The following is a 56622-nucleotide window of genomic DNA, read 5'->3' as shown; positions in this document are numbered from 1 at the left end:
CCGCGGCAAATGGGGCTACCCCTCGGCATTGACCGTGCTGCTGCCGCATGGCTATGAGGGCGTGGGACCGGAGCACTCGACCGCTTATCTGAGCCGCATGCTGCTGCTGTGCGCTCAACAGAACCTGCGCGTGGCCTGTCCGGCCAGCTCGGCGCAGTGGTTCCACCTGCTGCGCGAGCAGGCGCTGCAGGCAGACTGTCCACTGGTCGTCTTCACGCCCAAGTCGGTGCTGCATGGCCAGGCGGGTTCGCAGTCGCCGTTGTCGGCGCTGTTGCAGGGCGGCTTCCAGACGCTGATGCCCGACGCCGAGGCACTGCCGGAAGAACAGGTGCGGCGGGTGGTCCTGTGCAGCGGCAAGGTGTATTACGACCTGGTCGATGGACGCACCCGTGCCGGTGATGTGCGGACCGCCTTGCTGACCGTGGAGCAGCTGCATCCCTTCCCGCAGGACAGGCTGGCTGAGGTGTTGCGCAGCTATCCGAACCTGGAGGAAGTGATCTGGGTGCAGGAGGAAGAACGCAAGCAGGGTGCCTGGCTGTGCGTGCGCGATGCCATCGAAGCATCCTTGCCGGCACAGGCAGGACTGCGGGCGGTGACCCGCCCTGATACCGATTCGGGACCGACCGCCTCCAAGACCCGTCATTACGCCCAGCAAGCGGCGCTGGTAGAGGCCGTCTTCCCGGTGTAGGTCGCGGAACTTGCGCCCGCAGAACGAAAAAAAACGGTGTACTTCATCCTGAAGTACACCGCCCACCCCCTCCGGTTTCCCCGGTATCCGTCACAGCTGACGTTGTAGTCCTTACCTTGGCGCATGGTCAAGCTGCAGTGCAATGGCGGCGGCATGATCCTTGGGTCAAAAGCGCGTCATGCCGGCCTGTCGGCCATTCATTCCATCATTTCTTCATTTCTTCATTCATCCGTTCAGTACGTCAGCGTCACGGTCACGGTATCCGAATAGGAACCGGCCAGCGGCGTCTGGGCTGCCGGGATCTGGCCATAGACGGTCAGCGTCTGGGTCAGGCCGGAACCGGTGCCGGTCAGGGTATCGGTGCCAATGGTCGAACCCCAGTTGTTGCTGCGGGCCGAGTCGCGGTACAGCGCATAGTTCAGGGTGCCGCCGCCGGCTGCGCTCATCTTGCGGTTGCTCACCGTGGAGCCGGTGCCGGTGCCGGCATCCAGGCCGACGTTGTAGGCAGTGCCGTTGGTGCACAGCACGGTAATGGTGCCGGTCTGGTTCACCACGCTCTGGGTGTAGGCGCCGAAGGCGATGGCCGAACCAACCACGGTGCAGGCGGCGACCACTGAAGCGCTGATGGTCAGCGTGCCGCTGGCCGTGGCAGCAAAGGAGGTGGGTGCGCTCGAGGCCAGCACCACGGCGGCGATGGAAGCGGCGACGAAACGATTTTGCTTGATGAAGAACATGCTGTTTCTCCTTGTCTGGCTGCCCCGTCCTCGCCCCTTGCAAGAACTTCCCTGTGCAGCGTTGGTATGGAGACACTTTAATTTCTCAGGCCCGTCACCGGCATCCGGCGATTCCCTAGCCCCCCGTCCTTTGGTGTCAGGGAAAACCTGAATCGCAACGAGAACGCCTCTCAAGCTCATCCGTACCACCCGGCGGCGCGCTCAATAGGTGATGAGCACCGTCAAGGTATCCAGATAACTGCCTGCCTTGACGTTCTGGCTGCCGGGCACGCGCCCGTAGACGGTATAGCTCCTGCTCACCGGCGCCAGCAACTGCAGCAGGTATCCATCCGTGATGAAACCGGTGCCGGAGGAGCCATCCCCCCACACCTGGGTGCGCGCGGCATCGAGATAGGCCTGGTAGTTCAGGCTGTTGGTGCCGCTGAGCATCTTGCGCTGCGCATAGGCGCCGCTGCTGCCGGCGCTGAGCTTGACGGTATAGGCGATCAGCAGCGAAACGGTGGCCTGGCAGGTCACGGTGATGCTGCCGCTGTTGTCGATGTGGTTGCTCGACTGCGGGTCATAGAGCCCGAAGGACACCGGATTGGACGCCGCCGAGCACAGCTGCTGCGCCTGTGCCGGCAGGCAGCCGGTGACGATGGCCAGCGCCATGACGGCCAGGGGCAGGGGATGGATCTGGTTCTTCATGTGCTCTCCATGATGCGGGCCGCCCTTCAACGGCAGATCACGACTTCATTGCGCATGCCGCCGTCACTGCGCGCCGGCGGCGTCAGCGTGGCCTGGCAGCGCGCGCCCGAGGGCAACAGCACGTCCAGCGTGTTGACCGGCCCGAGCTCCTGCAGATAGCTCACGCCGTCGTAACCGACCGGTGCCTGCAGGCCGCTTTCGCGCACGCGGATGGACGATCCCAGGGGAATGAATTCACCCTTTGCATCCTTGAGGATGAGGGTCACATCGGAGGCGCGCCGGGCATTGAAATGCAGCACCACGCCCGCGCGGTCACGCGGCCGCACGTATTGTTCGGACTGGTCCAGTTGCAGCGTCAGCGGCAGGTCCAGCACGTCCACCGAAATCTTGTTGACGTCATAGGCACGCAGGTCGGTGAGCAGCAATTGCCCCTTGTCGTCGGTACGGCCGACGTAGCGGTTTTCGTTGTAGATGCCCACGTTCTTGACGCCGCTGGTATCGACTACCGCAAAGCTGTCATCGATCCAGTCGGTAGCAAAGGCGCTGCCGTCCATGAAGGCCAGGGCACCGCGCGCACCCAGACGCTCACTGGAGACCTGGGCCGATTGCGAGGCTGCCGCGCTCAGGCTGCCATAACGACTCTTGTAGTTGAGCTGGCCGATGCGCTGGCGATAGCTGCCCTCGGTATCCTGCAGTTGCCAGCCGAGGTCGCCGATGGCCACCGTCGAACGGCTCGCCTGCAGCGTGCTGGTACGCTGGCCATTGTTGTTGCTCACGCTGCCACCGGCCACATCCCGTCCGCCGAAGGGGATGATCAGGCCGATGGTGGCGCCATAGCCGCTGTTGCGGAAGTCCCGGTACGCCGTCAGATAGAGGTTGCTACTGCTGCCCACGGACTTGAACCAGGTCAGGGTGACGGTCTCGCTGTCGGCCAGGCTGCTGGTGCCGAGGTCCGTGAAGAGCAGCGGACTCTTGCTGCGCGCATAGGCCAGGCTCAGTGAGCCGTAGTCACGCAGGTTCAGGCCCAGCGTGGCCAGCGTGGCGCTGCGCGCGACCGGGGCGCCCTGCAGTGCGCCGATATCCTGGTAGCCGCGGGTGGACTGGGTGCGCGACAGTGACAGGCTTACCGGATCGGCGTTGCGCTCGATGGCCAGCGACACCTGCTGACCCGAACTGGCCTGGCTGCTGCTGGCCGCCAGCGAACTGGCCAGCACCGCCCGGTTGCCCAGGTTGAAGACGGCGCCGCCACCGGCCAGCCCGAGTTGGCGCATGGCTTCGGCATGGCCTTCCAGCGTGAGCCAGTCGCTCATGCCATGGCGTGCCGTGCCGGAGAGCGCGAACTGGCCGTAGTCGTTGCTGCGCAGGCCGTAGTTGCGGCGCACCCAGCCACCCTCGGCCGAATAGGAAGACAGGCCCGGTTTCAACAGCCGGTCGGTGGCGTAGAAGTTGATGGTACGGAAGGTCTGGCGCCCCAGTTCATCGGTGACGGCCACGGCGATCTGCCCGGCGCCGCTGGCAATGGGCGGCTGGCGGATCTCGAAGGGGCCGGGGGGGACCGGCTGCGAGAGCTGGCGTACGCCGTTGACGAACAGGTCGACGGTGGAGGGCACCACCGTCTCGCCGCCCAGCGATGGCGTCGGGAAGCGCACCAGGTCCGGCCGCAGGTTGAAATCTGAAGCGTACTGGAAGCCGCCCAGGCGCACCGAGCGGCTCCACGCAAGACTGCCATTGATGACGTCGCCCAGGCGATAGCGCGTGAGCGTGGCCGGGTCCGAATAGGTATAGGCCGATTCCAGCCGCGCCGATACGCCGCCGCTGTTGCCGGCATAGCCCAGGCCGGTGGAACTGAAGACACTGCTGCCGGAGAACCAGCGGGCATCGAACAGCCCGCCCAGTGCATGCTGGTTCTGGCTGCTGGAGGCCAGCAGGTCGTAGTTCAGCACCAGCCCGCGCCCGCCCGGTGACAGGGGGACCTTGCTGGTGATGCTGGCGGCGTCGATGTCGGTGGTATTCATGAAACGGGCTGGAACCGTCAGGTTGATCCTGGCGCCGGCCTCGTCGAGGTCGACCGCCGTGGCAATGGCGCGCAGGGCGATGAGCTCTTCATCGGCGCCATCGACCCGCAGCCTGAGGCTGCGCAACTCCGCCGCCGTGGCATAGAGCGCCTGCTGGCGTCGCGTGAACTGCGCCACCAGGCTGGTGCCCCGGCCATTGATGGAAACCTCCAGCAAGAGGATCTCGTCCCCCGGCTCGGCCGCCCGTGCCAGCGCCACCATGGCCATGAGCAAGACCAGAGTGAGGCAGAGCAAGCAGCGTGCCGCGCGAATCAAGGCACCACGGTGAGTTCGGCCTCAATCGGCCCGGCATCGCTGCTGGCAGTCAGCTTGACTCGGCTGCCCACGGCAAGCGGGGTGTCGTTTTCGATCAGGTATTGCCGGGTGATGCCGGCCAGGGTATAGGGATTGCCGCCGGCCGGGGCACTCAGCTTCTTGCCATTGGGCAGCGTCAGCGCCAGGTCCAGCAGGCGCGCGCGCCGGTTGCCGCTGTTCTCGACCTGCAAGCGCAAGGGCTTGCCGGCGCGCAGCTGGTATTGCAACTGGGCCTTGGGCGGCGTCACCGGTGCGATGAACACCGGCATGGAAATGCGGAACTTGAAATTGATGGTGGCACCCTCGGTCGCCGAGGGGATTTCATCGATCAGCAGACGATAGGCGATCTCGCTGGGCGCGGCAGGCTGTTTGGCCACCACCCGGATCACCTGTGAAGCACCGGGCGCCAGGTTGAACACCGGCGGACTGATGATCAGGTTTTGCGTGGGCTGTAGCTCATCCTTGCTGTCGGCCTGCTGCCAGTCGTAGGCGCGCAGTTGCAGCGAAACGTTGTGACTGTCGTTGTTGACGATCTTGATCACGCCAGCCGTACGCGAGGACGAGAGCTCCAGCACCACCGGGGCAATTTCGAAATTGGAGGCCTGGGCCATCGGCCATCCCCCCGCCAGTGTCAGGCAGGCCAGCGCAGTCGTACGCACCAGCCGCCCCCCTATGGATGCTGAACTCGTCACGCCAGGACATCTCCACTCTGGTTGTCAGATCGTTGTCAGTTTTTTGCTAGATTAAAACGAAACAGGACAACAAGTGTGAAGAAAGTTGCAAGTGAGCCACACAATGTGATCAATAATCAAGAAAATATTTGCTCAACAGTAACCGTCAGGCGCCGGCGCAGAGCACTTGCCCAAAAAAAATGGCGCACTCTCCGGCAAGAGAGTGCGCCAAGGCATGTCGGTACCGGGCGCTGCGCGCCCGCCCTCAGGGTCAGTAGGACAGAGTAATGGCCACGACGTCGCTGTAGCTGCCGGCACGAGCGGTCTGCCCGCTCGGGATGTAGCCATAGACCGGGATGTTCTGGGTGCTGCCATTGCCCACGCCAGCCACGGTATCGCTGCCGTTGCTGTTGCCCCAGGAACGGGTGCGTGCGGCGTCCTGATACAGACCATAGTTGAGCGTATTGACCCCATCGGTCGTGCTCAGCTTGCGCGTGGCCACATTGGCACCGCTGCCGGTCCCGGCATCCAGGCTGACGGTATAGCTGGTGCCATTGGAGCAGGCCACGCCGATCTGCGCGTTCTGCTGCAGCGCGCTGGCGGCATAGGTCCCGAAGGGCAGGGCGGCGCTCTGCACCACGCATTGCGAGGGCACGATGGCCGAAACGTCGAGGTTGCCAGTGGCAGAGACAGCCAGCGCATCCAGGTTGGCGCAGCACAGCAGGCCGGCCGCCAGTAACAGGGAATGGGAATTTTTCATCAGAAGACGCGCCGTCAAAGCTCAGGAAAAGACCCTGAAAAAACAGGTAAACATCGGAATCTATTATAGAATTAATTCGAATAAACAATCGGAAAATGCCGGATGCCGATGCAGGATGCGCTTCTCCTGCTGCATCCCCGCAACAGCGTTTTCCATGAATTCGAAGAATTTGGTTCCATTTGCTGACAGAAAGAAAACAGTTGATATCGGATTGCCATCACACCGATATCGGGACAGGCAGCAAGGAGAAACTTCGGCAGCCCCATTCAAGCCCTGGCGCAGACAGGGGGGCGGGCAGCCGGGGGGGAATGCCGAGGTCGCATCAGGCGGCGTTGGCATGCGCGGTTCCCGTCAATGCAGATGTGTGAAAAACCGTGCAGCCTTGCTTCATGCACGCCGCTTTCGGGCCGATGGTCGGGTAACCGGCTGTCAAGCCGGAAGCGTGACTGGCAGACCAATGAAACGTGAACCATGCCGATAACTAGACAAAGCGGACTGGCGCGCGCCAGCACCGGCATTTTCTTCCTGCTGGCCCTGCTGCTGTCGCTGGGGGTAGCTGCATTTTCCTACCACAGCGTGCGCGATTTCGAGCAGCACGCCGTGTGGCTGCAGCATAGCCACCAGGTGATCAACAAGCTGGAACAAACCAATTCCACCGTACGCGACGTGGTCAGCAATTCGCGCGGATTCGCGCTGTCGGGCCGGGAAGAATATCGCGACGGCTTCGATACCGGCCAACGCCAGATCACCGTATTGCTGCAGGAGTTGCGTGAGCTGCTGAGCGACAACCCGCAGCAGACGCGCCTGCTGCGGCAGACCGAAGAGCTGGTGCAGCAGCGTCTGCAGTTGTCGCGCCAGTTGATGGCATTGAGCCCCGAGCAGGGGCGCATCCGCGTGCTTGAGGGCAAGGCGCTGAGCGATCATATCCGCCAGGGCTTCGAGCAGATGAAGGGCAACGAGAACGCGCTGCTGGCCACGCGCGCGCGTGACACCGCGATGAGCGCGAATCTGACCATCTTCATGGTCATCAGCGGCAGCCTGCTGAGCATGGCGCTGCTGCTGCTGGTCTATCGCAAGCTGCGCAAGGAAATGGCGCGGCGGGTGGAAGCCCAGCAGCGCGCCCAGGCCTATTCGGACGAGATCGAGGACCTCTACAACAACGCGCCCTGCGGCTATCACTCGGTGGACGAGAGCGACAAGGTCATCATCAAGATCAACGATACCGAACTCAAATGGCTGGGCTATACGCGCGAACAGGTGGTCGGCCGCATGACCCAGGCCGACCTGCTGACCCCGGCCAGCGCCCGGCGTTATGCCCAGGAGCTGCATCCGCAGTTCCTGCTCAAGCGCGAGATCAGCGGCATCGACCTCAATTTCCGGCGTGCCGATGGCAGTGAATTCACTGCATTGGTGAACGCCACGGCCATCCCCAGTCGCGACAACAGCAAGCTCATCAGCCGCACCGTCATCTATGACATCTCCGAGCGCAAGCGCGCCGAGGAAGAGATCGAGGCCCTCAATGCCGACCTGGAACGCCAGGCCCAGCATCTGCACAACGTGAACAAGGAACTGGAGAGCTTTTCCTATTCGGTCTCGCACGACTTGCGCGCGCCCCTGCGCGCCATCTCCGGTTATGCCATGATCCTGGAAGAGGATTACGCCCATGCCATCGACGAGAAGGGACGCGAGCAATTGCAGGTGATCCGGCGCAACGTGCGCAAGATGGATGCGCTGATCAATGACCTGCTCAAGCTGGCCAAGTCCACCACCGGTGAACTGACCTTGCAGCGCTTCTCGATGGAGGAACTGGTGGGCCAGGTGGTGGCCGGTCTGCAGCAGGAAAACCCCGGCGTGATCTTCGAGGTGGCGCATCTGGAAGGCGCCGTGGCCAATCGCGGCCTGATTGCCCAGGTATGGGAAAACCTGCTTGCCAACGCCGTGAAGTTCAGCAGCCGCAGCGAACAGCCGCGCGTGCGCGTGACCATGCAGGCCGATGCCGAAGAATACGTCTACGGTGTGCACGACAACGGCGTCGGCTTTGACATGCGCTATGCCCACAAGCTCTTTGGCACCTTCCAGCGCCTGCACCGCCAGGAGGAATATGCCGGCACCGGCATCGGCCTGGCGCTGGTGCAGCGCATCGTGGTGCGCCACACCGGCCGGGTATGGGCCGAGAGCAAGCCCAGGGAAGGTGCCAGCTTCTACTTTGCGCTGCCACGCAAGGGGGTGGTCCCCAGCCTGGGCGAGTCGCGTCGCTCTTCCGACGAAAATTGAGGAGATCAACTCCGTGAGCCAGATTGAGAGACAGGTCCCATGAGCATTCCCCTGCGCGTACTGTTCGTCGAAGACATGGAAGAAGACGCCGTGCTGATGGTGCGCGAGTTGAAGCGCGGCGGCTTCGATCCGGCCTGGGAACGGGTCGACGACGAACAGGCCCTGTTGGCGGCGCTGCAGGCGCAGCGCTGGGACATCGTCATCTCGGATTATTCCATGCCCATGTTCTCGGGCGTGGAAGCCTTGAAGCTGGTCAAGGCCCACAACGACCAGACGCCCTTCATCATCGTCTCCGGCGTGATCGGCGAACAGACGGCGGTGGAAGTGATGAAGGCCGGCGCCCAGGATTACTTCTTGAAAAGCGCCATCGCCCGCCTGCCGCACGCGGTTGACCGCGAGCTGCGCGACGCCCAGGCGCGGCGCAAGCAACGCGCCAGCGCCCAGGCCCTGCGCGAGATGCAGGCGCGCTTCAATGCCTTCATGAACGCGGCCCCCATGCCGACCTGGATCAAGGATGCGCAGCTGCGCTACAGCTACGTCAACCCGGCGCAATCGGCTTTCTACGGCATGACCCCGCATGACATGGATGGCATGACCGATGCCGAGCTGATGACCACGGGCGGTGCCGAAGCCTCGCGCGAATACGACCGCAAGGTGCTCGAAGAAAAGTGCGAGCTGCACACCCAGGAAACCGTGTTCGACCATAACCACAACGCCCGCATCCTCGATGTGGTGCGCTTCCCGATCAGCGGCGAAGGCAAGGGTGACATGGTGGCCGGTCTGGCCATCGACGTTACCGAGCGCGAGCAGTCGCGCCGCGAGCTGGAGCTGGCGATCCAGCGCCAGCAACTGCTGTCCTCGCGCGTGATCGAGGTGCAGGAGCGCGAACGCCAGCACCTGGCGCGCGGCCTGCATGATGACGTCGGCCAGTCGCTCACCGCCCTGAAGATCAACCTGGAAACCATCAAGAAGACCGGTTCTCTGGAAGGCCCCTCGCTGCAGAACGGCATCGACATCGTCACCGCCGTGCTGGCCCAGGTGCGCAGCCTGTCGCTGGACCTGCGCCCGCCGCAGCTGGACAACCTGGGACTGATCGCGGCCCTGCGTTCCTACGTGGAGCAGAAGTCCAAGCTGGCCAACGTGCATGGCTGGTTCGAGAGCAGCGGCCATGACGGAGAATTGCACCACGACATCGAGAACACCGCCTTTCGCATCGTGCAGGAAGCGGTCACCAACATCCTGCGCCATGCGAAGTGCCAGAACATCTGGGTCAAGATCGACCGCCAGCAGGATCAGGTCTATCTGAGCATCCGCGATGACGGCCGTGGTTTTGACATCGAGCGTGCGCGCAGCAACGCCATTTCCGGCACCAGTTTCGGCCTGCTCAACATGGAAGAGCGGGCGGTGCTGGTAGGCGGCTCCATGGATATCACTTCGGCGCCCGGCGCAGGGACGGAAATCGTCATGCACCTGCCGGTCGCCCCCATCGTCAGGAGGATGTAAATGCTTACTCGAATCATGCTGGCCGACGACCACGCCCTGGTGCGCAGCGGCATCAAGGCCCTGCTCACCGCCATGCCGGGCGTGGAGGTGGTAGGTGAGGCCTCCGATGGCGCCGAGGTCATCGAGATGATCCCGCAATTGAAACCCGACCTGGTGCTGCTGGACATCGCCATGAAAGGCATGAACGGCCTGGAAGCGCTGCGCCGCCTGCGGGGCGAGTACCCGACCATCCGCTTCCTGATGCTGTCCATGTATGGCAGCGAGGAATACGTGATGCAGGCCTTGAATGCCGGGGCCAACGGCTATCTCTTCAAGGATTCGGCCGCCACCGAGCTGGAAAAAGCCCTGTATGAAGTAAAACACGGTCGCCAGTATCTGGATTCGCACATCTCGCGCGAGGCGCTGGATAACTATATGAAGCGTGTTGCACAAAACGGTACGCCCGTCGAAGTGCTGACCCCGCGCCAGCGCGAAATCCTGCAGTTGATCGCCGAAGGCAACAATACCAAGGAGATCGCCTACCAGTTGAACGTCAGCGCCAAGACCATCGAGACCCACCGGGCGCAGCTGATGGAGCGCCTGGACATCCGCGACGTGCCCGGCCTGGTGCGCTATGCCATCCGCACCGGGATTGCCACTCCGGACAAGTGACAAAAGCCTTGAGTGAAGAGATATTCACATTCAGGAAAATTCTGAGTTTTTTTGAAAATGCCTGTGCAATAATCCCCTGACAGTACGGGAATCGGCGTCGGTACTGGTGTGAAGCAGAGCGCCGATGCTGGAACGAAGCCGCAGGGCAGCTGCCGCAGTCGCCTGGACTGGTCGGCGTTGCCTCCGGGGATGGGCGGGGCAGGCGGCAACGCGATGCAGGATGGCTGTGATGTGGTCATCCAGACAAGAACGGTTCCAGCGTGACATTTATTGAAGAAAGCGATCCATCCATGGATATCGAGCAATATGACATCATCCTCGTCGACGACAGCCCGGAAGTGGCGGAGTTGACACGCCTGGCGCTGGGCAGCCGCAAGCTGGCCGACAAGCTGACCTGGTTTGCCGATGCGGAGCTGGCCGAGGAATTCTTCTTCCAGGGGGAATACGCCAATCGCCGCGACCTGCACCCCTACCTGATCCTGCTGGACCTGAACCTGCCGCTGATGAGCGGGCACGATTTCCTGAAGATCATCAAGTCCAATGCCGCCACCTCGCACATTCCGGTGGTGATGTTTTCTTCTTCGGACGACCAGCGCGACATCAACCAGAGCTATGAACTGGGCGCCAATGGTTACGTTGTCAAATCCACGGACCCCAAGGAGTTCATGGGGACGGTGGCCGATACCGGCATTTACTGGCGCAACCGCAATCGTCCGGCGCGCGGGGATGAGGCGGCCACGCCCTGAGCGGCGCGATACGCCCACGAAAAAGCGCGGCCTGGCCGCGCTTTTTTCATGTCTTCATGCCCCGTGCCCGGGGATGCGTTTCACCCCGGAAATTGCCGCAGACCTTCCAGGTCATTGATGGTGATGCTGCCATAGTCGACCTTTAGCAGGCCCGCCTTTTCCAGCACTTGCAGGGCCTGGTTGGCGCGTTGGCGCGAGGTGCCGGAGAGGTTGCCGACTTCCTCCTGCGAGATTTGCAGATTCAGGCCGATGCCCGGATTCAGATAGGGATTGAACAGCGCCGCCAGGCAGCGCGCCACGCGGGCATCCGGCTCCAGCATGCGGTCGTATTCCACCAGCGAAATGAACAGCGCCAGACGCTCGTTCAATTGCGTGACCAGGAAGCGGTTGAAGGGGATGCTGTTGTCCAGCAGCCAGATGTAGGTGGCCTTGGGCATGTACAGCAATTCGCTCTCGCGCAAAGCCACCACGTCATACCTGCGCGGTTCGTCCTTGAGCAGCGAACCCTCGCCCAGCCAGCCGCCGTTGGCCATGCCCGCAAAAGAGACGGTCTTGCCCTCGGGCGAGACACTGCTCATCTTCAGCAAGCCTTCATGTACGCCGATCCAGTGCGCCACCGGATCGCCCTTGCGGCAGACGTAACCGCCGGCCGGGATCTTGCGGCTGACTACCTCCGCCTCGACCCGGGCCAGCTGTTCTTCGGTCAGCGCCTGCGCCCAGATGCTCTTGGACAGCATGCGTCGAATTGATGTCTCCATGATGATGCGTCGCAATATCGAAAGTTTTGTCAATTGTCGGTGAGATGACATCCACTGGCAACCACTCAAACTACTATCATCGCAAAAAAGGCCCTGACCAAAAGGTCTGGCCAAACAAAGAGACAGGACGGCTGGCATGCCAGACATCATGACTGCGGCAGTAAGAGCAGCGTAAGCCTGGCAGCACAGACTGATCCCACACCGGATTCGTATCCTCATGCAATCCCATGAAGGAAACGGATCTTTCGAACCTGCACAAGAAGGTGGGAAATGGTGGAGACGAGACAAGACAAGCAAGCCGCGACCTTTCCGCGGCTGTTGCAGGCACATGCCCAACGACGCCCCGAACGGGCGGCCTTCCGCGAGAAGGATCTGGGCATCTGGCAGACCACGACCTGGCGCCAGGTGGCCGAGGAGGTGCGCAGCTTTGCCTGTGGCCTGGCCGCATTGGGTTTCAAGCGCGGCATGAGCCTGGCCATCATCGGCAACAACTGCCCGCGCCTGTACTGGGCCATGAGCGCGGCCCAGGCGCTGGGTGGCATGCCGGTGCCGCTGTATCAGGATGCGCCTGCGGCTGACATGGCCTACGTGCTGGCCGATGCCAACGTCGACTTCGTCATGGCCGAAGATCAGGAGCAGGTCGACAAGGTCTTCGAGATCAAGGAAAACCTGCCCCGCATTGCCCACGTCATCTATGACGACGAGCGCGGCATGCGCAACTACCATCAGCCCGAGCTGCTGTCCTTTGCCCGCGTGCAGGAACTGGGCCGTGCCTACGAACATGCGCATCCGGGATTCTTCGAGCAGGAGGTGGCGGCGGGCTCGCCCGATGACGTGGCCATCATCCTCTACACCTCCGGCACCACCGGCAAGCCCAAGGGCGTGTGCCACTCGCATCGGGCCATGATCACCACCGCTACCACGCTGGTGGAATTCGATCATCTCGACGAGAACGACGACATCCTCTGCTATCTGCCGCTGGCCTGGGTCGGAGACTTCCTGTATTCCTTCGCGCAGCAGCACGTGGCCGGCTTCTGCCTGAATTGCCCGGAGTCGCCCAACACGGTCATGAGCGACCTGCGCGAGATCGGCCCGACGTATTACTTTGCACCGCCGCGCGTCTACGAAAACATCCTCACGCAAGTGATGATCCGCATCGAGGATGCCGGCTGGATCAAACGCAAGATGTTCCATGGCTTCATGAAGGTGGCGCGCCGGGTCGGCATGCGCATCCTTGATGGCAAGCCGGGCGTGTCGCTGGCAGATCGCCTGCAATACGCCATCGGCAACCTGCTGGTCTACGGGCCGCTCAAGAACGTGCTGGGCATGTCGCGCCTGCGCGTGGCCTATACCGGCGGCGAGGCCATCGGTCCGGACCTGTTCGACTTCTATCGCTCGCTGGGCATCAACCTCAAACAACTCTACGGCATGACCGAGACCTGCGTGACGGTCTGCATGCAGCCCTCCGGTGACGTCAAGCTCGATAGCGTGGGCCGTCCCATGAAGGGCGTGGAAGTGCGCATCGATGCCAACGGTGAAGTACTGGTGCGCTCGCCGGGCCTGATGAAGGAATATTTCAAGCGGCCCGATGCCACCGCCGAAGCCATCGACCAGGACGGCTACTTCCATACGGGAGATGCAGGTTTCTTCGACAGCGACGGCCACCTCAAGATCATCGACCGCGCCAAGGATGTCGGCAAGATGGCAAGCGGCAGCATGTTCGCGCCCAAGTACATCGAGAACAAGCTGAAGTTCTTCCCCTTCATCAAGGAAGCGGTGGCCTTCGGCAGCGGTCGCCAGCAGTGCATGGCCTTCATCAACATCGACATGGATGCCGTGGGCAACTGGGCCGAGCGTCGCAACCTGCCCTACAGCGGCTACACCGACCTGGCCGCCAACCCGGCGGTCTACGAGCTGGTGCGCGAGTGCGTGGAAAAGGTCAATGCCGACCTGGTGGCGGACCCCTTGCTGGCCGATTCGCAGATCCATCGCTTCCTGATCCTGCACAAGGAACTGGATCCCGACGACGAGGAGCTCACCCGTACCCGCAAGGTCCGGCGCGGCTTCATCGCCGACAAGTACGCAGTGCTCATCGAGGCGCTCTACGCAGGCCACGCGTCGCAGTACATTGAGACCCAGGTCAAGTTCGAGGATGGTCGCCAGGGCATGATCTCGGCCGACCTCAGAATCGCCGACGCCAGGACCTACCAGACGCTGCAAAGCGCCGCCTGAGCCGCCCGCAGTCCCGTCCCGGAGGCGTCATCGCATCCGGCTTGCAGCGTAGCCCGACCAGACCACCGCTGAATGAACACCACCATGAAACGACACCTGAGTTCCGAAATCCTGCCTGCGGGCCTGCCGCCGGTGGCCAGCCCTGATGACCAAGCCCCGGTGGTGGCCGCCAATGGCCGCCGCATCGGCGAGGTGATCCTCGATCTGCAGAACATCTCGCTGTCCTTCGGTGGCGTCAAGGCGCTCACCGATATTTCCTTCAACGTGCGTGAGCATGAGATCCGCGCCATCATCGGTCCCAATGGCGCCGGCAAGAGTTCGATGATCAACGTCATCAACGGCGTCTACCATCCGCAGAAGGGCAGCATCCTCTATCGCGGCCAGCCCCGCCTGGGCATGCACCCCAGCAGCATCGCGCGCCAGGGCATCGCCCGCACCTTCCAGAACATTGCGCTCTTCAAGGGCATGACGGTACTGGACAACATCATGACCGGCCGCAACACCAAGATGCGTTCCGGCCTGCTCTCCAACGCCCTGTGGTGGGGGGCGGCCCGCAACGAGGAAATCGAACATCGGCGCAAAGTCGAAGAAGTGATCGATTTCCTCGAAATTCAGCACATCCGCAAGACGCCCGTTGGGCGCCTGCCTTACGGCCTGCAAAAGCGTGTGGAACTGGCGCGCGCACTGGCGGCCGAGCCGCACATGCTGCTGCTGGACGAACCCATGGCCGGCATGAACGTGGAAGAAAAACAGGACATGTGCCGCTTCATCCTCGATGTCAATGACCAGTTCGGTACCACCATCGTGCTCATCGAACACGACATGGGCGTGGTCATGGATATCTCGGATCGTGTGGTGGTACTGGATTACGGCAAGAAGATCGGTGATGGCACGCCCGATGAAGTGATGTGCAATGAAGACGTGATCAAGGCATACCTCGGGACTTCGCACTGAGCGCTGCAAGCCCCGGAACATCTTCATCTTCAAACGATATAAACAATATAAACAATAAAAACAACAAGACGGCAGGCAAGGAGACGACATGCAATTCTTCCTCGAAGTCACCCTGAGCGGATTGCTCTCGGGGCTGATGTATTCTCTGGTGGCGCTGGGCTTCGTGCTGATCTACAAGGCATCCGGCGTATTCAATTTTGCCCAGGGCGCGATGGTGTATTTCGCCGCGCTGGCGGTGGTGGGGCTGATGGAGAAGGGCATGCCGATGTGGGCCGCCATCATCGGCGCCTTCGCGGTCATGATCCTGGTGGGGTTGGCGACCGAACGCTTCGTGCTGCGCAAGCTGGTGAACCAGCCGCCGATCACCTTGTTCATGGCCACCATCGGTCTGACTTTTTTCCTGGAGGGCCTGGGCCCCTTGCTCTTCGGCAGCGAGGTGCGGCCCATCGATCTGGGCATCGTCGATGAACCGATCCAGTCGGTGATGGACAGCATGGGGATCGGCATTTCCAAATTTGACCTCTTCGCTTCCGGCATGGTGGTGGCCTTGGTGGCGGCGCTGGCGCTGTTCTTCCAGAAGACCAAGGTCGGTCGCGCTCTGCGTGCGGTGGCCGACGATCACCAGGCGGCGCTGTCTCTGGGCATCCCGCTGCAGCACATCTGGGCCGTGGTGTGGGGCGTGGCCGGGTTCGTGGCCCTGATTGCAGGTCTGCTGTGGGGTTCGCGCAATGGCGTGCAGTTCGCCCTGACCATGACGGCCTTGAAGGCGCTGCCGGTGCTGATCCTGGGGGGCTTCACGTCGATCCCGGGTGCCATTGTCGGCGGCCTCATCATCGGCGCCTCCGAGAAGCTGGCCGAGATCTACATCCCGCCGGTCATGCAGGACGCCTTCGGCGGCAACTTCGGTGGTATCGAAGGCTGGTTCCCGTATGTGTTTGCGCTGCTGTTCCTGCTGGTGCGCCCGGAAGGATTGTTCGGCGAGCGGCATATCGACCGTGTATGACAAAACGCTGATTCCAATGTTGGCGATATGTCGCCACAGGTGCCATGCAGGAACAAGGAGAACATGATGCTGTACCGTGAAGCCGGACAATTCAAGACAAGCTACATCGCCGACAGTCAGATCTTCCCGATCCGCCAGGATCGCATCCTCTTTACGCTCTTCATGGTGTTCGCCTTCGTGGGCGTGCCGCTGTTGGGCAATGAATACTGGTTCTCGGCCATCCTGGTGCCGTTCCTGGTGTTTGCGCTGGCCGCACTCGGTCTGAACGTGCTGACCGGTTACGCCGGTCAGCTCTCGTTGGGGTCGGCGGCCTTCATGGCGGTGGGGGCGTACGCGGCCTACAATTTTCAACTGCGGGTGGAAGGCATTCCCATCGTCGCCACGCTGCTGCTCTCGGGTGGCTGTGCCGCGCTGGTGGGTGTGCTGTTCGGGCTGCCGTCGCTGCGCATCAAGGGTTTCTATCTGGCCGTGGCCACGCTGGCGGCGCAGTTCTTCGTGGTGTGGGCGCTGACCAAGTTTCCCTGGTTCTCCAACAATTCCTCCTCGGGCGTGATCAGCACCCCCAAGATCGATTTCTTCGGCATCGCCATCGACAGCCCGGTACGCAAGTATCTCTTCGTGCTGGGCGTGGTGAGCGTACTGGCGCTGGTGGCCAAGAACCTGGTGCGCTCCTCCACCGGGCGCGCCTGGATGGCAGTGCGCGACATGGACGTGGCCGCCGAAGTGATCGGCATCCCCTTGATGCGTACCAAGCTGACCGCCTTCGCAGTGAGCTCCTTCTACTGCGGCGTGGCCGGTGCCCTGTATGCGTTCTGCTACCTGGGCTCGGTGGAACCGGACGGCTTCTCGCTGGACCTGTCCTTCCGCATCCTCTTCATGATCATCATCGGCGGCGTGGGCAGCATCCTCGGTTCCTTCCTGGGGTCGGCCTTCATCCTTCTGCTGCCGATCTTCCTGGACAACGCGCTGCCGCCGCTGGCAGCCCTGTTGCACCTGCCCTTCACCAATGCCACCGTGTCGCACATCCAGATGATGATGTTCGGTGCCCTGATCATCTTCTTCCTGATCGTCGAGCCGCACGGGCTGGCACGACTGTGGCAGATCGCCAAGGAAAAACTGCGCCTGTGGCCGTTCCCGCACTAGGCGCACAAGCAGCAACGAGGTAGGTGGAGGCCGGGATGCCGGCGTCCGATAAAAGTCGGCAACGACAACATAAAGGAGACGAGACCATGAAGAGCATCAAGCATCTGCGGCAACTGGTGGTAGCCACCGCCTGCGCCGCCAGCCTGCTGTCGGCAGCAGTGCCGGCGCTGGCACAGAGCAGTGACCAGTTCATCGCCATCCCCAGCTACCGGGTCGGCCCGTATGGTACCAACGGCCAGTCGTATTACGGCGGCTATGTCGATTACCTCAACTACGTCAACCTCAAGGAAGGCGGCATCAACGGTGTCAAGCTGTCCTGGGAAGAGTGCGAGACCGAGTACAACAACGCCAAGGGCGTGGAGTGCTACGAGCGCATGAAGAACAAGAATACCGTCACCCACGGCACCGCCATCAACCCCATGGCCACCGGCATTTCCTACGCGCTCATCGACAAGACCGCCGAGGACAAGGTGCCGCTGGTGATGATCGGCTATGGCCGTACCGATGCGGTGGATGGTTCGGTGTTCCCCTATGCTTTCCCGCTGGTGACGACCTACCAGATGCAGGTCTCGGCCATCGTCAAGTATCTGACCGGCAAGAACAATGGTTCGCTGGCGGGCAAGAAGATCGTGTTCCTGTATCACGATTCGGCCTATGGCAAGGAACCCATCGTGGCCTTGCAGGCGGAGGCTTCCATCGGCAAGTTCAAGCTGGTGGAGATCCCGGTGGCCCACCCCGGCAATGAACAGGGCGCGCAATGGCTGCGCATCCGCCAGGAAAACCCGGACTACGTGATCTTCTGGGGCTGGGGCGTGATGAACCAGACGGCGCTGAAGGCGGCGCAGAAGGTCGGCTATCCGCGTGACAAGATCATCGGTTCCTGGTGGGCCGGCTCGGAAGAAGACACCATCCCCGCCGGCGAGGCCGCCAAGGGTTACCTGTCGGCCACCTGGAACGTGGCCGGCAAGGATGTGCCGGTCATTGCCGATATCGACAAGGTGGTCTATGGCGCGGGCCGCGGCAACATGCAGGACAAGAACAAGCTCGGTTCCATCCTCTACAACCGTGGCGTCTCGGCCGCCATTGCCACCGTGGAAGCGGTGCGCACGGCCCAGGACAAATATGGCAAGGGAAAGGTCATGAGTGGCGAGCAGGTGCGCTGGGGCTTTGAAAACCTCAACATCACCGATGCCCGCCTGAAGGCTCTGGGCGCCACCGGCCTGCTGCCGGAGATCAAGACCTCCTGCGAGAACCATGAGGGATCGGGCAAGATCAAGATCCAGCAATGGGATGGCAGCAAGTGGGTGCTGGTGTCGGACTGGATCGAGGGCAACAAGAACCTGATCCACCCCTTGTTCAAGGCATCGGCTGCGAAATACGCAAAAGAAAAAGGCATCACTCCTGCCTGCATGAAGTAGGCGCTTGCGCCGGCGGTTTTGCACGTCTCCCACGGCCGCCGGTGCTTTTTTGGGAATGCGAACGACCATGAATGCCACACCGATCCAGACCAGTGCCGCTCCCTCTGCCGCCCCGGCAGCGGTAGCCAAGGCGCTGGCCATCAACAACATCGAAGTGATCTATGACCACGTGATCCTGGTCTTGAAGGGCGTCTCGCTGGACGTGCCCGAAGGCAAGATCGTGGCACTGCTGGGCGCCAATGGCGCAGGCAAGAGCACGACCCTGAAGGCCATTTCCAACCTGCTGCACGCCGAACGCGGCGACGTCACCAAGGGCAGCATCGAGTTTCGCGGCGAGCGGGTGGACCGCATGACGCCCAATGACCTGGTCAGGCGCGGCGTGATCCAGGTGATGGAAGGTCGGCATTGCTTCGGCCACCTGACGGTGGAAGAAAACCTGCTGACCGGTGCCTACACGCGCGGCATCAGCCACTCCGAAGTGAAGCACGAACTGGAAAAGATTTACGACTATTTCCCGCGCCTGAAGGTGCGCCGCAAATCGCAGTCCGGCTATACCTCGGGCGGCGAACAGCAGATGACCGCGATCGGGCGCGCCATGATGGCCAAGCCTTCGATGATCCTGCTGGACGAACCCTCGATGGGCCTGGCGCCGCAGATCGTCGAGGAGATCTTCGAGATCGTCAAGGACCTGAACAGCAAGGAGCGGGTCTCCTTCCTGCTGGCCGAGCAGAACACCATGGTCGCGCTGCGCTATGCCGACTTCGGCTACATCCTCGAAAACGGCCGCGTGGTCATGGAAGGCGCGGCCAGCGAGCTGGCCGATAACGAGGACGTCAAGGAGTTCTATCTCGGCGTCTCCGGAGGCGGTCGCAAGAATTTCCGCGACATGAAGTTCTATCGGCGCCGCAAGCGCTGGTTGGCCTGAGGGAGGGCATCATGTCCGATCCCAGGCAGGGTGTGGCCGAGCTGGACGCGCTGGAACGGCGTGATCCGCAACAGCGTGAAGAACAGTTGATGCGTGCGTTGCCGCAGCTGGTGGCACGGGCGCAGGGCGCGCCGGGCTGGGCGCGCATCCTTGCGGGGGTGGATGCGGCGGCCATCGGCTCGCGCGCGGCCCTGGCGCAATTGCCGGTGACCCGCAAATCCGATCTGAAGGAATTGCAGACGCGTGAGAGTCCCTTCGGCGGCTTGAATACCACGCCCGCGCGGCAACTGCGGCGGCTCTTCGTCTCGCCCGGTCCGATCTTCGATCCGGAAGGCCAGGGCGCCGACTGGTGGCGCTTTGCCAGCCCGATGAAGGCGCTGGGCTTGCAGGCCGGGCATATCCTGCAAAACTGCTTTGCCTATCACTTCACGCCGGCTGCCTTCATGGTCGAGGGCGCGGCGGCCAGGCTGGGCTGTGCGGTGATCCCGGCCGGTATCGGCCAGACCGAATTGCAGGTCAATGCGATGGCGGCCTTGAAGCCCGATGCCTATGTGGGCACGCCCTCGTTCCTCAAGATCATCATCGAGAAGGCACAGGAGATGGGCGCGGATATCTCCAGCGTGCGGCGCGCGCTGGTCAGCGCCGAAGCGCTGCCGCCGTCGCTGCGCAACTGGTTCCATGAACACGGCGTGCCGCAGGTGCTGCAGCTGTATGCCTCTGCCGACATCGGCAACATCGCCTACGAAACCATGAGTGAGGGCAGGGTGCATCCCGGCATGGTGCTGGATGAATCGCTGATCCTGGAAATCGTGCGGCCCGGCACGGGCGACCCCGTGGCTGAGGGCGAGGTTGGCGAGGTGGTGGTGACTTCCTTCAATCCCGACTATCCGCTCATCCGCTTCGGTACCGGCGATCTCTCGGCGGTCGTGCCGGGGGCGTCTCCGTGCGGGCGTACCAATACCCGCATCAAGGGCTGGATGGGACGGGCCGACCAGACGACCAAGGTGCGTGGCATGTTCGTGCATCCTTCGCAGGTGGCCGACGTCTTGCGCCGCCATGGCGATGTCTTGCGGGCGCGGCTGGTGGTCTCGGGCGAGATGGCCAATGACGTCATGACCCTGCATTGCGAAGTGGGTGACCCGGAAGACCCGGCCATCGACGTCTCTGCACTGGCCGGCAGCTTGCGCGAGGTGACCAAGCTCAGAGGCGAAGTGCTGCTGGTGGCGCCGGGCAGTCTGCCCAATGACGGCAAGGTCATTGAAGATGCGCGGAAATACGAATAAGTGAAGTAACTTGCAGAGGATCGAAGGTACAGGGCGATTTGCGCTTGTGCAGGTGAAGCTTCGCGCATAAAATCGGTAACGGAACATTGGTTCCAACGTCGCTCGGACGGTTCCGGGCGCTGACGTGAAAGACCTCCATGACGCAATCCGCCGATTCGCGCGATCCCTCGCGCACGCCTGCTGTTTCCTCTTCCCCTGCCACTTCCCCGGACGCCTTCCCGGTCAGCTTCCCGCGCATCGACCGGCTGCCGCCCTACGTCTTCAACATCACCGCCGAACTGAAGATGGCTGCCCGCCGTCGTGGCGAGGACATCATCGACATGTCCATGGGCAACCCGGATGGCGCCACGCCGCCGCACATCGTCGAGAAGCTGGTGGAAGTCGCGCAGCGGCCCGATACGCACGGCTATTCCTCCTCCAAGGGTATTCCGCGCCTGCGCCGCGCCATTGCACACTGGTATCGCAGCCGCTACGAAGTCGACTTCGATCCCGACAGCGAAGCCATCGTCACCATCGGTTCCAAGGAAGGCCTGGCGCACCTGATGCTGGCCACCCTCGACAAGGGGGATACCGTGCTGGTACCCAATCCCAGCTACCCCATCCACATCTATGGCGCGGTGATCGCCGGCGCCAACATCCGCTCGGTGCGCATGAGCCCGGGTGTGGACTTCTTCGACGAACTGGAACGCGCGGTGCGGGAGAGCTATCCCAAGCCCAAGATGATGATCCTGGGCTTCCCCTCCAATCCGACCGCGCAATGCGTGGAGCTGGAATTCTTCGAGCGCGTGGTCAGGCTGGCGCGCGAACACCAGATCCTGGTGGTGCATGACCTGGCCTATGCCGACATCACCTTCGATGGCTGGAAAGCGCCGTCCATCATGCAGGTGCCGGGTGCGCGGGAGGTTGCAGTGGAATTCTTCACGCTCTCCAAGAGCTACAACATGGCCGGCTGGCGGATTGGTTTCATGGTCGGCAATGCCCGGCTGGTGGCGGCGCTGGCGCGCATCAAGAGCTATCACGACTATGGCAGCTTCACGCCCGTGCAGGTGGCGGCCATTGCGGCCCTGGAGGGCGATCAGTCCTGCGTGGAGGAAATCCGCGCCAATTACGAAAAGCGCCGCAATGTCCTGGTCAAGGGCCTGCACGAGGCCGGCTGGATGGTCGATATTCCCAAGGCCTCGATGTACATCTGGGCGCGCATCCCGGAACCGTATCGTTCCTTCGGCTCGCTGGAGTTCGCGCGCATCCTGCTGGAACAGGCCAAGGTCTGCGTCTCGCCCGGCATCGGTTTCGGTGAGTACGGCGACGAGTATGTGCGCTTCGCCCTGATCGAGAATGAATCGCGCATCCGCCAGGCCATTCGCGGGATCAAGACCATGTTCAAGAACGCCAAGGGCGGCTGACCCGGGGCCTGCCGGTGTAAAGACCGGAACCGTGCCGGTGGGGCCGCTGTCCTACAAAAATATTCACCCTCTGATTATTTTATATGATGAAAAAAATAATATTCGCCAGCCTGGTGGCGCTTGGTTCGTCCGCGGCTGTGCTGCCGCTTGCCCAGGCGCAGGTGTCGGTCAACATCAACATCGGTGCACCGCCGCCGCCGCGCGCCGAACCGCTCCCGCCGCCGCGTCATGGTTATGTGTGGGCACCCGGCTTCTGGGATTGGGATGGTCATCGCCACATCTGGCGCGAAGGCCACTGGGTGCGCGAGCGCCCCGGCTATGTGTATGCCGCGCCCGTATGGCGTCAGGGGCCGCGCGGATGGGAGCTCGATCGCGGCGGCTGGCGCGGTGGTCCGCCACCGGGTCACGGGCCGCGTCACCATCGTGATGATGACGACCACCGTGGTCCGGGACGCGGACACGACTGCCCGCCGGGTCATGAGCGCAAGGGGGAGTGCTGAAATGCTGATCCAGCCTGCATGAACTGAAGTGATGAAACGAAACGGCCGCAACGTCTTCACGTTGCGGCCGTTTTCGTTGGCGGGCCGCGCGAAAGCAGACGGAATCAGGTCTTGTCCATCAGCGCGGAGATCGCAAAGGAGACGATGCCGGCGGTGACGCAGATGACAGCCAGGCGGTAATGCGGAATCAGCTTGCCGATCCAGGGCAGCAGGAAGTACAGGACGATGGCGATCAGGATGCTGGTCAGAAGTCTTTTCATTGTCGTGGCGGGAGGTTGAACGCTGGTCGCTATGATAGTGCGATTTGTTGGGGGCTCCTAGTCAAGGATTGCCTGCAGTCGTGCAAGCGCATCATCAATCACGAAGTCAGGGGCCGTCTCGATCTTCTTGGCACGCCTGGCTTCGAGGTCCAGCATGCGGATCTGATTCACCAGCGCTGCGCCCTGCGTCTTGGTGCCGGCGCCACTCAGGGGGACGGCAAATCCGGCGTGCCTGGCAAAATCGCCGCCCTGGGTAATGGGGGCGACCAGAACGGTGCCCATGACGTTGAACACCGCCGTGGACAGAATCAGCACAGGGCGACTCTCGCCGCGCTGTTCCCGACCTGAGGTCGGTTCCAAGTTGACGACCACAATGTCGCCACGCTCGAACTTGACACGTCTTACCATGTTTCACGGCCCACTGGTTTGAGCTTGTTCCAGGCGGCCATGTCGGCAGGTTCCGGCGCGCTGGTATCACATTGTTTGACCAGATCGGCCAGCGCATAGGCATGACGCTTCGGTTTCAGCAAAGCCCCTTCGGGACGAATGTCCACGCAGAGCTTGTCGCCCAGCTTCACATTGAGCAGGCTCAGAAATTCGGTCGACAAGCGTACCGCCGCGCTGTTACCCCATTTTTGGATCGAGAGTTCCATATGTACCTCCGTAATGTAGATACATTGTATAAACGTGGATTGTGCGGGTCAAGCATTGTGCAGCTGTGTTCGGCGTTGGTTTTTCAGTTGCATTTGAGGTTGGACTGCGCACATGCCGCATCTTGCCTGGACGGCGCGGTGGCCGGTGCAGTGCTTGCTGCCTCGGTCGCCCCCGGCAGCGGTGTGGCACCGGGCGGCAGCTTGTCGTCGACCTGCTCGTTCTGGCGGCCACCGCCGTGGGCATTGAAGAAGTTGATGACGGTGCGCGAGGTGTCCAGGTTCTGCGAGGACTTGCCGCCATTGACGATGGGCACCACGCCGCCCGGCCAGGCATGGCCGCCGCCCTTGACCTCGTAGAGCACCACGGCTTGCGGGTCGGTCTTGCTGGCGTAGGTGTACTGGCGAATGGTGGTGCCGTCGTTGGCGGTGTCGGGGATGTCGGTCACGGTCGGTCGTGGATTGGCACCATCGGCCTTGATGAAGGCTTCGATGCTGCGCGCCACCGAGATGCGCGGCAGCTGCGAGACTTCCTGCTTGCCGATACCCCCCAGGAAGGGGATGAAGGGGTCGTCGCTGCCGTGGATATGCAGCAGCGGCATGGGAGCCTTGACCGTCTCGGGCGGCACGTCCAGCACCGCGCTGACCACCGCCACCGCCCGGAACAGTTCGGGCGCTTCGGCAGCCATGCGATAGGCCATCATGCCGCCGTTGGAGACGCCCACCAGATAGACGCGCCGCGGATCGGCCAGGCCATCCTTGACCAGCTTGTCGATCAGTGCGCGCAGGAAGGCGACGTCATCCACCTTGTGCATCTGCGCATAGCCGCAGCAGCCGCCCGAATTCCAGGTGCGCGCATCAATGGCCAGCCCGGTGCCGTTGGGATACACGATCATGTAGCCGGCGGCTTCGGCGATCTCGGTCAGCCCGGTGGCGCGCGCCATGAGCGAGCCGCTGGAGCCACTGGCATGCAGCGCGATGATCAGAGGTTGCGGCTCACCGGGCGCGGCACGTTCGGAAAAATACGCGCGCGAGAGATTGCCCACGCGGATCGTCTTCAGGGACAGGTCAACCGCGTGTGCCGGTGTGGACGCCAGTACGGCAAGGCCGCACAGCGCCGCCAGCAGGCGGCGGCGCAAGGGCCGGACACGAACATTCGGGGGCAGGAGACTACGGTAGCTCATGACGGGCGGGATGCGTTTGCAGGGATGGGCGCCATGTTAACGCGCAGCGCGTGCTGCCGCAAAGTGATTTACACCCTGCGCCACCCGCAACAGGCGCCCAGCGCGGATCGATCAGTCGCGCGCCGGAATGTTGAGCCCGCGCACCACCGCCGGCCGTGCCACGAAGGCTTGCAGTGCCCGTGCCACATGGGGGAAGTCCTGGAAGCCGACCAGCTCGGCGGCCTCATAGAAGCCGATCAGGTTGCGGATCCACGGGAAGGTGGCGATGTCGGCGATCGAATAGGCATCGCCACCCAGCCACTGGCTTTGTGCCAGACGCCGGTCCATCACGCCCAGCAGACGTTTGGTTTCGTTGACGTAACGGTCGCGCGGACGCTTGTCTTCGTACTCCTTGCCGGCGAAGCGGTGGAAGAAGCCCAGCTGGCCGAACATCGGACCTACGCCGCCCATCTGGAACATCACCCACTGGATCACCTGGTAGCGCGCGGCGGCATCGGCGGGCAGAAACTGGCCGGTCTTCTCGGCCAGGTAGAGCAGGATGGCCCCCGATTCGAACAGCGGCAGCGCTGCACCATTGGGGCCATTGGGATCGATGATGGCGGGGATCTTGTTGTTCGGGTTCAGCGACAGGAACTCCGGTGACATCTGGTCATTGGTCTCGAAGCTCACCAGGTGGGCTTCGTAGGGCAGGCCGGTTTCTTCCAGCATGATCGAGACCTTCACGCCATTGGGCGTGGGCAGCGAATACAGCTGGATGCGCTCGGGGTGCTGGGCCGGCCATTTTTGATTGATGGCGAAGGCGGACAAAGCGTGACTCATGAGATCGGACTCCTAGGCAACGGATATGAGGGGGTCGCGGTCCTGGGCGAATTTCTCGAAGGCATCGACCGTCACGGGCCGGCAGAAGTAATAGCCCTGGTAGGCATGGCAGCCGGCATCGGCCAGGAAGGAGCGCTGGGCATCGGTTTCCACACCCTCGGCGATCACCCCCAGCCCCAGGCTCTGGGCCAGGTTGACGATGGTCTTGGCTATCGAGGCGTCGTTGGGATCGATCAGGACATCGCGCACGAAAGACTGGTCGATTTTAAGCTGATTCAGCGGCAGCCGCTTGAGGTAGGACAGGGACGAATAACCGGTGCCGAAATCGTCCAGCGAAAACTCTACGCCGTAAGCCTTCAAGGCAAACATCTTCTGGATGATGTCTTCCACGTTGTCCACCAGCAGGCTTTCGGTGAGCTCCAGCTTGAGGCGGCGCGGATTGGCGCCGGTGCGCTCGATGATGTCCAGCACGGTCTGCACGAAATCGGCCTCGCGCAATTGCGGCGCGCTGACGTTGACGGCGATGCTGAGCTCGGCCATGCGCGGCCGCTTGGCCCAGACGGCCAGCTGCTTGCAGGCGGTTTCCAGCACCCAGTTGCCCAGCGAGAGGATCAGTCCGGTTTCTTCGGCCAGCGGGATGAAGTCGCCCGGGGGCACCATGCCGCGCTGCGGATGCTGCCAGCGTACCAGTACTTCGGCACCGGTCACGCGACCACCCTCGACCACCTGCGGCTGGTAGTGCAGCAGCAGCTGCTCCCCTTCAATGGCCTTGCGCAGGCCGGCTTCCAGGGTGGCGCGTTCCAGCACGGCGGTCTGCATGGCCGGGTCGAAGAAGCGCAGCGCATTGCGGCCGGTTTCCTTGGCCTTGTACATGGCCAGGTCGGCCTGCTTCATCAGTTCATCCACCGAGGTCGCCCGCCCCAGGAAAACGGTGGCGCCGATGCTGGCAGTGGTGCGATATTCGACGTCGTCCAGCTGGTAGGTGGCGCCCAGCGCGGCGAGGATCTTCTCGCCGATGGCGCGGGTCTGGGTAGCGGCTTCCTGCTGGGTATCGCTCAAGGATTCGAGCACCACCACGAATTCATCACCGCCCACCCGCGCCACCGTATCGTTTTCACGCACGTTGGCCAGCAGGCGCTGGGCCACCTGTTTCAACAGGGTGTCGCCCTTCTCATGGCCGATGGTATCGTTGAGGGTCTTGAAGTGATCCAGGTCGATGAACAGCAGCGCGCCGCAGGTGCGGGTGCGCAGCGACAGTGCGATGGCCTGCTTGAGGCGGTCCAGCAGCAGGGTGCGGTTGGGCAGGCGGGTCAGGGCGTCGAAGAAGGCCAGCTCGCGGATGCGTTCCTCGGCCAGCTTGCGGTCGCTGATGTCGTGATGGGTGCTGACGTAGTGGGTGACCTGGTTGTCCTTGTTCTTGACCGCCGAGATGGTCAGCCACTCGGGATAGACCTCGCCGTTCTTGCGACGGTCCCAGATCTCACCCTGCCATTTGCCGAAGCGGCGGATGCTCTCGCGCATCTCCTGGAAGAAGGCCGGACCATGGCGGTCCGAGCGCAGCAGCTTGGGATGCTTGCCGACAATTTCCTCGGCGGTGTAGCCGGTGATCTCGGTGAAGGCCTTGTTCACGCGCAGGATCTTGCTGTTGGCGTCGGTGATGAGCATGCCCTCGCGCGAATCGAAGGCTACTGCCGAGATGCGCAGTTCGGCTTCGATCTGCTTGCGCTCGGTGATGTCGCGCGCACTGGTGCGGAATCCCGTGAAGCTGCCCTGGGCATCGGCAATTGGCGCCGACGACAGCGACAGCCAGAACACCGTGCCATCCTTGCGTACGCAGCGGAATTCCACGTCCTCGCGCTTCTGGCCATCCATGCAGCGCGCCAGCTCGGCGCGTATGCGGTGCTCGTCGTCGGGATGGACGATGCTGCCGATGAAGTCCGGCATGCTCAGGCATTGTTCCACGGTATAGCCGGTGTAGTCGCGCACGGCATGATTGATCCAGCGCGGGCGGCCATCGCGGCCCCACCAGACTTCCCAGTTGACGGTGCAGTCGGCGATGGCGCGGAACTGTTCCTCGCTGGCGCGCAGTTCCGCCGTCATCTTCTCGGCCAGACGCACGGCGCGCTTGCGGCTGGACATCATCAGCCAGGCCAGCAGGGCCAGCGTGATGCTCAAGCCGATGCCGGTGGCAGCGATGAGCTGCTCGGCATTGCGCCCGAACTGGGTGGTGAAGGCGTCGGTGGTGCTGATGGAGAGGGTCCAGTTGTGATTGGCCACCACCAGATATTCATCGGCCTGCAGGCGTGGGCGGTGCAGCGGGGCGCTGGCCAGCGGCGAGCGGTAGAGCAGGTCCTGCGGGTCCCGCGTGACGCCGTCGAAGAGCATGAAGGCGATGGTGCGGCTGCTCTCGCCGTACAGACTGGCGATCACATCGCTCATGCGGAAGACCGCATGCACCCAGCCGATCAGGCTGGCGCGCCGCTCGGCGATGGTGGACTGCGGCTGGCCGCGCTCGTACAGCGGCAGGTACATCATGAAGGCCGGTGTGGCCGGCCCTTCACCGGCCAGTTCGATCTTGCCGGAGACGGTCGCCATGCCGGAGTCGCGCGCCTTTTCCATGGCCGCGCGTCGCACCGGATCGGACCACTGGTCGTTGCCGAAGGGGAGACGGTTGCGGCCCACGTAGGGCTCGCGCAGGATGGTCGGGGCATAGGCCGGGCGAGCTCCCGCCGGGCGAATCTTGTAGTCCGCCAAGCCCTGGCGCGCCATGCGGGCCAGATGGGCATCGAGTTGCCGGGCCGGCACCCACTCCTCGATGGAGATGGCCTGGATGCCGGAAAAATTGGCGTCCAGGTTGAGCGCCTCGACATAGTCGCGGAACTGGTTGCGGTCGATGTTGCCGGTGGCCGAGATCAGACCCTGCACCCCATGCAGCATCTGTTCGTAGGAAGCCATGCGCTGCTCGATGCGGCTGACGGTCTCGCGCAGCACCGAGGCGAACTGGGTATGGACCTCCTTGGCGGCGGCGTCGCGTTCGTGGTCCCAGGCGGTCCAGGTGACGCCCAATCCTGTGGCCAGGATGATCAGGGGCAGCAGGATCTGGCGTATCCAGTTCACGGCTTGCTCTGGAATTGGACCATGGCTGCCGCCAGTTCCGCATTGAAGTACTTGCGGAAGATGCGCAGCACCGTACCATCGGCCAGCATGCCATTGACCAGGGCGCGCCATTTTTCCTGCTCGGCGGGGGGCAGGGCCTGGCGCGACATGATCAATCCATGCAGCACCGAGGGATCCTCGAAGCTGATGATGGTGGTGGCCTCGCGAATGCGCTTTTCTCCCACCACCGGATAATCGAAGGGCTCCATGATCATGCCCTGGATGCGATTCTGCAGCAGCGCCTCATAGAGCGGCTCCAGCCCGCCGGCCAGGGTGACGCGATTGGCGGCGGCCAGTTCGTCCACCACACGGTTGGCGTTGCTGCTGTAGCGGAAGCCACGGATGACGCCAAGCTGGAAACGCTCGCTGCGGGCGATATCGGCCAGCTGGGTGATGCCCGCATCCTTGCGCACCAGCAGGTAGTACTTGTTGCTGAAGTACCAGGCGAAGGAGGCGAATCTGTCGCGCTCGGCATTGGTGATGCCGGAGAGGCTGAAGTCCAGCGCGCCTGACTCGATCAACTGCCAGATGCGCGCACGCGACATGAGACTGACGTTGACCTTGCAGCCGCTGCGGCGGATCAGCTCATCGGCAAAATCCTTGTCGATCCCCGTATCGGTGGCCGCAGAATAGAGCAGGCCGTGATCGTGCAGGGCCAGCGTGTAGGTTCGTGAACAATCGGGACCGGCCGCCGTGGAAGAACCGGCGACATCGGCAGCGTCGGAAGGGGAAGCCGCCAGCAGGGCCGCAAACAGGGTGGCCGCGTTCGCACAGGCACGCACTGCGCGATTGCGAAAGAATCGACTGAAAATACTGGCCCCCATGAATACGCCACACCGTGGACGCCGTCTTGCGCTCCTGAGGCGATGCCGCCTCCGGTGCACTGCCGTGTCGTCCTTCCCTGAAATCACCGCATCTGAAACGGTGCCCTGATCTGTTGTTCTGTGTCTGCCGCCCGTGGAGGCGGTGGTGTCATCACCTGCTCTGCTCACATGCGGGACACGTCAGCAAGAACGGGGCTGCACCAAACGCCGAGCGATGTTACCCGAGCAGATTCCATTGCGCAACAGAATGCGTCGCGGCCTGCAAGGGCCGGCTGCACGGGGCCGCGCGGCGTGTGCACGGGAGTGGAAAAAAGCAGTGGCCAGGGTGCACGCAGGGGCCGTCATGCGCACAAAAAAACCGGTATTTCCCAAGTGGAAACACCGGTTTCTTCTTCCTGCGGCGAACCGCCGATCATGCGCGCGCGGGGGCTCAGATGAACATGCCGCCCGAGACTTCCACCCGCTGGGCATTGATCCATCCGTTGTCCGGACGCAGCAGGGAGGCCACCGCCGCGCCGATGTCATCGGGCACGCCGACCCGGCCCAGTGCGGTCTGGCTGGCGACAAAGGCGTTGAGCTCGGCATTGTCGCGCACGCGGCCTCCGCCGAAATCGGTCTCGATGGCGCCCGGTGCCACGGTATTGACGGCAATGCCGCGCGCGCCGAATTCCTTGGCCATGTAGCGCGTCATCACTTCCACGCCACCCTTCATGGCGGCATAGGCAGCGTAGCCCGGCAGGGTGAAGCGTGCCAGCCCGCTGGAGATGTTGATGATGCGGCCACCATCGGCCAGCAGTGGCAGCAGCGCCTGGGTCAGAAAGAACGGCCCCTTGAGATGCACCTTGTAGAGCGCATCGAAGTCCGCTTCGCTGGTCTCGGCGATCGGGCCATAGATGCCCATGCCGCCGTTGTTGATCAGATAGTTGAACTGGCGGACCTGCCAGACCCGGTACAGTGCATCGGACACTTGTTGTGCGAAGGCCGTAACACTTGCGCTGTCGGCCAAGTCCAGCTGCAAGGCCACCGCCGGTACACCGAGGGCTTCGATTTCTGACACTGCGGCATCGGCAGCAGTACGGTTGCCGACATAGGTCAGGAGGATGCCCACGCCTTCGCGGGCCAGGTGCAGGGCGGTGTTCTTGCCCAGGCCCCGGCTGCCGCCGGTGATCAGGGCGATGCGGGGAGAAGTGGGGGTGGAAGCAGGTTGGGCGTTCATGTCGGGCTCCTTGGTTGTTGAGGAGCTCAGTATATTGAGAAGAAATTTAAGAATAAATTTAGGATTTACTATTAGACTTTTCAGAATTTAATAATAATCAGGCGAGCACATGAACCAGTTGGATACCCTCAAGATCTTCCAGCGCGTGGCCGAACTGGCCAGCTTCAGCGGTGCGGCGCGCCAGCTCGGGCTGCCCAACGCCAGCGTGTCGCTGGCCGTACAGCAACTGGAGCAGATGCTGGGTACGCGCCTGCTCCAGCGCACCACGCGGCGCGTGCAGCTGACCGCCGATGGCGAGGCCTTCTACCGGCGCAGCCAGGAACTGCTGGATGAATTCGAATCCTTGCGCGGCATGTTTCGGGCAGGCGGTCAGCCTTTGAGCGGCAAGTTGCGGGTCGACATGTCCAGCGCCATGGCGCGCGAAGTGGTGCTGCCGGCCTTGCCGGGCTTCCTGGCGCAGCATCCGCAACTGGAGATCGAACTCTCGGCCAGTGACCGCCGGGTGGACCTGGTGGCAGAGGGATTTGATTGCGTGCTGCGTACCGGCACGCTGGATGATTCCTCACTGGTGGCGCGGCCCATCGGCCACCTGGTGCAGATCAACTGCGCCAGCGCCGCCTATCTGAAACGCCACGGCACGCCGCGTACGCTGGAGGATCTGGCGCAGCACCAGCTGGTGCATTACCGGCAGGTGCTGGGCGGACGTTCGCCCGGATGGGAGTGGTTCGATGGCCGCCAGACGCACACCCTGTCCATGGCCGGCAGCGTCACGGTCAATGGCACGGAGACCTATTACGCCGCCTGTCAGGCCGGCCTGGGACTGATCCAGTTGCCGCTGGTGGGCGCGCAGAAACGCAAGATGCTCGACGGCGGCAAGCTGGTGGAAGTGCTGCCGCAATATCGACCGGCCCCCATGCCGGTCACGATCCTGTACGCCAGCCGGCGTCACGTACCGGCGCGGCTGGCGGAGTTCATGGACTGGCTGCATGCGCTGATCTTTCCGCTCACGCAGGAGGGCGGTCTCACACGCTGAGCAGCCCGCTCAGGCCAGCATGGTCTGTCCGACCGGATCGATGGTGACGGTGCCGCGTCCGATCTCGATGACGCGGCCGCCGACCTGGATTGCGCCCCCGGCATCGACCGCAAGATGCAGGCGTGACGGACGGTCCACGGCCGCACCCTGATCGATGGCGTAGCGCGCCGGCAGCGTTGCGCCGGTCGCGATGAGCCAGCCGCCCAGGTTGGCGCAGGCCGAGCCGGTGCCTGGATCCTCGGCCACGCCACCGCCCTGCTTGGTGAAGAAGTAGCGTGCCAGCACCTGATCCGGGGCGGCCTCATCGAAGGCGAAGACATAGGCCGTCTTGCGTCCCAGACTGCTCGCCGGCCAGCGTTCCAGCAGGCCGCTGTCGGGGCGGGCGCGGCGCACTGCCGCAGTGGAACGCAGGGGAATGAGGAACTGGTCGGCGCCGGTATCGACCCACATCGGATCAGCGGCCAGGTCGCCCGCCTCCAGCGCCAGCAGCGCCGCCACCTCGGCACGCGACAGGGGCGAGGGCGCCGTGCGCGCGCCACCGGGGCAGGGCGCGGTAAAGGTCCAGACATCGCCACGGGCGGTGACGGGCACCACGCCGGCCTTGAATTCCAGGGTCAGGGCATCGCCGCAGCCGCGCAGCTCGCGCACCACCTGCGCCGTACCCAGCGTGGGATGGCCGGCAAAGGGCATCTCGTAACCGGTGGTGAAGATGCGCACCTGCGCATCGGCAACCGTGGAGGGGAAGATGAAGGTCGTCTCCGACAGGTTGAATTGCAGGGCCAGTGCCAGCATGGTGGCCTCATCGAGGCCGCGCGCGTCTTCGAACACGCACAGGGGATTGCCGCCGAAGGTCGATTCGGCGAAGACGTTGAGCAGGCGGTAAGCGTAGGTGGCAGGCATGAGGGTCTCGCAGCAAGGTCAGGGAACCTGCGCCAAAGCGCAAGCAGGAAGGCCGATTGTAGCGATGGCCTTCGCTGCGAGACAGGTACAGTTCACTCGTCTACGGCAATACAGTCACGGCCCAACTGTTTGGCGCGGTACAGGCGGCGGTCGGCCTGTTCCAGGAAGGCAATGCGCTGGTCCATCGGCGAAGGCACGATGGTGGTCACGCCCAGACTGATGGTGATGTGCGGGGAGACCTGCGACTTGGCGTGCGGCAGGGCGGCCTCATTGATCAGCGTGCGGCAGCGCTGGGCGACCTGCAGGGCCGCCTTTTCATCGCACTCGGGCAGGATCAGCACGAATTCCTCGCCGCCATAGCGGGCAAAGAAGTCACGGCTGCGGGTGGCGCTCTGGCTGAGCAGTTGCGCGACCTGCTTGAGACAGTCGTCGCCACGGATGTGGCCGTAATGGTCGTTGTACTGCTTGAAGTAATCAATGTCGAGCATGATCAGCGACAGCGGCGCGCGCGTGCTGACCGCATTGGCCCATTCCACTTCCAGCGCCGAATCGAACATGCGGCGGTTGGCCACGTTGGTCAGACCGTCGCGGTAGGACAGCGCTTCCAGCTCCTTCTGCAATTCGATCAGGCGTGCCTCGGTCTTCTTGCGCTCGGTGATGTCGAACATGAAGCCGATCAGCGAATTGGGGCTGCCATCGGGATTGCGCACGACATGCACCACGTCGCGGATCCAGACGTGCTCGCCATCGCGGGTCAGGGCGCGGTAGTCGGCCTCGTGATCGGCGCCGGCCTTGGATTGCGAGATGCAGAAATTGACCACCGCCTCGCGGTCTTCGGCGTGGATGCGCATGGCCCAGTCGTCGGCCGTCCTCCAGCTCTCCGGCGTCCAGCCCAGCAGTTGCTCGATCTGCGGGCCGATGTAGGCGAACTGCATGGTGCTCCAGTCGATTTTCCAGGGAATCGCCTTGGTCGATTCCAGCAGGGTTTTGTAGACGGCGCTGTCGGGTTCCATCTGTTCTTGGGTGGGATTGCTCATGGCTCTCTGTGGCGGCTTCGTTGTGCTGTTGTTGTCGAGGGGAAATGCTGCAGCGATGCGGTGCAAAAAATTTGCCGGTTAGCATAACGCGACTTGCTGTCAGGAAGATGAAAAACCGGTCGAAATCTGCCTCACGCGCCCCAAAGATTGTCATGAGGCAATGCGGTGGTGCAGGAAGGCGGTAGCGAAAACGGGTTATCGTTTTTTCTTATACCCCTATCCTCATTCGGTATTTCCGGATTCCGCGGACCTGCGGATAGACTTCAGTCACAGCAGTTTTCGAGACGGAGATTGTTGTGTGGACCGCTACCACGGTCGATGTGTCTGGCAGTGATGTGCCGTACCCGGTGCTGTAATGGCAGACGCTATCTGAAACAAAAATTTTGGAGACAAGCAATGCAATTCCGTTCGGCAGCTGAGCCTGCCGCAGCGGCGACGCCAACCGTAGAAGGCGTTCGCGACTGCGCACAGGCTGTGACCCCAGTGAGCGCTCACTCGCCGGTCCTCGACCAGACACCCGGCACCCCCGCGACAGACGGCTTGCATACCGTCACCGCACACTTGACTGACCGGACAGGCAACCGTACCGGACCAGTTCCAGACACTTCCGGACTGGCCCCTGTCAGTCTGGACGACAAATACACCGCCACCGAAGGCGCCATCTATCTCTCCGGCATTCAGGCGCTGGTGCGCCTGCCGATGCTGCAGCAGATCCGCGACCGCGCGGCGGGCCTCAACACGGCCGGTTTCATTTCCGGCTATCGCGGCTCGCCCCTGGGCGGACTGGACGAAGCCCTCTGGCACGCCCAGCCGCACCTGGCCGCGCACCGCGTGAAGTTCCAGCCCGGCGTGAACGAAGACATGGCCGCCACCGCCGTCTGGGGCACGCAGCAGGTCAAGCTGATCGGTCCTTCCGACTATGACGGCGTCTATGCCATGTGGTACGGCAAGGGGCCCGGCGTGGACCGCTGCGGTGATGTGTTGAAGCACATGAACCACGCCGGCACCTCCGCCCAGGGTGGCGTGCTGCTGGTGGCCGGGGATGATCACGGGGCCTATTCCTCAACCCTGCCGCACCAGTCGGACCATATTTTTTCGGCATCGATGATCCCGATGCTCTATCCCTGCAACGTGCAGGAATACCTCGACCTGGGCCTGCATGGCTGGGCCATGTCGCGTTATTCCGGCTGTGTGGTGGGCTTCAAGGCGCTTGCAGATACGGTCGAATCCAGTGCCTCGGTAGATGCCGATCCCTTCCGCGTCGAGATCCGTCTGCCGACCGATTTCGTCATGCCTGCGGGCGGCCTCAATGCACGGCTTTCCACCGATACCCTGGGCGTGCAGGCGCGCAAGCAGGAAGCGCTGATGCAGGATTACAAGATCTATGCCGCGCTGGCCTACGCGCGGGCCAACAAACTCAACCGCGTGATGATCGATAGCCCGCGCGCGCGGCTGGGCATCATCGCCTCCGGCAAGTCCTATCTCGACGTGCTGGAAGCCTTGTCCGAACTGGGTATCGACGAAGCCTTCGCCGCCGACATCGGTTTGCGCCTGTTCAAGGTCTCGATGCCCTGGCCGCTGGAGCCGGAGGGCGTGCGCGAGTTCGCGCAGGGCCTCGACGAGATCCTGGTGGTCGAAGAAAAGCGCCAGATGGTCGAATACCAGTTGAAGGAGCAGCTCTACAACTGGCGCGACGACGTGCGTCCGCGCGTGATCGGCAAGTTCGACGAGAAGGGTGAGTGGGTCGCGCCGCGCGGCGAATGGCTGCTGACGTCCAAGGCCGATTTCTCGGTGGCCCAGATCGCGCGCGTGATCGCTGCACGTATCGCGCGCTTCCATACCAGTGACCTGATCAAGGCGCGCCTGGCCTTCCTCGATGCCAAGGATGCGGTACTGACCAAGGCCGTCAACACGCCGCCGCGCCCGGCCTGGTATTGCTCGGGCTGTCCGCACAATACCTCCACCCGCGTGCCTGAAGGCAGCTTCGCGCTGGCCGGTATCGGCTGCCACGTGATGGCTACCGCCATCTATCCGGAATTCAACAAGCTGACCACCCACATGGGCGGCGAGGGCGCGCCCTGGATCGGGCAGGCGCCATTCTCCAAGGTGCCGCACGTGTTCGCCAACCTCGGCGATGGCACCTATTTCCATTCGGGCTATCTCGCCATTCGCGCCGCCGTTGCCGCCAAGGTCAACATGACCTACAAGATCCTGTACAACGATGCCGTGGCCATGACCGGTGGACAGCCGGTCGATGGCACCGTGTCGGTACCGATGATCGCGCAGCAGATGGCTGCCGAAGGCGTGCAGCGCATTGCCCTGGTCTCGGAGGACATCAGCCGTTACGCCGACCGCAGTGGCCTGCCGCAGGCAGTGAGCCTGCACGACCGCAAGGACATGGATGCCGTGCAGCGCGAGCTGCGCGAGATTCCAGGCGTGAGCGTCATCATCTACGACCAGACCTGTGCCGCCGAAAAGCGCCGCCGCCGCAAGAAAGGCGAATTTCCCGATCCCAACGAACGGCTCTTCATCAATGCGGCCGTGTGCGAGGGCTGCGGCGATTGCGGCGTGCAGTCCAACTGCACCTCGATCCTGCCGCTGGAGACCGAACTGGGCCGCAAGCGCGTCATCGACCAGTCTTCCTGCAACAAGGATTATTCCTGCGTGAAGGGCTTCTGTCCCAGTTTTGTCACCGTGACTGGCGGCCAGTTGAAGAAGTCGCGCACCGGCGTCCACAAGAAGGGCGCGCCCGATGATTTCGGTGCGCTGCCCGAACCGGCCATTCCTTCCTGCGAGACGCCCTTCAACATCCTCATCAACGGCATCGGTGGCACCGGGGTCATCACCATCGGCGCACTCATGGGCATGGCCGCGCATCTGGAAGGCAAGGGCGCGTCGGTGCTGGACATGACCGGCATGTCGCAGAAGAACGGTTCGGTCACCTCGCACGTGCGCATTGCTGCCCGGCGCGATGCCATCCGTGCCCAGCGCATCGCCACCGGCGAGGCCGACCTGGTGCTGGGCTGCGACATGCTGACTGCCGGCGCCTTCGATGCCATTTCCAAGATGCGCCCTGGCCGGACGCGGGCGGTGGTCAACCTGCATCAACAGCCGCCCGGACAATTCGCCAGGAACCCGGACTGGCAGTTCCCCGTCGAGGAAGTCAAGGCGCTGATCCTGGAATCGGTCGACCAGCAGGCCGACTTCATCGATGCGACGCGCCTGGCCACGGCCTTGATGGGCGACGCCATCGCGACCAATCTCTTCATGTTGGGCTATGCCTGGCAGCGCGGTGAACTGCCCTTGAGCGAAGCCGCGCTGCTGCGTGCGATCGAACTCAATGGCGTAGCGGTCGAGGCCAACCAGACCGCCTTCCGCTGGGGCCGCCGTGCCGCCGTTGACCTGCGCCGCGTGGAGCAGATCGCGCTGCCGGCCCAGCCGGTGGTGGTGCATCTGCCGCAGTCGCCGGACCAACTGATCAAGCGCCGCGTGGCCTTGCTGACCGAGTATCAGGATGCGTCTTACGCCGCCCGGTTCATGGAAGTGGTCGAAGCCGTGCGCGCCGCCGAAGCGCCACTGGGCAGCGACAAGCTGACTCTGGCCGTGGCCCGCAATCTCTCGCGCCTGATGGCGTACAAGGACGAATACGAGGTGGCGCGGCTCTATACCAACGGCCAGTTCCAGAAAGAACTGGCGCAGCAGTTCGAGGGCGACTTCACGCTCAGCTTCAATCTGGCCCCGCCGATCTTCGCGCGCAAGGATGGACAGGGCCAACCGATCAAGGCCCGCTATGGCAGCTGGATGATGAGCGCCTTGCGGCTGCTGGCCCGCTGCAAGGGCTTGCGCGGCGGCTTCTTCGATGTCTTTGGACGTACCGAAGAGCGCCGCATGGAGCGCGCGCTGATCGTGCAGTATCGCCAGATGATGCTGGACCTGCTGCCCAAGCTGACCTCCACCAACCTGCCTGTGGCCATCGCCCTGGCACAGTTGCCGGAACAGGTGCGCGGCTTCGGCCACGTCAAGCAGCAGGCCGTGCTCGCGATGCAGGCACGCCAGACCACGTTGCTGGCCGACTTCGCCCAGGCCGCCCAGGTACAGGGCGTGAGGCCGGCTGCGGCCTGAGTGAGCGGCCAATGTCGCGCCGGTGACAACTGCCCGGCGCGAATTCCATTAAGCTAAGGCCCGAGGCGGCATGCCACCCTGCGCACGCCCGCACGGCCTGGATAAAACAATGAACAGGAGACAAGCATGGATTTTGAACTCAACGAGGACCAGCTGGCCTTCCAGCAAAGTGCGCGCGACTTCGCTGCCCGTGCGATGGCACCTTTTGCGGCCAAGTGGGACGAAGAAGCGCATTTCCCGCTGGACGTGATCGCCAAGGCAGGCGAGCTGGGCTTCTGCGGACTCTATACGCCCGAAGAAGTCGGCGGCCTGGGCCTCTCGCGCCTGGATGCCACCATCGTCTTCGAGGAACTGGCGCATGCCTGTACCTCGACGGCAGCCTATCTCACCATCCACAACATGGTCAGCTGGATGGTCGCCACCTGGGGCCATGCGGAACTGAAGGAGGAGTGGTGCGAGCAGCTGGCAGCCGGCCAGAAGATCGGCTCCTATTGCCTCACCGAGCCCGGTTCCGGGTCGGACGCGGCCTCGCTCAAGACCACGGCACGCCGGGTCGACGACTTTTATCTCATCAACGGTTCCAAGGCCTTCATCTCGGGGGCGGGCAGTACCGACCTGCTGGTGGTGATGGCCCGCACCGGCGGCCCCGGTGCGCGCGGCGTCTCGGCCATCGCAGTGCCGGGTGACACCCCCGGCATCAGCTACGGCAAGAAGGAAAGCAAGATGGGCTGGAACAGCCAGCCCACCCGCACCATCAGCTTCGACAACGTCAAGGTGCCGGTGAGCCACCTGCTGGGCGAGGAAGGCGAGGGTTTCGTCTTCGCCATGAAGGGGCTCGATGGCGGGCGCATCAACATTGCCACCTGCTCGGTGGGGGCGGCGCAGGCGGCGCTGGACGCGGCCCACGCCTACATGAAGGAGCGCAAGCAATTCGGCCGTCCGATTGCCGACTTCCAGGCGCTGCAATTCAAGCTGGCCGACATGCAGACCGAGCTGGTGGCCGCGCGCCAGATGGTGCGGCTGGCGGCCACCAAGCTCGATGCCGGCTCGCCCGAGGCGACCACCTATTGCGCCATGGCCAAGCGGCTGGCGACCGATCTGGGCTTCCGCGTCTGCAATGAGGCGCTGCAACTGCACGGCGGCTATGGCTATATCCGCGAATATCCGCTGGAACGCTATTTCCGCGACGTTCGGGTGCACCAGATTCTGGAAGGCACCAATGAAATCATGCGCGTGATCATCTCGCGCAACCTGCTCGGCCGCGACACGCTGGACGACATCCGCTGAACCATCCCGAGGAAACGCATGAGCACCTACACCAATCTGAAGCTGGAAAAATGCGGCCACACCGCCGTGCTGACCCTGTCCAATCCGCCCGCCAATACCTGGACCCGCGAGGCCCTGGCCGATCTCACCCGGCTGGTCAAGGACCTCAACGCCGACCGCGAGATCTACACCCTGGTCGTGACCGGTGAGGGCGAGAAGTTCTTTTCCGCCGGCGCCGACCTCAAGCTCTTCGCCGATGGCGACAAGGCCATGGCGCGCGAGATGGCGCGCCGTTTCGGGGAAGCCTTCGAGACCTTGTCGGGCTTCCGGGGCGTCTCGATTGCGGCCATCAATGGCTACGCCATGGGCGGTGGCCTGGAGTGCGCCCTGGCCTGCGACATCCGCATCGCCGAAGAGCAGGCACAGATGGCCTTGCCGGAAGCCGCCGTGGGCTTGCTGCCCTGCGCGGGCGGCACGCAGAACCTGCCCTGGCTGGTCGGTGAAGGCTGGGCCAAGCGCATGATCCTGTGCGGAGAACGCGTCAATGCCGAGACCGCCCTGCGCATCGGCCTGGTGGAAGAGGTGGTGCCCAAGGGCCAGGCGCGCGAACGCGCACTGGCGCTGGCCTTGCAGGCCGAGAAGCACAGTCCGTCGTCGGTGGCGGCCAGCAAGCAGTTGATCCAGGGCGCGCGTCACAATCCGCTGGGCACCCTCCTGCAGACCGAGCGTGAACTCTTCGTTGATCTCTTCGATACGCAGGATCAGAAGGAGGGCGTCAATGCCTTCCTCGAAAAGCGCGCACCGAGCTGGAAAAACGCCTGAACAGTTCGGCACATGGCCTGACGTTTTCTGCGCCATGACCCCAACATTGGCCGCTGGTCTTCGCAAAGCTCATCTGACGCCGCAGCGCTGCATGCTCTGCGGCGTTTTATGTTTTTGTGTTAACGTGACTGGCTTCGTCGTCACGTCCGCCTGCGCCCATGCCCATCCTCTACCGTACCGACCTCCGCCTGACCGCCGATCAATTCATCGACATTCTTTCCCGCACCTCGCTGGGCCCGCGCCGTCCGTTGGAGGACCGCGACTGCATGCAGGCCATGGTGACCCATGCCAGCCTGATGGCCACCGCCTGGGATGGTGATCTGCTGGTCGGTGTGGCGCGCTGCGTGACCGATTTCGTCTATGCCTGCTACATGTCGGAACTGGCCGTGGATGAGCAATACCAGCGCCAGGGCATCGGCAAGGAACTCATCCGTGCCGCCCGCAGCCGCCTCGGGCCGCGCTGCCGCCTGCGCCTGCTGGCCGCCCCCGATGCGAGCGACTACTACGGTCATATCGGCTTCGCCCACAGCCCCCGCTGCTGGGAGCTGACGCCGGGAAGTGAACTTAAATAACGCTATAAATCATTTATAAAGATTAACCATGATCGAGATTCAAGCTTATCGTCCGGAACACGCACAGGGCGTGGTCGATGTCATCCTGCCGATCCAGCAGGAAGAGTTCGGCATTCCCATCACCCTGGAGGGGCAGCCCGACCTGAAGGATATTGCCGGTTTTTACCAGAAGGGCCATGGCAATTTCTGGGTCGCGCTCGATGGTGGCAAGGTGGTGGGCACCATCTCCCTGCTCGATATCGGCAACGCCCAGGTGGCACTGCGCAAGATGTTCGTGGCGGCCAGCCATCGCGGCAAGGAGCATGGTACGGCCGCGCGCCTGCTGGACGGAGCCATCGCCTGGGCGCGCGCGCAGGGCGTGCGTCAGATTTTGCTGGGCACCACCGACAAGTTCCTGGCGGCGCATCGCTTCTACGAGAAAAACGGTTTCCGGCTCATCGAGAAGAGCACGCTGCCGCCTGCCTTCCCGGTGATGGTGGTCGATTCCCGCTTCTACGCACTGGACTGCTGAAGCGCTTGGGACTTCACAGCCGGCGCTGGCTGTCGACCCCGAAGTAGAACCATTCATTGCCCGGCAGGGCGCGCGGGTTGGGGAAGACGATGTAGCCGTCGCCCGGCGCCAGCACCGCCTGGCCGCCGTGCCGGTGGCCGATCAACTGGCCCTGGTGTACGCGGTCAAAGCTGGACCATTCCCGGGTGAAGCGGTCCTCGGCATGTTCCATGTCGATCACGTCCACCAGGCGGATCAGCTGGATGTCGGCCAGCGGCGGTTGCAGGGGCACATCGATCATGCCGTGCAGGGCCAGTGTCTGGAGGATGGCGTGATAGGCGACTTGCGGCGCTTGCGGATCATCGTGCTGGCCACATTCCAGGGTCACGCCGTATAAACCCTTGCTGCGCGCGTATTCGGTGGTGCCCACGCCATACTGGCGGTCCAGCAGGTCGGGAGAAACCGCATGGCCTTGCTGGCGGCGGCGCTCCACCCCGCGCACATAGGCGCCCATCCATCCTTCCACCACGCGCTGGCAGCCCAGGTGCGCCACCATGCGCGCTTCGGCGGCCCCATGCGCAAAGGGTTCGACCTCGCCGCCATTGTCTTCCGGGCCGAGCATCGCAAAGGGCATGCCGCCGGTATGGAAGGAATGCAGGTCGAGCAGGATCTCGTGTTCATCGATCCACGGACAGAGCACGTTGCAGAGCTGGTCCTCGAAGTTGGCGGGGGCCGGGTGCGGGCGCAGGTTACGGTTCAGGTTGCGGTCGCCCTGGCGTTGCTGCTTTTGGTAGGCCAGCGGATTGGTCACCGGCACCAGCGTCAGCAGGCCGCGCTGCAGGCGCAGTTGCCCGCTGTCGAGTTCGTGCTGCAGGCGGGCGATGGCCTGGGTACCGCAGGTTTCATTGCCGTGCACGGCACCGAGGACCAGCATGCGCGGGCCGGGGGCGAAGGCCGCATATTGCAGCCTGCGCAGGGAAGAGGGAAGGGAATCGGACGTCATCGGGTGGCACACAGAGGAAGCGGAAAGGGCAACGATACCCCGGTTCGGGCGGCGCTGCCAGTCGCAGCGGCCCGGCATCAGCGCAGCGGCTCCTGCCAGCCAGGCGTGGCAGCGGTCGCCACGGCATCATGCGCATGCAGGCTCTCAAAGTGCGACACGCGTACCGAGCACGCGGCAAAGCGCGCTTCCAGCGCCTGTTGCAGGCGGCGTGCCGCATCTTCCACGTACATCAGATTGGCGCCGTTGGCCAGAGCGAAGGCTTGTTCGTCAGCGCGTCGCACCGCGGTCTGCACGGCCGTGCCCAGTGCTGCTTCGGCGGTATCGATCAATGCCACCAGCGGGAACTGCGCGGCATCGCCGCCGACCGCAATGCTCAGCTCGGCCTGACTGCGCTGGCTGTGCGGCGTGGCCACACTCGCATGGCGCGCGAGCCAGCCCAGCGCGACCTCGCGACCGATGAGCTCCTGCTGCGCGAAGTCGGCGGCAAAGGCATCCTGCAGGGCCTGTCGCGATAGCGCTGCCGAGCAGGGGCAAGTGGAAGAATAGGCGACGCTCACCTTCAGGCGGATATCGAGCGTGTCATCGCGCAATTGCGCTGACAGGCTGACCGGATAGCTCTTCCAGCCCGTCAGATCCGGCGTGACCAGCGCGGCCCGCTGCTGCAGCAAGGCGAAGTCCAGTCGCAGCAACGCGGCACGTGACTGGCAATCGGTGTGGCTCTCCCGCATCTGCCGCAGCAGCGCACGCACGGCGGCGGGCGTCAGACCTGATCGTTGCGCGAAGGCATCCAGCAGCAGGTACAGTCGCGACATGTGGATGCCCTTGGCCTGCGGATCGGGCAGGTCCACCGCGACCTCGGCGCTGGCGGGCAAGCGGGTGCCGTCTTCCAGCCGCAACGGCAGGGCGATGCCGCACATGCCCACCCAATGCAGGGGCAGGGCGATGCTGGCGGGTTCATCACGGGCGACGTCGGGCAGGGGACTACGTTGATGGACCAGGGCCATGCCGATCACTCCCAGGCGGGGAAGGGATCGCTCATGCGCGCCCAGCCCATCGGCCCTTGCGCCATCTCGGCATCGGTGAGCAGGCAGGCTTCGAGCTTGGTGGTCAATGCCGCCTGATCCATGTCCATGCCGATCAAGACCAACTCCTGGCGCGCATCGCCGACATTGTCATCCCACTGTTCCAGGATGAAATCGATGGATTCCTGATCCTGCGGCCACTTCTCGCGCGGTACGGCGGCCCACCATTTGCCGGCCAGTCCGTGACGGCAGACGGCACCGGCCTGCGACCACGAACCCGCATGGGCCGGGCGTGTAGCGAGCCAGAAGAATCCCTTGGAGCGCACCACGCCGGGCCATTCGCTATTGATCAGATCGAAGAAGCGCTGCGCATTCATGGGCCGGCGTGCGCGCCAGGCGAAGCTGGTGATGCCGTACTGTTCGCTCTCCGGGATGTGCTCGCCGCGCAGTTCCTGTAGCCAGCCGGGGGCCTGGCTGGCCTGTTCGAAATCGAACAGGCCGGTGTTCAACACCTGGTCCAGCGCGACCTTGCCGAACTGCGCGGTGACGATGCGCGCACGCGGATTGAGCTTGTGCAAGATGGCGTGCAGCCGCTCCAGGTCCAGCGGCGAGACCAGATCCAGCTTGTTGAGCACGATCACGTCGCAGAATTCGATCTGCTCGATGAGCAGGTCGACCACGGTACGGCTGTCTTCCTCGCCCATTGATTCACCACGCTCCTGCAGGCTGTCCTGGGAGCTGTAGTCCTTGAGGAAATTGAAGGCATCGACCACCGTGACCATGGTGTCCAGCCGCGCCACATCGGACAGGCTGGCACCCTCGTCATCGGTGAACGTGAAGGTCTCGGCCACCGGCAAGGGTTCGGAGATGCCGGTCGACTCGATCACCAACTGATCGAAACGGCGTTCGCGCGCCAGCTTGCGCACTTCCATCAAGAGATCTTCGCGCAGGGTGCAGCAGATGCAGCCATTGCTCATCTCCACCAGCTTTTCTTCCGTACGCGAGAGATCGGCGCCGCCATCGCGCACTAGGGCCGCATCGATGTTGACTTCCGACATGTCATTGACGATCACCGCCACGCGGCGGCCTTCGCGGTTGTGCAGGATGTGGTTGAGCAGAGTGGTCTTGCCGGCACCGAGGAAGCCGGAGAGCACGGTCACGGGAAGCCGGCGGTCGCCGGGCTGGCGTTGGGGGGAGGTCATGGGAGTGTGGAATCAGGGCAAGGGTGGACGGGGAAAGTCGCCGTCTGCGAATGGGCTAAAACGGCATGGATGCAACTGAGTTGCGAATATCTCATAAATGCAACCATGTTGCAAATAGGGGCGGCATGCCGCATTGCGTAGTCGGGGGATGGCGGCGTGCCGGCTGCCGGTAGGAAAACCGCGCTTGTGCTAGCATTGCGCCTCGCAACAAGGAGGTTTCATCACATGTCCCAGATCTTCCCGTACAGGGGAAACGCCGTCATCCCGGAGATCAAGAAGCTCGACAACGGCAAATTCATGGCTTGCTTCGTGATTCACGAAGGCAAGGATGGCAGTGGCAAGCTGCGTTACCAGCGCAAGGCGCCCACCAATGAATTCGATACCGAAGACGAGGCGATCGCCTACATCCTCGATTTTTCGGGCGACTGGATCGACGAAAATCCCATGTGATCCCCACCGGACGCCGTCTTCGCGGCGCTGCAGGGCACAGGCAAGAAGAGCCGCACGGATCCCTCCGTCGGCTCTTTTGCATTGGCGCTGCGACAAATTGTCACATTCGCAGGGGCCACCGCAGGGCCTACAATCGCGACCCTGTTCTCCTGATCCATGTCGATGGCACCCGCCATCCTCTCCGCCATGACCACCACCTCCCCGCCCGCCACCGCTGCCAGCCCGACCGCCCGTACGGCCACTGCGACACCCTCGGCCCTGCATGCGGTGCTGTTGCGCCTGCACTTCTACATCGGTCTGTTCGTCGGTCCTTTCGTGCTGGTGGCGGCGCTGACCGGCACACTCTACGTACTGACCCCGCAGATCGAATCGCATCTCTATGCCACCCAGCTCTACAACCAGAGCTCGGGCCAGGCCAGGCCGCTGGCCGAGCAGGTGGCCGCCGCGCAGGCATTCCTGGGGCCGCAGGCGCGGCTGTTCGCGGTGCGACCGGCCAGGGCCGCCGGATGGAATACCCGTGTGATGTTCAGCCAGCCCGGTCTGGGCGATTCGGAGAGCCGGGCCATCTTCGTCGATCCGGTGAGCCTGCAGGTCAAGGGCGACCTGGTCGTCTATGGCACCAGTGGCGTGCTGCCGCTGCGGACCACGCTGGATTACCTGCACCGCAACCTGATGCTGGGCGAGCTGGGCCGCAACTACAGCGAACTGGCCGCTTCCTGGCTGTGGCTGGCTGCGCTGGGCGGAGTGTGGTTGTGGTGGCGCGGTCGGCGGCGGCGTACCGGCGCCCCAGCGCGCGTAGCGCGACCGCTGAACGTGCGCCGCATCCATACGCTGGTGGGCTTGTGGATCGTGCTCGGACTGGTGTTTTTCTCGGCCACCGGACTGACCTGGTCACGCTGGGCCGGTGAGCGCGTGGGCCAGATGCGTACCCAACTGGGCTGGATCACGCCATCGGTGTCGACGCAGTTGCAGCCTGGCGCAGCGGCCATGTCCATGGGTGAGCACGCCGATCACATGGGCGCGCATGGCATGCCGATGCCGATGCCCGAGGCCGGTGACCCGGCCCGCTTCGACATGGTGCAGCAGATTGCCCGCGCCGGCGGCATCGACGCGGCCGATATCGAGATTCGTCCGCCACGTGCGGCTCACCAGGCCTGGGTGGTGCGCGAGGTGGATCGCTCCTGGCCGACCCAGGTGGATACGGTGGCCATCGATGCGGATCGCATGGCCATCACCAGCCGGGCCGATTTTGCGGATTTCCCGTTGATCGCCAAGCTGATCCGCTGGGGGGTGGATGCGCACATGGGCGTACTGTTCGGCGTCGCGAACCAGATCCTGATGGCGCTCTTCGGGGTGGCCCTGACCGGCTTGATCGTGTTGGGCTACATGATGTGGTGGCGTCGCCGCCCGGCCGCGGGCGACAGCCTGGCGCCCTTGATCCAGGCCGTGATGCGGCTGGCGCCGTTGCAGCGTGCAACGCTGGCGGTGCTGGCGCTGTTGCTGGGATGGAGCCTGCCACTGATGGGCGCAAGCTTGTTGCTGTTCCTGCTGGTGGATGTGATCCGTTATACCCGCGCTGGCCGCGCTACGGTCTGATCATTCACCGCGCTGGCCGTCGGCGCTCTGCTCGAACCACTCACTGCCGCGTTGCACGAAGGTCTGCGATGCGGCCAGCGCAAAACTCTTCACTTCGGGCTGCCAGCCCAGTCGATGCACCACGATCTGGTGTGCCTCCACCTGCAGCACGTTGAAGGAATTGCTCTCGCCGCGGCCACGGGTGGAGGTGGCCGTGCCCGCCTGCACCACCAGGGCCGAATAACCGGGGATGTGATAACGCCCGGCGCTGCTGACGGCCGAACTGGTATGCACGTGACCGGCCAGCAGCAGGTCGGCCCCGCACAGCGCGAAGGCGCGCATGGCCGGTACCGCCTGGCCGACCAGGCCGTGATGCTGCGGGCCCGGCGGCAGGTCGAAGGGGTGGTGGGTGACGATGATCTTGACCAGGTGATCGCCCACCGCGGCCAGCTCGCGCCGCGCCAGTTCGATCTGGCGATCATTGACGCGGCCATCCTGGATGGTCAGTGAGCGGGCGGTGTTGATGCCGACCACGGCGATTTCATCATCGACATAGCGCGGCTGCAGATCGGCGGTGATGTGGCGCTTGTACTTGCGCAGCGGCTGCATCAGGCGTGCGGCCACGTTGAAGAGCGGCACGTCATGATTGCCCGGCACCACCAGCCGGGGGAGCGGCAGGGCATCCAGAAACTGCCTGGCCTGCTTGAACTGGCTGCTGCGTGCGCGCTGGGTCAGGTCGCCGGAGACCACCACCAGGTCTGGCTGCAACTCATGCACCTGGGCAATCAGGGGTTCGATGATCTCGGGATCGGTGCGTCCGAAATGCAGGTCCGACAGATGGATGAGGGTGCGCATCAGTTCTCCCCCAGCAATTTGTCGAGCAGTCCGGGTGGGCTGTCGTTGCCGGTTTCCGGCACCGCGGCCTGCGGCACGATCACCGTCAGCGAGGCCGGACGGATGCGGTAGTGCAGCGGGGTCTGCATCAGATTGACTTCGCCATCGGTGGCCACGCGCATGCGCTTTTTATGGGTCTCGATGTGGATCTCGCTGCAGGTCAGCACGTCGAAGTCCTGCGCTTGCTGCAGGCGACCGAACAGCGCATGCAGGGCCAAGCGCAGCAGGCCCCAGCGTCCGGTGCGGTGGCAGACGTAGAGACTCAGTTGGCCCTCGGTGAGGGTGGAGCGCTTGCCGATGTCCAGGCCGCTCATCAGGTATTCGTTGTTGCCGATGAAGACGAAGGGCGTGCGCCGCCAATGTTCCTTGCCATCGATGGACAGCCGCACCCGCAGGAAGGGGTAGCGCCGCAGCGCCCCCATGGCGGCCCAGGTGAAGGCCAGCCATTTTCCCCGGCCCAGGCGCGCCTGCTGCTTCTCGCGTTCGCGCACGATGTCGGGATAGAGACCCAGGCTGGAATTGTTGATGAAGGGCGCGCCATTGACCTCGCCGCTGTCGACCTTGAGCCGGCGCCCGGTGGCGATGTTGGCGATGGCCTCGTCCAGCGTCAGCGGGATGTTGAGGTCCTTGGCGAAGTGATTCAGCGTGCCCAGCGGCAACACGCCCAGCGCACTCTGGCAGTGCGGATCGGCCAGCAGGGTCGAGGCCACCGCATTGACGCTGCCATCGCCACCGCCCACGGCGACTACGGCGATCTTGTCACGCACGGCAGTGCGCGCAGTCTGGAGCATGTCTTCGCCGCTGCGTGCCAGATGCACCACGGCGTGCAGGCCATGACGTGCAAATGCCTCGGTGATATGGGTCGCCAGTTCCTCGGCGTGGCCGCCCCCGGCGCGGGCGTTGATGGCGGCTACCACGTCAGGGCGGCTTGCCGGGTCGGGGTGGCCATGGCGGGCGGGCAATGCCTGGGTCGTGTCTTGTTCTGTCATCCGCGGGGAGTGGGAAGGTGGTTTCAGAGCCCGTTGGAGCGCGGCTGCGCGCAATAGTGCCGCTGCCATGTGAACACCACGGTCGTCCACAGCGCGAACCAGGCTGTTCCCAGCAGCATCGCACCCAGCACGTCGCTCAGGAAATGCGCGCCCAGGTAGACCCGGCTGAAGGCGGTCAGCGCCACCAGCAGCAGGGCTGCGCCAATGACGGCGGCCTGCACGCCGCGCTCGCCGGTCTTCAGGCGTGCGCCGATGGCCGTCGTCACGCCCGGCTGGTTGAGCAGGTAGGCGGCCAGCATGGCGTAGAGCAGGGTGGCACCGATGGTGTGTCCACTGGGAAAGCTGTAGCTGTGCAACACCAGGATGGGGTCCTCAAAGCGGGGACGCAGGCGCGCGAAGATGTGCTTGAGCGTGAAGTTGCACAGCATGCCGCCGGGCAGCACCAGCAGCAGGTCGGTAACCCAGGCCCAGCGCTGTTTGCGGACCATGTGCCAGAGCAGAAGTCCACCCATGAGCAGCACGCCGATGGTGCCGTGCAGATGCGTATAGCCGAGCACCAGTTCGGTCAAGCGGGAGAAGGCATGCTGGTTGAACCAGTCTGCCAGTTGCTGATCCAGGCGCGTGAGTTCCCCCTTGCTGCTGACCTCATAGGCGATCAGCGCAAACAGCATGGCCGTGGCCAGCACGGCCATCAGGCCCGTGGTGAGCGGCAGTCCGAGGTGGTGGTCACGCGCCATGCGGGCGCGCAGGAAACGCTGGAGGGAAGGAGCGGAAGAAGAGTGTCGTTCTGTCATCCGGCCATTCTAACCTCAGCCCCCCGTGCCCCGGCAAGGGGCCGGGGTGGTGCCGGTCAGATCAGGCGCAGGGATCGTTGCCCAGCGCGATGGCGCGCAGGGCCGCCAGATCACACAGCTCGACATCGCGGTGGTTGACCTCGATCACGCCGGTCTTCTTGAAGTTGGTCAAGAGCCGGCTCACGCTCTCCACGGCCAGGCCCAGGTAGTTGCCGATTTCCTCGCGGGTCATGCGCAACTGGAAGCGGGTCGAGGAATAGCCCCGGCTGGCATAGCGGGACGACAGATTGAGCATGAAGGCGGCCATCTTCTGCTGGGCGGTCATGCTGCCCAGGGTCAGCATGACGCGTTGCTCGCGCGAAATCTCCAGGCTCATCATGCGGTGAAACTGACGCAGCAGGGTGGGCATGTCGCGGAACAATTCTTCCAGGCGCGTAAAGGGAATTTCGCAGACTTCGCTGTCTTCCAGTGCCACGGCTTCGCACAGGTGGTGGCCTGCGCCGATGGCATCCATGCCCAGCAGTTCGCCGGCCATCTGGAAGCCGGTAATCTGCTGGCCGCCATTGGTATTGCCCTGGAAGGTCTTGAAATGCCCCAGGCGAATGGCATAGAGCATGTCGAACTTGTCATTGAGGCGGTACAGGCTCTCATCGCGTTTGACCTTGCGGCGGCGGTTGATGACCTGCTCCAGTCGCTGCATGTCGCCCTGGTCCAGTCCCATCGGCAGGCACAACTGGTGCATGCTGCAGGCCGAGCAACTGGCGCGCAGCGCGTGCAGGGTGAGCGGAGGCGGCGACTGGATGGGCGTGTGGGCAGGTAGGCTGGACATAAGCGTTGGATTTTCCTCTATGTTGTGGCGGCGTCGGCTGGCCAGGGTTTGGCGTGATGATATGTGATTGCGCCACATTGTCATGCAGCTGCGCAGCTATTTTTTCCCTACTTTTACCACAGTTCTTGCCTGCAAAACGCATCTGCAGGGCGAGCAACCGAAACTTTCATCGTTTCCGCCATTGACTTGTTTTTTGGTTACGCCAGTCATCGATTGCTTCACTTCACCATTGTGAGCACGGCGCGAAACTGCGGATGTTCGCTTTCGCGCAGCCATTCATAGGCCACCATTTCCAGTGTCACCGGGGTGGCACCGGCCGCGCGCAGGCGGTCGAAGGCGGCATCACGGTCCTGCGCACGGCGTGACGCGCAGGCGTCCAGCAGAGGCAGGACGCGGTAGCCCTGTTGCAGCAGTGACAGCGCAGTCTGCAGCACGCAGATGTGGGCTTCGCAGCCGGCCACGATGATCTCCCGTACCACCGGGGGAATGATTGGCAGCAAGCCGTCCGCGCAGGCGTCGAAATGCTGCTTGGACAGGGTCTGGTCGCACAGGCGGGCGATCTCCGGATGGTTGGGGCCCAGCTTCGCGGGCATCTGTTCGGTGGCCAGTACCGGTACCCCCAGCAGCCGGGCGATACTGGCCATGCGCACCAGCTGCGCCAGCATGGCCCGGCCTTCGTGGAGGGCAGGCAAAAGTCTTTCCTGGGGGTCGATCACCAGCAGGGCCGATTGATGGGCATGGATCAGCATGGAAGTCCTGTCATGTGGGGTTGGCAGAAATTGACGGTCTTGTGTCATTGACGCCAAACGGGTGGGAATCCGACAATTTTTCCATCATTGACCCTCCGGAGCAAATCCATGCTTTCCTCCTTGTCTGCCGCAGCGCGCGATGGCCGCCGCAACGCCGCCGTGCTGGCCGTGTGCCAGGGCCTGTTCACCTGCGCCATCTCGATCGACCTGACCCTGACCGCGCTGACCGGCTGGCAACTGGCCCCGGACAAGGCGCTGGCGACCCTGCCGTTTGCCCTCATCACGGTGGCCGGGGCGGTGGTGACCTGGTTTGCCGCCTTCCTGATCCAGCGCCTGGGACGTCGCTGGTCCTTCGTGCTGGGGGCAGCCAGTTGCTGTATCGGCGGGCTGATTTCGGTGTGGTCGGTCTGGCATGCGCAGTTCTGGACCTTCTGCGTGGGGACGGCGCTGGTGGGGGTATTTCAGGCCTTTGCGCAGTATTACCGGCTGGCCGCTGCCGATGCGGTCGAGGAGAGCGCCAAGAGCCGCGCCATTTCGACGGTACTGGCCGGCGGCGTGATCGCGGCCCTGATCGGTCCGGCCCTGGCGGCCTGGAGCAAGGACTGGTTTGCGGCAGCGTTGTTTGCTGGAGCCTACCTGGTGGTGGCGGGCATGGGACTGTTGTCGGCGCTGGTGCTGCTGCTGTTCTATCGCGACCAGGCCGGGCCGGTGGCGGTGACCTCAGCGGAGGACCTGACCCCGGCGCGGCCGCTGTCGGCCATTGTGCGGACGCCGATCTTCATGGCCTCGGTCGCCAACAACGTGGCGGGCTCGATGGTGATGATGTTCATCATGACCGCGGCACCCCTGGCGGCGGTGGCCTGCCATCATGGCATCGACGACGGCGCGGCCATCATCCAGTGGCACCTGGTGGGCATGTACGCGCCGTCCTTCTTTGCCGCACGCCTGATCCAGCGCATGGGCCTGGGCTCCGTGCTGCTGGCAGGACTGGGCATGAACCTCGGCTGCGCCCTCATCGCCATGTTCTCGACCACGCTGCCAGCCTTCTACGTGGCCTTGCTGCTGCTGGGGATAGGCTGGAATTTCATGTTCGTCGGCGGGACCACGCTGCTGGCGCAGTCCTATGCTCCCTCCGAGCGTGCCAAGACCCAGGGCCTGGCCGAGCTCATGCGCTATGCCGCCACTGCGCTGGCCACGCTGGGTGCCGGTCCCTTGCTGGCCCGCTTCGGCTGGGAGACGCTCAATACCGCCATCCTGCCGGTGCTGCTGCTGTCGGCCCTGGTCACCTTGCGCTGGATGTGGTCCCGGCGTGCCGCGCAGACGGCACTCGCGGCGGGTCTGCGCTAACATCGGAGGATGAATGTCATGACCCCTGCGCTTACGCCCATGCCGTCTCCGCACCCTGTGCGCAACGTGGTCCTGCTCGCCTATGACGGCATGAATCTGCTGGACCTTTCCGGTCCCATGCAGGTGCTGGCCACCACCAACCGCCTGCAGGGTGGCGAGATTTATCGCCTGCACGTGGCCTCGGCCGGAGGGGGCGCGATCCTCACCAGCGCCGGCCTGCCGGTGCTCACGCATCCTCTGTCCTCGCTGGATGGCTTGCTGATGGCTGATGGTCTGCATACCCTCATCTCTCCCGGGGGCAGCGTGGGCGAGCGTTTCAGCATCGATACCGCCCTGGTCGCGTGGATACGCCAGGCCGCGCCGCGCGCGCAACGCGTCTGTTCAGTCTGCACCGGTGCGTTCCACCTGGCCGAGGCGGGTGTACTGGATGGCCTGCGCGTGACTACGCACTGGGCTTCGGTCCAGGAACTGCAGCATCGCTATCCGGCGCTGCAGGTCGATGGCGAGCCGATCTATATCCGTCAGGGGCGGATCTGGACCTCGGCGGGGGTGACGGCCGGCATCGACTTGACATTGGCACTGGTGGAACAGGATCTTGGCCATGCCGCTGCCATTGCGACGGCACGGCAACTGGTGATGTTCATCAAGCGTCCGGGCGGTCAATCGCAGTTCAGCACCTCGCTGGCCTCGCAGGCCGCCGGGGCGGGACGCTTTGCCGAGCTGCATGCCTGGATCGCCGGCAATCTGGAAGGGGATCTGCGCGTAGAGAACCTGGCGCGTCAGGCCAACATGAGTCCGCGCACTTTTGCCCGTCTGTATGTGGCCGAGACCGGCCGTACGCCGGCACGCACGGTGGAGTTGATGCGCCTGGAGGCGGCACGCCGGGCGCTCGAGGAAACCCGCCTGCCGCTCAAGCGCATCGCCAGCCAGTCCGGCTATGGGGAGGAACAGAACCTGCGCCGGGTGTTCCTGCGCCAGCTGGGCGTGAGTCCGGGGCAGTACCGAGAGCGCTTTGCGGCAGCATGATTCCTGCGGCTGCGCACGCCCCGGCTGATCATCCAGACATGCAGCGGCATTACCAGGAACCGTGTTTGCAGGACGCAATACCGGCAGTCGCAGCAGGTTCAGCTACGTCGTGCAAGGGCTGCTCGGCAGCGTGGACATGCAGTCTGAGACCGGCGCCCAGGATCGACAGCAGCAACAGCATCCGCTCCACGCTGACGGCCCCCGGATTGCCTTCGATCTCGGCGATACGCGCCTGGCTCACGCCCACGCGCGCACCCAGTTGTGCCTGGGTCATGCCCTGCTGCTTGCGCAGGGCGCGCAGATGCTCGCGCAACTGGGTCGACAGACTGATCGGAAAATCGTTGACCATGGAGACTCCCTCAAGACAAAGATGTGGCAGGGGTGGCACTGAGGTCGGATTTCCTGAGGCGTGGCTGCCGAGGAAAATATAGGGTGAATACAATAAACCGCAATATAAGAATAGTCTTGTTTTTTGTATTTATCGGTACAACCCGATAAATTCTATTTATCGTCTTTGACTTGTATTTCGTGCTGCGGCTTGTTGTCGGGAGACAAGGCAGTCAGTGCCGCCAGCGAATCCAGCCACCACGACAGCGCCGGACCGGCCGGATGGTCGGGCTTGTAGACGCACTGGATGGGCAGTTCGGTCCCTTGGGGCGGGTGATGGATGGTACTGATGCTGACCAGCCGTCCATTGTCCAGATCGCTGCTCACCACATGCAGCGGCATGTTGCCCCAGCCCATGCCGGCCCGCAACAGGGCGTGCTTGGTACCGAGATCGCTCATGCGCCAGGTCAGCCGTGAATGTACCGAGAAATCCTGGCGCGCCGTCAGTTCGCTGCGGTCGGACAGCACCAATTGGGTTTGCTGTTGCAGCAGCTTTTCGGAAATGCGGCCCTTCACCCTGGCCAGCGGATGGTCCGGCGCGACCACCGCCACCAGCTGCACGCTGGGCAGGGTAATGCGCAGCAGGTTGGGCGGCGTGGTCGGCAGGGTCCCGAGGATGCCCAGCATCGAACGCCCATCGATGACGCGTTCGGCCACGGCGCCCAGGGCCTCCACCTCCAGTCGCACCGTCACCGCCGGGAAAGCCTGGCGAAAGCGCTGCAGCAGGTCCACCAGGCAATCGGTGGGAAAGAACACATCCACCGCCAGCGACACTTCAAGCTCCTGCCCGCGTGCGTAGGAACTGGCCCGCACCTGCAGCGAATCGACATGATCCAGCACTTGCCGCGCATCGGCCAGCAGAGCCGCCCCCGGACTGGTCAGCTGCGGCCGGTAGCCGCTGCGGTCAAACAGCAGTACCCCGAGCTGCTCTTCCAGCGTGGCGATGGCATAGCTGACGGCCGACTGCGCCCGCGACAGCTTGCGCGCCGCAGCCAGGAAACTGCCGCTGTCGGCCACCTGCACGAAAACCCGCAACTGATCCAGTGACAGACGTTCAATATTCATGGGGCTCCCGCCATGGTATGGAGTGACGAAGTGCTCACTATATCTAAAATTTAGATAATGATTATAAAAAGATAATCAGTTTTATCGGAAGCCGAAGTTGCCTATTCTGTCGTCACTGGCTGCAGCGAAGGCCGTAACGGGCGCAGCATGAAGCGAGGAGCCGGTTCGATGATTGGCATCGGCCAACATCGGGCAATATCAGGCAACATCGGGCAACAACAAGATTGAAGGCAGTACGGCATTACAACTCAAACACAAGGTCGTTCACCCAACACTACAGAGGCTTACCATGATCACGCACTACAACACCTTCCGCATTGGCCGCGTTCTGCTGGCTTCCCTGTTCGTCATTTCGGGCATCTTCAAGATTGTCGGCTTTGCCGGCACCGTCGCCTACTTTGGCAGTCTGGGACTGCCGGTCCCGACCCTGGCCGTGCTGGTCACCATCCTGGTGGAAGTCGGCGGTGGTCTGCTGCTGATGACCGGGCGTGGTTTGCGCCCCGTGTCGCTGGTGATCGCGCTCTTTACCGTCGGTGCGACGCTCTCGGCCCACCATTTCTGGACGATGGAAGGCGCAGCTGCCCAAGGTCAGATGATTCACTTCCTCAAGAACGTGGCCCTGATCGGCGCGCTGCTGCTGGTGTCCTCAATCGACCCGCAAGCCCGGCCGGAAGAAAGCCGTTGAGCCTGACGGCGCAGCGTTGCACCCATCACCAATGATTGACCGGTCCGCCCCCACGAAGGGCGGGCTTCCCAAGGAGAAACAAGCATGAGCACCCCCTACACCCGTCAGATCGAACGCCTGGTCAATGGCATCCCTACCCAGGATGGCGCCGGCGTGAGCCTTACCCGCGTGCTGACCCACGACCTGCAACGTCGCCTGGACCCGTTCCTGATGCTGGACGCCTTCCACTCCGACGAGCCCAGCGATTACCTGGCCGGTTTCCCCGACCATCCGCATCGCGGCTTTGAAACCGTGACCTACATGCTGGCCGGTCGCATGCGCCACCGCGACAATGCCGGTAACGAAGGCTTGCTGGAGCCGGGTGGCATGCAGTGGATGACGGCCGGTCGCGGCCTGGTCCACTCCGAGTTGCCGGAACAGGAAAACGGCCTCATGAGTGGTTTCCAGCTGTGGGTGAACCTGGCGGGCAAGGACAAGATGACCGATCCCGGCTATCAGGACATCCCGGCGGCGGGCATTCCCGAGACCGAGCCGCAGCCGGGCGTGAAGGTACGCGTATTGGCCGGCAGTGCCTTTGGTGTGGCCGGAGCGATCCATCGGGAGACCACCGAGCCGCTCTACCTGGACCTGAAGCTGGAAGCCGGCGTGACGCTGGATCTGCCGATCCCGGCCACGCACAATGCCTTCCTCTACGTTCATGAAGGCAAGCTGGCCGTGGGTGCCCAAGGGAGCGAGACCCGTGCCGCCGAGGCCGGGCGCATGGCGGTGCTGTCCAACGTGGCCGGGGCGGCCGGGGTGACGGTGCGCGCCGAGCAGGCCAGCCACTTCCTGCTCATTGCCGGCAAGCCCCTGAATGAGCCAATCGCACAGTGGGGTCCGTTCGTGATGAATACCCGCGAACAGGTGGAAGCGGCCATCGACGATTTTCGCGCCGGTCGCTTCTGAATTCATCCATCCCTACATCTACATTCCAACCCCGGCAGGCGGGTCTCAAGCAGAGCCCGCCGCCCCAGGAGAGCACCATGAGCAATATTGTTCACCAGATCCACGGCCTGACCCGCGACATCGGTTTCCCGGTCCGTCGCCTGCTACCCGCGGCGGCTGCACGTACGGTCGGTCCCTTCGTCTTTTTCGATCATATGGGGCCGGTGGAATTCGATGCCGGCACGACCGAGGGCGATGTCCGTCCGCACCCGCACATTGGCCTGGCCACCGTCACCTATCTGTTCTCCGGCGCCATGATGCACCGTGACAGCCTGGGCGTGGTCCAGCGCATCACCCCGGGAGCCGTCAACTGGATGGCCTCGGGACGGGGAATCGTCCACTCCGAGCGCATTCCCGACGATATCCGCGAGCAGAAGGTGCCCGTGCACGGGCTGCAGATGTGGGTAGCGCTGCCGGCCGGGCAGGAGGACAGTGAGCCGCTGTTCCGTCATTACGCCTCGCAGGACATGCCTGAAGCCCAGGTCGGCGGCGCCCGGCTGCATGTGCTGGCCGGTTCGGCCTTCGGTGTGAACTCGCCGGTCATCACGGCCAGTCCGACGCTGTATGT

At 63.5% G+C, this 56622-nt stretch carries 53 protein-coding genes (2 of these 53 cut by a window edge); 27 read left to right on the top strand and 26 right to left on the bottom strand.

Features of this window, described 5'->3' with window-relative positions; translation table 11 throughout:
* Window positions 1–688: the 3' end of a 2-oxoglutarate dehydrogenase E1 component gene (locus ACODSZ_RS03085; RefSeq protein WP_488927022.1), read on the top strand. Its footprint begins 1904 nt before the window's first position; the window shows 688 of its 2592 coding nt (coding positions 1905–2592); the start codon falls outside the window, past its left edge; its stop codon occupies window positions 686–688.
* Window positions 689–921: 233 nt separating this feature from the next.
* Here the strand turns inward: ACODSZ_RS03085 and ACODSZ_RS03080 are convergent, their stop codons facing one another.
* From ACODSZ_RS03080 to ACODSZ_RS03060, 5 genes are all read right to left on the bottom strand, one after another.
* Window positions 922–1422: a Csu type fimbrial protein gene (locus tag ACODSZ_RS03080; RefSeq protein WP_008329413.1), complete on the bottom strand. Its 501-nt coding sequence runs from the start codon at window positions 1420–1422 to the stop codon at window positions 922–924.
* Window positions 1423–1623: 201 nt separating this feature from the next.
* The gene (locus tag ACODSZ_RS03075; RefSeq protein WP_488927021.1) at window positions 1624–2109 is read right to left on the bottom strand and encodes a Csu type fimbrial protein; all 486 of its coding nucleotides are present in this window, start codon (window positions 2107–2109) and stop codon (window positions 1624–1626) included.
* 26 nt (window positions 2110–2135) lie between these two features.
* Entirely contained in the window at window positions 2136–4418 is a 2283-nt protein-coding gene (locus ACODSZ_RS03070) for a fimbria/pilus outer membrane usher protein (RefSeq protein WP_488927020.1), read from the bottom strand.
* Window positions 4419–4435: 17 nt separating this feature from the next.
* Window positions 4436–5170, bottom strand: a complete 735-nt coding sequence (locus tag ACODSZ_RS03065) for a fimbrial biogenesis chaperone (protein WP_349627554.1) — start codon at window positions 5168–5170, stop codon at window positions 4436–4438.
* A 250-nt stretch (window positions 5171–5420) separates the two neighbouring features.
* Window positions 5421–5909, bottom strand: a complete 489-nt coding sequence (locus ACODSZ_RS03060; protein ID WP_175343433.1) for a Csu type fimbrial protein — start codon at window positions 5907–5909, stop codon at window positions 5421–5423.
* Window positions 5910–6380: 471 nt separating this feature from the next.
* Here ACODSZ_RS03060 and ACODSZ_RS03055 point away from each other — a divergent pair, with 471 nt between their 5' ends.
* The 4 genes from ACODSZ_RS03055 to ACODSZ_RS03040 all read left to right on the top strand — a co-directional run bounded on the left by ACODSZ_RS03055 (window position 6381) and on the right by ACODSZ_RS03040 (window position 11083).
* On the top strand, window positions 6381–8183 hold the full coding sequence (locus ACODSZ_RS03055) for a sensor histidine kinase (protein WP_175343434.1): 1803 nt from the start codon (window positions 6381–6383) through the stop codon (window positions 8181–8183).
* A gap of 39 nt (window positions 8184–8222) precedes the next feature.
* Window positions 8223–9686 carry a hybrid sensor histidine kinase/response regulator gene (locus tag ACODSZ_RS03050; RefSeq protein WP_008329402.1) on the top strand — a complete coding sequence of 488 codons (1464 nt, stop codon included), beginning with the start codon at window positions 8223–8225 and terminating at the stop codon, window positions 9684–9686.
* The gene (locus tag ACODSZ_RS03045) at window positions 9687–10337 is read left to right on the top strand and encodes a response regulator (RefSeq protein ID WP_008329401.1); all 651 of its coding nucleotides are present in this window, start codon (window positions 9687–9689) and stop codon (window positions 10335–10337) included.
* Window positions 10338–10627: 290 nt separating this feature from the next.
* Window positions 10628–11083 (top strand): response regulator, encoded by a 456-nt coding sequence (locus tag ACODSZ_RS03040; protein WP_175343435.1) that lies wholly within the window; start codon window positions 10628–10630, stop codon window positions 11081–11083.
* Between the two features lie 80 nt (window positions 11084–11163).
* Here the strand turns inward: ACODSZ_RS03040 and ACODSZ_RS03035 are convergent, their stop codons facing one another.
* Window positions 11164–11841: a Crp/Fnr family transcriptional regulator gene (locus tag ACODSZ_RS03035; RefSeq protein WP_008329393.1), complete on the bottom strand. Its 678-nt coding sequence runs from the start codon at window positions 11839–11841 to the stop codon at window positions 11164–11166.
* Between the two features lie 270 nt (window positions 11842–12111).
* Between ACODSZ_RS03035 and ACODSZ_RS03030 the strand changes: the two genes are divergently transcribed.
* The 9 genes from ACODSZ_RS03030 to ACODSZ_RS02990 all read left to right on the top strand — a co-directional run bounded on the left by ACODSZ_RS03030 (window position 12112) and on the right by ACODSZ_RS02990 (window position 22702).
* The gene (locus ACODSZ_RS03030) at window positions 12112–14073 is read left to right on the top strand and encodes an AMP-dependent synthetase/ligase (protein ID WP_175343436.1); all 1962 of its coding nucleotides are present in this window, start codon (window positions 12112–12114) and stop codon (window positions 14071–14073) included.
* A 72-nt stretch (window positions 14074–14145) separates the two neighbouring features.
* The gene (locus tag ACODSZ_RS03025) at window positions 14146–15027 is read left to right on the top strand and encodes an ABC transporter ATP-binding protein (protein WP_175343437.1); all 882 of its coding nucleotides are present in this window, start codon (window positions 14146–14148) and stop codon (window positions 15025–15027) included.
* Between the two features lie 88 nt (window positions 15028–15115).
* The gene (locus tag ACODSZ_RS03020; protein WP_008329390.1) at window positions 15116–16030 is read left to right on the top strand and encodes a branched-chain amino acid ABC transporter permease; all 915 of its coding nucleotides are present in this window, start codon (window positions 15116–15118) and stop codon (window positions 16028–16030) included.
* A 66-nt stretch (window positions 16031–16096) separates the two neighbouring features.
* A complete protein-coding gene (locus ACODSZ_RS03015; RefSeq protein ID WP_175343571.1) occupies window positions 16097–17173 on the top strand; it encodes a branched-chain amino acid ABC transporter permease in 1077 nt (358 codons plus the stop codon).
* Between the two features lie 86 nt (window positions 17174–17259).
* Window positions 17260–18591 carry an ABC transporter substrate-binding protein gene (locus tag ACODSZ_RS03010; protein WP_008329385.1) on the top strand — a complete coding sequence of 444 codons (1332 nt, stop codon included), beginning with the start codon at window positions 17260–17262 and terminating at the stop codon, window positions 18589–18591.
* A gap of 67 nt (window positions 18592–18658) precedes the next feature.
* Window positions 18659–19516 (top strand): ABC transporter ATP-binding protein, encoded by an 858-nt coding sequence (locus ACODSZ_RS03005; protein WP_175343438.1) that lies wholly within the window; start codon window positions 18659–18661, stop codon window positions 19514–19516.
* Window positions 19517–19527: 11 nt separating this feature from the next.
* A complete protein-coding gene (locus ACODSZ_RS03000; protein WP_488927019.1) occupies window positions 19528–20799 on the top strand; it encodes a phenylacetate--CoA ligase family protein in 1272 nt (423 codons plus the stop codon).
* 137 nt (window positions 20800–20936) lie between these two features.
* A complete protein-coding gene (alaC, locus tag ACODSZ_RS02995; protein ID WP_488927018.1) occupies window positions 20937–22202 on the top strand; it encodes an alanine transaminase in 1266 nt (421 codons plus the stop codon).
* A gap of 83 nt (window positions 22203–22285) precedes the next feature.
* Complete coding sequence (locus tag ACODSZ_RS02990) at window positions 22286–22702, top strand: YXWGXW repeat-containing protein (protein WP_488927017.1); 417 nt, start codon at window positions 22286–22288, stop codon at window positions 22700–22702.
* A gap of 104 nt (window positions 22703–22806) precedes the next feature.
* Here the strand turns inward: ACODSZ_RS02990 and ACODSZ_RS02985 are convergent, their stop codons facing one another.
* The 8 genes from ACODSZ_RS02985 to ACODSZ_RS02950 form a co-directional block, all read right to left on the bottom strand.
* Window positions 22807–22962 (bottom strand): hypothetical protein, encoded by a 156-nt coding sequence (locus ACODSZ_RS02985; protein WP_488927016.1) that lies wholly within the window; start codon window positions 22960–22962, stop codon window positions 22807–22809.
* Window positions 22963–23019: 57 nt separating this feature from the next.
* A complete protein-coding gene (locus tag ACODSZ_RS02980) occupies window positions 23020–23370 on the bottom strand; it encodes a type II toxin-antitoxin system ChpB family toxin (protein WP_488927015.1) in 351 nt (116 codons plus the stop codon).
* Window positions 23364–23615 (bottom strand): AbrB/MazE/SpoVT family DNA-binding domain-containing protein, encoded by a 252-nt coding sequence (locus ACODSZ_RS02975; protein WP_175343444.1) that lies wholly within the window; start codon window positions 23613–23615, stop codon window positions 23364–23366. Before ACODSZ_RS02975 ends, ACODSZ_RS02980 begins: the two co-directional genes overlap by 7 nt.
* An 83-nt stretch (window positions 23616–23698) precedes the next feature.
* Window positions 23699–24796 carry a CE1 family esterase gene (locus ACODSZ_RS02970; RefSeq protein ID WP_488927014.1) on the bottom strand — a complete coding sequence of 366 codons (1098 nt, stop codon included), beginning with the start codon at window positions 24794–24796 and terminating at the stop codon, window positions 23699–23701.
* A 111-nt stretch (window positions 24797–24907) separates the two neighbouring features.
* Window positions 24908–25615, bottom strand: a complete 708-nt coding sequence (locus ACODSZ_RS02965; protein ID WP_241822053.1) for a glutathione S-transferase N-terminal domain-containing protein — start codon at window positions 25613–25615, stop codon at window positions 24908–24910.
* A 12-nt stretch (window positions 25616–25627) separates the two neighbouring features.
* Window positions 25628–28732: a bifunctional diguanylate cyclase/phosphodiesterase gene (locus ACODSZ_RS02960; RefSeq protein ID WP_488927013.1), complete on the bottom strand. Its 3105-nt coding sequence runs from the start codon at window positions 28730–28732 to the stop codon at window positions 25628–25630.
* Window positions 28729–29595 carry a substrate-binding periplasmic protein gene (locus tag ACODSZ_RS02955; protein ID WP_488927012.1) on the bottom strand — a complete coding sequence of 289 codons (867 nt, stop codon included), beginning with the start codon at window positions 29593–29595 and terminating at the stop codon, window positions 28729–28731. Before ACODSZ_RS02955 ends, ACODSZ_RS02960 begins: the two co-directional genes overlap by 4 nt.
* 430 nt (window positions 29596–30025) lie before the next feature.
* The gene (locus ACODSZ_RS02950; RefSeq protein ID WP_175343448.1) at window positions 30026–30811 is read right to left on the bottom strand and encodes an SDR family NAD(P)-dependent oxidoreductase; all 786 of its coding nucleotides are present in this window, start codon (window positions 30809–30811) and stop codon (window positions 30026–30028) included.
* Between the two features lie 109 nt (window positions 30812–30920).
* Between ACODSZ_RS02950 and ACODSZ_RS02945 the strand changes: the two genes are divergently transcribed.
* Window positions 30921–31844, top strand: a complete 924-nt coding sequence (locus ACODSZ_RS02945; RefSeq protein WP_175343449.1) for a LysR family transcriptional regulator — start codon at window positions 30921–30923, stop codon at window positions 31842–31844.
* A 9-nt stretch (window positions 31845–31853) separates the two neighbouring features.
* Here the strand turns inward: ACODSZ_RS02945 and ACODSZ_RS02940 are convergent, their stop codons facing one another.
* Both ACODSZ_RS02940 and ACODSZ_RS02935 read right to left on the bottom strand, forming a co-directional pair.
* On the bottom strand, window positions 31854–32744 hold the full coding sequence (locus ACODSZ_RS02940) for a PhzF family phenazine biosynthesis protein (RefSeq protein WP_008329361.1): 891 nt from the start codon (window positions 32742–32744) through the stop codon (window positions 31854–31856).
* A gap of 92 nt (window positions 32745–32836) precedes the next feature.
* The gene (locus ACODSZ_RS02935; RefSeq protein WP_249776966.1) at window positions 32837–33781 is read right to left on the bottom strand and encodes a GGDEF domain-containing protein; all 945 of its coding nucleotides are present in this window, start codon (window positions 33779–33781) and stop codon (window positions 32837–32839) included.
* A gap of 540 nt (window positions 33782–34321) precedes the next feature.
* Here ACODSZ_RS02935 and ACODSZ_RS02930 point away from each other — a divergent pair.
* From ACODSZ_RS02930 to ACODSZ_RS02910, 5 genes are all read left to right on the top strand, one after another.
* Entirely contained in the window at window positions 34322–37903 is a 3582-nt protein-coding gene (locus ACODSZ_RS02930) for an indolepyruvate ferredoxin oxidoreductase family protein (RefSeq protein ID WP_488927094.1), read from the top strand.
* 126 nt (window positions 37904–38029) lie between these two features.
* The gene (locus ACODSZ_RS02925; protein ID WP_175343452.1) at window positions 38030–39190 is read left to right on the top strand and encodes an acyl-CoA dehydrogenase family protein; all 1161 of its coding nucleotides are present in this window, start codon (window positions 38030–38032) and stop codon (window positions 39188–39190) included.
* A gap of 18 nt (window positions 39191–39208) precedes the next feature.
* Entirely contained in the window at window positions 39209–39991 is a 783-nt protein-coding gene (locus tag ACODSZ_RS02920; protein WP_488927011.1) for an enoyl-CoA hydratase, read from the top strand.
* A 158-nt stretch (window positions 39992–40149) separates the two neighbouring features.
* On the top strand, window positions 40150–40563 hold the full coding sequence (locus tag ACODSZ_RS02915; protein ID WP_175343453.1) for a GNAT family N-acetyltransferase: 414 nt from the start codon (window positions 40150–40152) through the stop codon (window positions 40561–40563).
* Window positions 40564–40591: 28 nt separating this feature from the next.
* Entirely contained in the window at window positions 40592–41074 is a 483-nt protein-coding gene (locus ACODSZ_RS02910) for a GNAT family N-acetyltransferase (RefSeq protein WP_175343454.1), read from the top strand.
* Between the two features lie 13 nt (window positions 41075–41087).
* Here ACODSZ_RS02910 and ACODSZ_RS02905 read toward each other — a convergent pair whose 3' ends face one another.
* The 3 genes from ACODSZ_RS02905 to zigA form a co-directional block, all read right to left on the bottom strand.
* A complete protein-coding gene (locus tag ACODSZ_RS02905) occupies window positions 41088–42056 on the bottom strand; it encodes a M14 family metallopeptidase (protein WP_488927010.1) in 969 nt (322 codons plus the stop codon).
* A gap of 77 nt (window positions 42057–42133) precedes the next feature.
* Entirely contained in the window at window positions 42134–43060 is a 927-nt protein-coding gene (gene folE2, locus ACODSZ_RS02900; RefSeq protein ID WP_175343456.1) for a GTP cyclohydrolase FolE2, read from the bottom strand.
* Between the two features lie 5 nt (window positions 43061–43065).
* The gene (gene zigA, locus ACODSZ_RS02895; protein WP_175343457.1) at window positions 43066–44280 is read right to left on the bottom strand and encodes a zinc metallochaperone GTPase ZigA; all 1215 of its coding nucleotides are present in this window, start codon (window positions 44278–44280) and stop codon (window positions 43066–43068) included.
* A 225-nt stretch (window positions 44281–44505) separates the two neighbouring features.
* Between zigA and ACODSZ_RS02890 the strand changes: the two genes are divergently transcribed.
* Both ACODSZ_RS02890 and ACODSZ_RS02885 read left to right on the top strand, forming a co-directional pair.
* Window positions 44506–44730, top strand: a complete 225-nt coding sequence (locus tag ACODSZ_RS02890; RefSeq protein ID WP_008329347.1) for a hypothetical protein — start codon at window positions 44506–44508, stop codon at window positions 44728–44730.
* 162 nt (window positions 44731–44892) lie between these two features.
* Window positions 44893–46326 carry a PepSY-associated TM helix domain-containing protein gene (locus ACODSZ_RS02885; protein ID WP_488927009.1) on the top strand — a complete coding sequence of 478 codons (1434 nt, stop codon included), beginning with the start codon at window positions 44893–44895 and terminating at the stop codon, window positions 46324–46326.
* Here ACODSZ_RS02885 and ACODSZ_RS02880 read toward each other — a convergent pair whose 3' ends face one another.
* From ACODSZ_RS02880 to ACODSZ_RS02860, 5 genes are all read right to left on the bottom strand, one after another.
* Window positions 46327–47160 carry a metallophosphoesterase family protein gene (locus ACODSZ_RS02880; RefSeq protein ID WP_175343458.1) on the bottom strand — a complete coding sequence of 278 codons (834 nt, stop codon included), beginning with the start codon at window positions 47158–47160 and terminating at the stop codon, window positions 46327–46329.
* Window positions 47160–48188, bottom strand: a complete 1029-nt coding sequence (locus ACODSZ_RS02875) for a diacylglycerol/lipid kinase family protein (protein ID WP_488927008.1) — start codon at window positions 48186–48188, stop codon at window positions 47160–47162. Before ACODSZ_RS02875 ends, ACODSZ_RS02880 begins: the two co-directional genes overlap by 1 nt.
* Before the next feature lie 23 nt (window positions 48189–48211).
* Complete coding sequence (locus ACODSZ_RS02870) at window positions 48212–48982, bottom strand: phosphatase PAP2 family protein (RefSeq protein ID WP_488927007.1); 771 nt, start codon at window positions 48980–48982, stop codon at window positions 48212–48214.
* A 61-nt stretch (window positions 48983–49043) separates the two neighbouring features.
* On the bottom strand, window positions 49044–49811 hold the full coding sequence (fnr, locus tag ACODSZ_RS02865; RefSeq protein WP_008329332.1) for a fumarate/nitrate reduction transcriptional regulator Fnr: 768 nt from the start codon (window positions 49809–49811) through the stop codon (window positions 49044–49046).
* 218 nt (window positions 49812–50029) lie between these two features.
* A complete protein-coding gene (locus ACODSZ_RS02860) occupies window positions 50030–50560 on the bottom strand; it encodes an isochorismatase family protein (RefSeq protein ID WP_008329331.1) in 531 nt (176 codons plus the stop codon).
* A gap of 108 nt (window positions 50561–50668) precedes the next feature.
* Here ACODSZ_RS02860 and ACODSZ_RS02855 point away from each other — a divergent pair, with 108 nt between their 5' ends.
* Window positions 50669–51907 (top strand): MFS transporter, encoded by a 1239-nt coding sequence (locus ACODSZ_RS02855; RefSeq protein ID WP_488927006.1) that lies wholly within the window; start codon window positions 50669–50671, stop codon window positions 51905–51907.
* Window positions 51908–51925: 18 nt separating this feature from the next.
* Window positions 51926–52933: a GlxA family transcriptional regulator gene (locus tag ACODSZ_RS02850; protein ID WP_488927005.1), complete on the top strand. Its 1008-nt coding sequence runs from the start codon at window positions 51926–51928 to the stop codon at window positions 52931–52933.
* 49 nt (window positions 52934–52982) lie between these two features.
* Here ACODSZ_RS02850 and ACODSZ_RS02845 read toward each other — a convergent pair whose 3' ends face one another.
* Together ACODSZ_RS02845 and ACODSZ_RS02840 are read right to left on the bottom strand one after the other, a co-directional pair.
* Window positions 52983–53282 (bottom strand): helix-turn-helix transcriptional regulator, encoded by a 300-nt coding sequence (locus tag ACODSZ_RS02845; RefSeq protein WP_488927004.1) that lies wholly within the window; start codon window positions 53280–53282, stop codon window positions 52983–52985.
* Window positions 53283–53434: 152 nt separating this feature from the next.
* On the bottom strand, window positions 53435–54385 hold the full coding sequence (locus tag ACODSZ_RS02840; RefSeq protein WP_241822038.1) for a LysR family transcriptional regulator: 951 nt from the start codon (window positions 54383–54385) through the stop codon (window positions 53435–53437).
* Window positions 54386–54674: 289 nt separating this feature from the next.
* Between ACODSZ_RS02840 and ACODSZ_RS02835 the strand changes: the two genes are divergently transcribed.
* From ACODSZ_RS02835 to ACODSZ_RS02825, 3 genes are all read left to right on the top strand, one after another.
* Window positions 54675–55070, top strand: a complete 396-nt coding sequence (locus ACODSZ_RS02835) for a DoxX family protein (protein ID WP_008329316.1) — start codon at window positions 54675–54677, stop codon at window positions 55068–55070.
* Between the two features lie 84 nt (window positions 55071–55154).
* On the top strand, window positions 55155–56015 hold the full coding sequence (locus tag ACODSZ_RS02830; protein WP_008329310.1) for a pirin family protein: 861 nt from the start codon (window positions 55155–55157) through the stop codon (window positions 56013–56015).
* Between the two features lie 77 nt (window positions 56016–56092).
* A protein-coding gene (locus ACODSZ_RS02825) for a pirin family protein (RefSeq protein WP_488927003.1) crosses the window boundary here: on the top strand, window positions 56093–56622 show its 5' portion. It continues 349 nt past the right edge of the window; 530 of the gene's 879 nt are visible here — the first part of the coding sequence; it begins with the start codon at window positions 56093–56095; its stop codon lies off the right edge, out of view.

The sequence above is a fragment of the Herbaspirillum sp. FG34 genome (genome assembly GCF_057809315.1).
This window is presented reverse-complemented; position numbering and strand designations above follow the sequence as displayed.

Bases quoted from the DNA above. Each gene is read 5' to 3' on its own strand.
- ACODSZ_RS02980 (WP_488927015.1), bottom strand. From the start codon at position 23,370: ATGGTAAGACGTGTCAAGTTCGAGCGTGGCGACATTGTGGTCGTCAAC.
- ACODSZ_RS03010 (WP_008329385.1), top strand. From the start codon at position 17,260: ATGAAGAGCATCAAGCATCTGCGGCAACTGGTGGTAGCCACCGCCTGC.
- ACODSZ_RS02855 (WP_488927006.1), top strand. From the start codon at position 50,669: ATGCTTTCCTCCTTGTCTGCCGCAGCGCGCGATGGCCGCCGCAACGCC.
- ACODSZ_RS02830 (WP_008329310.1), top strand. From the start codon at position 55,155: ATGAGCACCCCCTACACCCGTCAGATCGAACGCCTGGTCAATGGCATC.
- ACODSZ_RS02875 (WP_488927008.1), bottom strand. From the start codon at position 48,188: ATGACAGAACAAGACACGACCCAGGCATTGCCCGCCCGCCATGGCCAC.
- ACODSZ_RS02925 (WP_175343452.1), top strand. From the start codon at position 38,030: ATGGATTTTGAACTCAACGAGGACCAGCTGGCCTTCCAGCAAAGTGCG.
- ACODSZ_RS02860 (WP_008329331.1), bottom strand. From the start codon at position 50,560: ATGCTGATCCATGCCCATCAATCGGCCCTGCTGGTGATCGACCCCCAG.
- ACODSZ_RS02890 (WP_008329347.1), top strand. From the start codon at position 44,506: ATGTCCCAGATCTTCCCGTACAGGGGAAACGCCGTCATCCCGGAGATC.
- ACODSZ_RS02920 (WP_488927011.1), top strand. From the start codon at position 39,209: ATGAGCACCTACACCAATCTGAAGCTGGAAAAATGCGGCCACACCGCC.
- ACODSZ_RS03055 (WP_175343434.1), top strand. From the start codon at position 6,381: ATGCCGATAACTAGACAAAGCGGACTGGCGCGCGCCAGCACCGGCATT.
- ACODSZ_RS03080 (WP_008329413.1), bottom strand. From the start codon at position 1,422: ATGTTCTTCATCAAGCAAAATCGTTTCGTCGCCGCTTCCATCGCCGCC.
- ACODSZ_RS02885 (WP_488927009.1), top strand. From the start codon at position 44,893: ATGGCACCCGCCATCCTCTCCGCCATGACCACCACCTCCCCGCCCGCC.
- ACODSZ_RS03060 (WP_175343433.1), bottom strand. From the start codon at position 5,909: ATGAAAAATTCCCATTCCCTGTTACTGGCGGCCGGCCTGCTGTGCTGC.
- ACODSZ_RS02985 (WP_488927016.1), bottom strand. From the start codon at position 22,962: ATGAAAAGACTTCTGACCAGCATCCTGATCGCCATCGTCCTGTACTTC.
- ACODSZ_RS02845 (WP_488927004.1), bottom strand. From the start codon at position 53,282: ATGGTCAACGATTTTCCGATCAGTCTGTCGACCCAGTTGCGCGAGCAT.
- ACODSZ_RS02990 (WP_488927017.1), top strand. From the start codon at position 22,286: ATGATGAAAAAAATAATATTCGCCAGCCTGGTGGCGCTTGGTTCGTCC.
- ACODSZ_RS03020 (WP_008329390.1), top strand. From the start codon at position 15,116: ATGCAATTCTTCCTCGAAGTCACCCTGAGCGGATTGCTCTCGGGGCTG.
- ACODSZ_RS02970 (WP_488927014.1), bottom strand. From the start codon at position 24,796: ATGAGCTACCGTAGTCTCCTGCCCCCGAATGTTCGTGTCCGGCCCTTG.
- ACODSZ_RS02910 (WP_175343454.1), top strand. From the start codon at position 40,592: ATGATCGAGATTCAAGCTTATCGTCCGGAACACGCACAGGGCGTGGTC.
- ACODSZ_RS02950 (WP_175343448.1), bottom strand. From the start codon at position 30,811: ATGAACGCCCAACCTGCTTCCACCCCCACTTCTCCCCGCATCGCCCTG.
- zigA (WP_175343457.1), bottom strand. From the start codon at position 44,280: ATGACCTCCCCCCAACGCCAGCCCGGCGACCGCCGGCTTCCCGTGACC.
- ACODSZ_RS02955 (WP_488927012.1), bottom strand. From the start codon at position 29,595: ATGGGGGCCAGTATTTTCAGTCGATTCTTTCGCAATCGCGCAGTGCGT.
- ACODSZ_RS03045 (WP_008329401.1), top strand. From the start codon at position 9,687: ATGCTTACTCGAATCATGCTGGCCGACGACCACGCCCTGGTGCGCAGC.
- ACODSZ_RS02840 (WP_241822038.1), bottom strand. From the start codon at position 54,385: ATGAATATTGAACGTCTGTCACTGGATCAGTTGCGGGTTTTCGTGCAG.
- ACODSZ_RS03005 (WP_175343438.1), top strand. From the start codon at position 18,659: ATGAATGCCACACCGATCCAGACCAGTGCCGCTCCCTCTGCCGCCCCG.
- ACODSZ_RS03000 (WP_488927019.1), top strand. From the start codon at position 19,528: ATGTCCGATCCCAGGCAGGGTGTGGCCGAGCTGGACGCGCTGGAACGG.
- ACODSZ_RS03035 (WP_008329393.1), bottom strand. From the start codon at position 11,841: ATGGAGACATCAATTCGACGCATGCTGTCCAAGAGCATCTGGGCGCAG.
- ACODSZ_RS03015 (WP_175343571.1), top strand. From the start codon at position 16,097: ATGCTGTACCGTGAAGCCGGACAATTCAAGACAAGCTACATCGCCGAC.
- ACODSZ_RS02915 (WP_175343453.1), top strand. From the start codon at position 40,150: ATGCCCATCCTCTACCGTACCGACCTCCGCCTGACCGCCGATCAATTC.
- ACODSZ_RS03030 (WP_175343436.1), top strand. From the start codon at position 12,112: ATGGTGGAGACGAGACAAGACAAGCAAGCCGCGACCTTTCCGCGGCTG.
- folE2 (WP_175343456.1), bottom strand. From the start codon at position 43,060: ATGGCCCTGGTCCATCAACGTAGTCCCCTGCCCGACGTCGCCCGTGAT.
- ACODSZ_RS02835 (WP_008329316.1), top strand. From the start codon at position 54,675: ATGATCACGCACTACAACACCTTCCGCATTGGCCGCGTTCTGCTGGCT.
- ACODSZ_RS03050 (WP_008329402.1), top strand. From the start codon at position 8,223: ATGAGCATTCCCCTGCGCGTACTGTTCGTCGAAGACATGGAAGAAGAC.
- alaC (WP_488927018.1), top strand. From the start codon at position 20,937: ATGACGCAATCCGCCGATTCGCGCGATCCCTCGCGCACGCCTGCTGTT.
- ACODSZ_RS02880 (WP_175343458.1), bottom strand. From the start codon at position 47,160: ATGCGCACCCTCATCCATCTGTCGGACCTGCATTTCGGACGCACCGAT.
- ACODSZ_RS03040 (WP_175343435.1), top strand. From the start codon at position 10,628: ATGGATATCGAGCAATATGACATCATCCTCGTCGACGACAGCCCGGAA.
- ACODSZ_RS02905 (WP_488927010.1), bottom strand. From the start codon at position 42,056: ATGACGTCCGATTCCCTTCCCTCTTCCCTGCGCAGGCTGCAATATGCG.
- ACODSZ_RS02850 (WP_488927005.1), top strand. From the start codon at position 51,926: ATGACCCCTGCGCTTACGCCCATGCCGTCTCCGCACCCTGTGCGCAAC.
- fnr (WP_008329332.1), bottom strand. From the start codon at position 49,811: ATGTCCAGCCTACCTGCCCACACGCCCATCCAGTCGCCGCCTCCGCTC.
- ACODSZ_RS02975 (WP_175343444.1), bottom strand. From the start codon at position 23,615: ATGGAACTCTCGATCCAAAAATGGGGTAACAGCGCGGCGGTACGCTTG.
- ACODSZ_RS02940 (WP_008329361.1), bottom strand. From the start codon at position 32,744: ATGCCTGCCACCTACGCTTACCGCCTGCTCAACGTCTTCGCCGAATCG.
- ACODSZ_RS02870 (WP_488927007.1), bottom strand. From the start codon at position 48,982: ATGACAGAACGACACTCTTCTTCCGCTCCTTCCCTCCAGCGTTTCCTG.
- ACODSZ_RS03025 (WP_175343437.1), top strand. From the start codon at position 14,146: ATGAACACCACCATGAAACGACACCTGAGTTCCGAAATCCTGCCTGCG.
- ACODSZ_RS02945 (WP_175343449.1), top strand. From the start codon at position 30,921: ATGAACCAGTTGGATACCCTCAAGATCTTCCAGCGCGTGGCCGAACTG.
- ACODSZ_RS02965 (WP_241822053.1), bottom strand. From the start codon at position 25,615: ATGAGTCACGCTTTGTCCGCCTTCGCCATCAATCAAAAATGGCCGGCC.
- ACODSZ_RS02935 (WP_249776966.1), bottom strand. From the start codon at position 33,781: ATGAGCAATCCCACCCAAGAACAGATGGAACCCGACAGCGCCGTCTAC.
- ACODSZ_RS03075 (WP_488927021.1), bottom strand. From the start codon at position 2,109: ATGAAGAACCAGATCCATCCCCTGCCCCTGGCCGTCATGGCGCTGGCC.